The organism is Mesorhizobium sp. M0983, from assembly GCF_040318975.1.
Classification (GTDB): Bacteria; Pseudomonadota; Alphaproteobacteria; order Rhizobiales; family Rhizobiaceae; genus Mesorhizobium.
In genome coordinates this window covers 1-53,771 of sequence record NZ_JAMYNH010000014.1, presented here as the reverse complement: position 1 = coordinate 53,771, position 53,771 = coordinate 1, and the positions used below count along the sequence as shown (strand labels likewise).

The following is a 53,771-nucleotide window of genomic DNA, read 5'->3' as shown; positions in this document are numbered from 1 at the left end:
TCCTCATGGCGGCGGATGGCGGCGATGGCGTCCAGCCCGTCCATGACAGGCATATGCAGGTCCATCAGCACCACGTCGTAGCGGTGCTTATGGCCGGTGCTGATGACCGCCTCGACCGCGGCCTTGCCGTTGCCGACCACTTTCACCCGATGCCCGGCCTTCAGGAGGGTGGCGCGGGCCAGCATGGCGTTGATGTCGTTGTCCTCGGCGATCAGCACCGACAGGCCCTGCTGGCGGCCGCCAATGGCGTGCCCAGCCTGCGCGCCGCGCTTTTGCGGTTGCGGCTCGGCGATGACCGGTGCGTGGCTGGTCAAAAGCACGCGCAGCAATGTCTCGCCGCGCACCGGCCTCGCCAGGAAGGTGGCGTAACCGTTGGCACGGAACTCGCCAAGCATGCCGCGGTCGGTCGGCGCGATCAGCGTCACCGCCTCGCAATCGACAAATCCGCTCTGGCGCAGGCGCCTGAGCAGCCTGCCGTCGCTTTGCTCCATGGCAGCATCGACCAGAAGCACGTTGCAGCCCTCGGCGAAAGGGGCGGCCTGGGCGGCGGCGGCGGCCAGATCGACCGTTCCGCCATTGGCGCGAATGGTGCGGGCGATGGCTTCGGCCTCGACCAGGTTCTTCGACACGATTACCGCATGCCGGCCCAACAGCGCGTTCTGGCGGATCTGCAGCGCCTCGACGGCGGAAATAGCGGGAATCTCGAAGACGAATTCGGATCCCTGGCCAAGCCGGCTCGACACCGAGATAGTGCCGCCCATCGCCGTCACCAGGCGCTTGGAAATCGCGAGACCGAGGCCGGCACCACCATGCGTACGGGTCGAGGTGCCGTCAGCCTGTTCGAAGTCCTCGAAGATGCGCTCCATGTCCTCCTCGCGCAGACCGGGGCCGGTGTCGGTGATGGTGAAGCGGATGCGGTTGGTGGTTTCGGTGCGGACGCGGCCGATGCTTGCCAGGACGCCGCCGCTGTCGGTGAACTTGACGGCATTGCCGATAAGGTTGAGCAGCACCTGCCTGACCCTGCCGGGGTCGGCGGTGATCAGCTGCGGCACGTCGGGTTCGACATGGCAGCCGAGGCCGATATCCTTGGCAAAAGCCCGCGCCGCCAAAAGCTCGATGACATTGTCGGCGATCTCGCGCACCGACATCGGTTGCGGTTCGGGATCGAAGCGGCCGGCCTCGATCTTGGAATAGTCGAGCAGGTCCTCGATCAGCGCCAGCAGCGCGCTGGCCGAGGTCGAGATGGCGCCGACATAGGTCCGCTGCTCGGGCGAAAGGCTGGTGTCGGCGAGAAGCCGGGCCATGCCCATGATGCCGTTCATCGGCGTGCGTATCTCGTGGCTGACGGTGGCGAGGAAGCGCGATTTGGCCTGGCTCGCATATTCGGCCCGTTCGCGGGCGGTGATCAGCGAGGATTCGGCGCGTTTGCGGGCGGTGATGTCACGGGCGATGGCGCGATGCGAAACGGCGCCGCTGTCCTTGTCGCGCACCGACAGCTCGATCCAAGAGAACCAGCGTGGGCCGTCCGGCGTGCGAATGGCGACATCAGTGGAACTCAGGCATTCATGGTCGGAAAAGGCGGCGTCGGGAACGATGCCGACATCGATGCCTAGTTCCGCCAGGGTCTTGCCGGCGAGGTCGCGCTGGTCGGTTTCGACAAGGTCGGCGAAAACCTTGTTGGCGTAGACGATATGGCCGTCGCGGTCGCGGTGGACGACGAGATCGCCGAGTGCATCGATCAGACCGCGAAAGCGCTCCTCGCTCTCCTGCATCTCCCACATGCGGTCGGCCAGCGTCTCGATCTCGGCGCGACTGCGGGCGGTCGTGGCATCGAGCAGGGCCACCGCGCGACGCTGGGTGCGCCTGTTGCGCAGATGCATGGCGAGCCCGGCGATGGCTGTCGCCAAAAGGCCAATGGTGATGAAGATCGGCGCTCCGGTCAGATGCGACAGGCCTGCCAGCACGACGATGGCGACGAGAGTCAGGAAGGGCAGGCCGTGGCGGTTGGCGTCCGGCAATTCCGGCGCCAGCGGCGGCGCGGCGACAAGCTGCCGCCCTGACGCCTCGGGGGCCGCCCGGTCGGCCCGTTCGGCTGGTTCCGCCTCTCTGATGCCGGGTTCCGCAATCATACGGAATTCCTGCCAGACAGAGCTTATTGAAGGTTGTGGTTGATCGTTCGAATTTTAGCGGTCGCGCTCTTTTTTTCCCTTTGGAGCCTCACATGTCCACCACCACGCGGCCGCGGATCTTGCCCTCGACGATGTCATGCGCGGCGCCGATGATGCCGTCGAAGCCGATGCTCGTCGACAGGCTGGCAAGCTTTGCGTGATCGAGATCGGTGCCGATGCGGCGCCAGGCCTCGATGCGGACCGCCTTGGGCGCCATCACCGAATCGATGCCGAGCAGCGAGACGCCGCGCAGGATGAACGGGGCGACGCTTGCCGGCAGGTCCATGCCGCCGGCGAGGCCGCAAGCGGCAACGGCGCCGCCATAGGAGGTCATCGACAGGACGTTGGCCAGCGTGTGCCTGCCGACAGCGTCGATGCCGCCGGCCCAGCGTTCCTTGGCTAGCGGTTTTGCAGGCTGCGCAAGCTCGTCGCGTGAAATCACTTCCGCGGCACCGAGGTCGGTCAGATAGGGGCTTTCGGCACTGCGGCCGGTCGAGGCGATGACGTGATAGCCGAGGCTGGACAGGATCGAGACCGCGACCGACCCGACGCCACCGGCAGCGCCCGTCACCACCACAGGGCCGCGGTCGGGCACGATGCCGTGGCGCTCCAGCGCGATGACGCAAAGCATGGCGGTGTAGCCGGCGGTGCCGACCGCCATCGCATCATGCGGGCTCATGCCGTCCGGCAGCGGTACCAGCCAGTCGCCCTTGACGCGGGCGCGTCCGGCAAAGGCGCCGAAATGCGTCTCGCCGACGCCCCAGCCGTTCAATATGACCTTGTCACCCTCGCGCCAGTCGGGATTGGAAGACGAGATGACGGTGCCGGCGAAATCGACGCCCGGCACCAGCGGCCAGCGGCGGATCACCGGCGCCTTGCCGGTGATTGCAAGGCCGTCCTTGTAGTTCACCGTCGTCGCCTCCACCGCGACGGTGACGTCGCCTTCCATCAGGTCTGCCTCGGTGAGCTCGGTCACCGCGACCGACTGGTTTTTCTCGGCGTCGCGCGAAACGAGGATGGCTTTGAAGGCTTCGGGCATTTTTTCTCCTCGGGCTTGCAAATAAGAAATGTGCGGTGCCGGGCGAGTGAGGTCAATCGCTCGATGTTCCGCGCCACCAGCCAATGAGCTCATCGAAGACGACCAGCACGGCACCGACCGAAATGAAGGCATCGGCGAGGTTGAAGATCGCGAAGGACCAGACCGGCGTGTGAAACAGAATATAGTCGATGACATGGCCATAGGCAGCGCGGTCGATCAGATTGCCGAGCGCGCCGCCGACGATCAGCGCGAAGCCGACGCGGGCAAGCAGGTGGCCGGGCGGCGTGCGGGCCGCAAGATAGAGAACGAAAGCGACCACCAGAACCGCGACGACCACCAGGCCGGTGTCGCCGAAGGACGAAAACAGCGAAAACGCGATGCCGGTGTTGTAGGTGCGGTACAGCGCCAGGAACGGCAGGAGATCGAGCCTTTCCTGGAAGGCAAGGCCGGTCTCGACCAGATATTTCAGCCACTGGTCGAGCGCTATCGCGGCGACAACCAGAAAAGCGTAGGGGCTCCAGGACTTCATGGTTTGCAGTTTCACGGTTTGGGATGTCACGATCGGGCATCCTCCGGGCCGAGCTTCAGCGCGCCGCGCCGGATCTCGAACAGCATGACGCCGGTGGCCACCGCAAGGTTGAGCGAATCGGCGCGGCCTGCCTGCGGTATCCGCAGCAGCTTGTCGCAGCTTGCGGCAAGCTCGTCAGGCAGGCCTTGCTGCTCGTTGCCCATCATCAAAAGCACCGGGCCTTTTGAAAAATCGACCGAGCGGTAATCGACCGCACCCTTAAGATGGGTGCCGGCGACGAGGCCGGGAAAGCTCTTTCGCCAGGCGAGAAAAGCCTCGGCCGACGCCTTGGCGACCGGCACGGCGAAGATCGAGCCCATGGTGGCGCGTACCGTCTCGACCGAAAAGGGATCGGTGGTCTCGCCGACCAGGATGACGCCTTTGGCGCCGACGGCGTCGACCGTGCGGATGACGGTGCCGAGGTTGCCGGGGTCGCGGACGCGGTCGAGCACCACCCAGACGTCGCCATCATGGGCGCGAATGTCCTTCAGCGGCAGCAATTTCTGCGAGAACACGCCGACGACCATTTGCGGATTGTCGCGGCGGGTGATGGCGACCAGCACGTTTTCCGAAACTTCAAGTACGGTGCCGCCGGCGGCAACCGTGCGCGCCGCAACTTTTTCAACCGCCGCATTGCCACGTCCGGCCTTGGCGAAAACCAATGTCCTGATAGACCAGCCGAGATCGAGCGCGTCGATGACCAGCTTCAGGCCTTCGGCCATGAAGGCATTCTGCTGGTCGCGGAATTTCTTCTGCGCGAGCGCCTTGATGTCCTTGACCAGCGGATTGGCGAGGCTGGTGACTTCCTTCACCTGCCCTGGCGCGCCCGCGTGCCGTTCGTACGCACTCATTCAGGCCACCCAGCGCGAGAACAGCGAGGTCGAAAGCGCCCGGCCGGCGGATTTCTCGCGGATGATCAATTCGCCGGATTCGACCGTGCCGCCCATGCCGGCGAAGGTGTCGCGCATCAAGGCGTGGATGGCGAAGAAAGAGGCGCGGATCGAATAGGCGGTCAGCACCACAGCGAGCGGCTTCGGCGTCAGGATCGCACGGCAGATGTCGGTCAGCGCCGGCAAATCTTCGAACAGATGCCAGACCTCGCCCTTCGGTCCGCGGCCATAGGCGGGCGGGTCGAACAGGATGATGTCGTAGCGGCTGCCGCGGCGCTCCTCGCGCTCGGCGAATTTCACGGCATCGTCGAGGATCCAGCGGATCGGCCTTTGCGACAGGCCCGCCATCTCCTGGTTTTCGCGCGCCCAGCCGATCGCCTTCTTGGAAGCATCGACATGGGTGACCTCGGCGCCGGCACGCGCCGCCACCAGCGAGGCAAGACCGGTATAACCGAACAGGTTCAGCACCTTCACCGGCCGTTTTGCCGCCGCAATCAGCCCGGCCATGTGGTCCCAGTGCGAGGCCTGCTCGGGAAAGACACCGACATGGCGAAACGAAGTGAAGCGGCCGAGATAGTCGATGCCGTCATGCTTCATCGGCCAGGTCTCGCCGAGCGGCGTCTTCGGAAAGCGCCAGCGGCCGATGCCTTCCTCGTCGGTATCGCCGGTGAAAATGGCATCGGCGCGTTCCCAGTCCCTGGCCGGCAATGCCTTTTGCCAGATCGCCTGGCCCTCCGGCCGAACGATGCGGTAGGGGCCGTATTGCTCGAGCTTTTCTCCGGCGCCGCTGTCGAGCAGCGCGTAATCCTGATTGGCGCCGACTTCGAGGATCAGCGGCAGATGTTCGGCAGGCAGCGCGCCATCGCGGCGCGAAAGTGGGCGCGGCGCTGCTTTCTGCTCGGACCGGTCCTGCGGTTTCGTCTCCGGACCAGCGGTTGGATTGGGGTCGCGCCGCCGCGGCTGCTCTATCCCGCCTTTTTTCGCGGGCGGGCGGCTGTCGCGGCGTTTGTCGCGAAAAGGTTTCAAGAAGGCGCATCTCCGGACGGCGGCTGCGCCGCTTCTGCCACAGCGAATTGACCGGCGCAACAAAAGGGCTGCAGGCGTTTGCGAACGGATCAGCCACGCCTGATCGACAGCAGCCCGACTGCGAGCGCGATGAAACCGACGGCCTTGAAGCCGGTGACGACCATATGGCCGGCTTCCCAGCGGCTCCGGATAGCTTCGAAATTGCCCGGGATCGGTCCAGGCACCCAGGTGGCCAGGACATCGTTTGCCGGTTTGACGAGCGCAACCCACGCGACAAGCGCCATCAGATAAAGCATGGTGGCGGCCAACACCCACCAGAATGCCGGGCGGTCGCCGCGCAGCATCCATGCGAGGAGCCCCGGACAGGCGACGGCCGCCACGTCCAGCGGTGCGCCGACAGTCAAAAAGAACTGGAACTGAGCATTGAAGACCGTGGTTTCTCGCCAGAGCGAAGGCGGCCATCTGGTCAGCCGCGGCACCGATTCCAGTACGTGGGCGAAGGATGGTCCGAGGCTTAGGGCAGCAACGGTGGCGGTCAAAACAGACCAGAACAACAGAAGACCGCGTATATCCATAATGGCCAGACAACGGCGTCAGGCCGCATACGTTCCGGTCGGCGATCATCCTGCTTGCCGCCGAAAGCGCAGGCGCACTATCGTCCATCCAAATTGGGCATCCATCCAAACCGGGTTGCGATCCATGTCCCGCGCCGAACGCCTGCTCGACTTGATCCAGATCCTGCGCCGGCATCGCCGGCCAGTCAGCGGCCGCAGCCTTGCCGGCGAAATGGGTGTGTCGATCCGCACGCTCTATCGCGATATCGCCACGTTGCAGGGGCAGGGCGCACCGATCGAGGGCGAGGCGGGGCTGGGTTACGTGCTCAGGCCAGGCTTCATGCTGCCGCCCTTGATGTTCACCGACGAGGAGATCGAGGCGATCGTGCTCGGTTCGCGCTGGGTGGCCAAGCAGCCGGACTGGCGGCTTGCCAACGCCGCCACCGACGCGCTGGCCAAGATCGCCGCCGTGCTGCCGGACGATTTGCGCGAAGAGCTCGATGCCTCGACGCTGCTGGTCGGGTCGCGCACCGAGGTCACCGAAGGCATCGATCTCGGCGTGGTGCGGCAAGCCATCCGCGAGGAGCACAAGTTGAGCTTTGTCTATCGCGATGCCGGCGGCGCTGCCTCCGAGCGCACCGTCTGGCCGTTTGCACTCGGCTTCTTCGACAAGGTGCGCGTCGTCGCGGCGTGGTGCGAGATGCGCCAGGATTTCAGGCACTTTCGCGCCGATCGGATATCCGGCCTCAACGCCACCGAGACGCGTTATCCGCGCCGTCGCCAGGTGCTGCTCAAAGAATGGCGGGCGACGCTCGACAAGCCAAGCTAAGGCTGCCGCTCAGTTAAGACTGCTGCCAGAATCTGGCAGTGGTGCACGCTATGCTGCTCCAGTCGAAACCATCTGGAGAGCAATTCATGACACCGCCCAATTTCGTCATCCTCTATGTCGACAAGCCTGAGCAAAGCGGCGCCTTCTACAGCGCGCTGCTCGGACGCGAGCCGGTCGACACCTCGCCGACCTTCGTGTTGTTCGTGCTCGACAACGGCTTCAAACTCGGCCTCTGGTCGCGTCATACCGTAGAGCCGGCCGCGGCGGCCGCAGGCGGTGGCGCCGAGGTCGTCTTTGCGTTGGATACGCCTGGCGCTGTCGACACCACCCATGCCGAGTGGGCCGACCGTGGGCTGACCATCCTGCAGAGCCCGACCGACATGGATTTCGGCCGCACCTTCGTCGCGCTCGATCCGGACAACCACCGGCTACGGGTTTATTGGCAAAAGGAGTAAGGCAGTAGGGCAGTAGGGCAGTAGGCGAGAGCAAAGTAGCACTAGGCGCGGCGCCGCACGATTAGCACGGTTTCCTACTGCCCTACTGCCCTACTGCCCTACTGCCCTACTGCCCTACGCTTGCGCGATACACGGCAATGCCGGCGGCCAGGTCCTCGAGGGCCGCGCCGACCGACTTGAACAGCGTGATCTCGTCATTGCCCTGCCGGCCTTTTTTCTGGCCGCGTGCCAGTTCATAGAGGTCGGCGACGATGGCTTGCGGCTTCAGCACGCCGGAGGCCAGCGGCTGGACGATGTCGCCGGCTTCCTTGGTGGCGCCGGCGCGGGTGTCGACATAGACGCGGGCGCGTGCAATCGCGTCGTCGTCGCTTTCGCGCATCGCCGGCGTGAAGCCGCCAACCAGATCGACATGGGTTCCCGGTTTCAAGAGTACCCCTTTGATCAGTGGCGCGGTGGTGATGGTCGCCGATGACACGATATCGGCCTGGCCGAGTTCGACGTCGAGATCGCCTGCGGCGTCGGCCGCAAAACCCTCGGCACGCAATTTTGCCGCGACCTTTTCGGCATTGGCCGGCGTGCGGTTCCAGATGCGGATGTTCTTGATCGGCCGCACCGCCGAATGCGCCTTTGCAAGGAATGGCGACAGCGCGCCGGCGCCGACCACCAGCAGCCGTGATGCGTCTTCGCGGGCCAGATAGGACGCGGCCAGTGCCGAGGCGCAGGCGGTGCGCCACTGCGTCAGCCGCTGGCCATCGATCAAGGCCTGAGGCTCGCCGGTGGCGCCGTCCAGCAACAGGTAGAGGCCCATCACCGCAGGCTTGCCGACGGCGTTGTTGTCGGGCGACACGGTGACGATCTTGACGCCGATATGGCCATCGGCCGAGGTGCCGGCGTTGAAGTCGGTCCAGGCCGGCATCAGAAGCAGCGTCGAGGCGGCACCGTCGGGCCGCTCGACCGTGTGATGATGCCTGACCGGCTGCACGGCGCCGTCGCGAAAAGCGGCGCGCAATGTCTCGACCAGCCCGGGAAAGGTCAGCGCGCGGTCGACCTCGGCGGCGGAAATGGTCAGCATGATGGCTCCGTGGAGAAATAGGCCGGTTGCGCTTCCTGCCCGAGCCGCGGCTCAGTTCATCGGCTTCGGCAAGGCCGGGCCCTGCGCCGCTGTGGGCGCGCGGCTGACTGCCAGACGCAGGTTCTCGGCCTCGGCGGCGCGCTGGCGCGCCAGCTTGCGGTAGCGGCCCTGCTTGATCCAGGTCGCCAGGCTGCCGACGATCATGCCGATGGCCAGCGCCAGGAACAGGAAAATGAACAGCGGCACGGTCAGCGTCAGCGCCGGATTGCCGGGATTGAACGGATCGAGCGTGAAGGCCACCGGTTCGCGGTTGGCGACGGCCAGCGCAATCAGGATGACGGCCAGCGGCACGAAAACCACGATGAGGATGAAGCGATTGAACATGTTTTTCCGTTCGGAAGAAAAGGCAGCAACGGGTCGGCGGGCGCCGCGCCTATTTGCCTCCGTTCAGCCTTTCACGCAATTCCTTGCCGGTCTTGAAGAACGGCACCCATTTCTCCTCGACCTCTACGGATTCGCCGGTGCGCGGATTGCGGCCGGTGCGGGCAGGGCGGTTTTTCACCGAAAACGCGCCGAAGCCGCGCAACTCGACCCGGTTGCCCTCGGCAAGCGCGTCGGTGATTTCATCGAAGATGGCGCCGACAATGTTTTCGACATCGCGCAGGAAAAGATGCGGATTGCGCGTGGCGATGATCTGCACAAGTTCGGATTTGATCATGAAAAGGCTCCCCGTGAAAGCAGTGCCGCCGAAATTATCAGAATGATTTTATTTGCTTTTTCACTCCCAAGCGGCTCCTCAAGGGTGCCAGACGGAAACGAGACCGTCAAGAAACAAGCGGTCCGCTCCAATTTCGTGAAGGACGTCGCCGCCATGGCCAGGCAGGCCAAGCGCAGCGCCGACGGTCTGCGCCATCGCCTTGGAGAACAGGAAACCACCGCGTTTTTCCGTGTCCTTCCATTCCACCACCTTGAGCTTGGCATCGACACCCTTGCCTGCAAGCCAGTCGATCGCTTCGGCCTCGCCGCCGACCGCGTCGATCAATCTGTTGGTGACCGCCTGCCGGCCGGTGAAGATCGACCCGTCCGCGAGCGCCAGCGCCTCCGGCTTGGTCATGTTGCGGCGCTCGGCGACGATGCCGACGAACCAGTCGTAGCTGTCGAGAATGAGTTTGCGGACCATGGCGCGTTCATCGTCATTGGTCGGCTTGAAGGGGGAAGGCGAGGCCTTCAAGGGCGAGGATTTCACCTCCTCCAGCTTGACGCCGAGCTTGTCCATGAGGCCGCTGACGTCCGGGTACTGGATCAGAACGCCGATCGAGCCGACGATCGAGGATTTGCGTGCGACAATATGGTCGGCCGCGGTGGCTATCATGTAACCCGCCGACGCCGCGAGCGTGCCGACCTCGGCCACCACCGGCTTGTCGGCGGCGAGCTTGCGCACTGCCTCGTAGATCGACTCGCCACCGACGGTGGTGCCGCCGGGTGAATCGATCGACAGGATCACAGCCTTGACGCGCGGCGACTGACGGATGGCTTCCAGCCGCTTGATCAGTTCTTCGTCTTCGGTGATGGTACCTTCGATCTTGACCTTAGCGATGTGGTCGACAGCCGCGCCGGTGAATTCGTCACCATAAATCCACGCGGAAAAGGCGATCAGCCCGGCTGCGGCGACAAGAATCGCCGCAACACGCCAGAATGTCAGCTTGCGGCGCAAGCGGCGGCGGTCGATCAGGTCGTCGGCTCTCAATGCCATGGTCAGCCTCGTAGTCGGTGGGAGCAGATGCTTTTAAAGCAACCATTCGCGCCCGGCTACCGTTTCCTGACGGCCTTCGCCAAAGCCGTCTTCGGCGTTCGGGCAAGCTTCAATCTGTCGCGTTCCACAGGCTCTAACACTGTGCGCCCATATCTGGTATGAGGTTCAGGCTGCGCTGGGGCCATTTTCGTTGTATAGGGGCGGCTGTCATATTTTTGCGGTTTTCCTCGGCTTGTGCTTGCTTGAGGGTGCCGGCACCCCACCTATAGGGCGGCCTGGCGGGCAGGGGTTTAGAAGAAGCAGTCATGTTAGCGGGACCAATCGAACCGACCAACACCGAGACGGAGTTGGCTCCCAAGGCCGCAGGCCGGGCGCGGGTCGACGCCTTTGACATCGCGCAGCGTCATTCGCGCCGGGTGCGGATCCTCAAGCTGGCCGTGCCGCTGGTCGCCGCCCTGATCGCGGTCGCGTTTCCGGTCTATTCCTATCTCATGGCTCCCGCTGCAATCGAGGTGCAGGCCGACGGCGGCTCCTTTGCCAATGGCAAGCTGGTGATGGCCAATCCCAAGCTCAACGGCTTCACCAAGCAGAACCTGCCCTATTCGATGACGGCCCTGCGCGCCATACAGGACGTCAGCAAACAAGGCATCATCGATCTGGAAGGCATCAAGGCCAGGCTGCCGATTGCGGCCGACAACACGGCCGCCATCGATGCCGCGCGCGGCACCTATGATCGCGACGGCAACACGTTCAGCCTGACCAGCGACGTGACGGTATCGACCACGGATGGCGTGGTGGCAAAATTCAAATCAGTCTATCTCGACATGGGCGAAGGCACTATGAAGACAAGCGAACCCGTCGATGTCAGCCGCGGCGGGTCGCGGATCAGGGCGGATTCGATGTCGGTCCAGGACAATGGCAAGGTCCTGGTTTTCGAGAACAAGGTGCGCGTCGACATCGATCCCGCCAGTTTGAAGGCGGCAGAGGCAAAGAGCGGAGAGACCAATGCGGTTCAGTAGTTCGGCACGGCGCCTCGCCGCGGTTTCGGCGTTGCTGACCCTCGGGCTGCCATTGGGGCTCACCCTGGGGACGGCTTCGTCGCTGGCGCAGTCCAGCGCCACCAGCCAAATGTCCGGCCTCAGGCTGTCGGGCGACAAGCCGATCCAGATCGAAAGCGACAAGCTCGAGGTGCGCCAAGCGGAAAGCGTCGCCGTCTTCACCGGCAACGTCAACGTCGTCCAGGGTCCAACCGTACTCAAGGCCGGCAAAATGACGGTCTATTACGTCAGGGATGCAGCCGCCGCCAAAGGCGCCGAGCCGGCGGGTGCCGCGGCGATGACCGGATCCGCCAACATCGACCATCTCGTGGTCGACGATAAGGTCTACATCAAATCGGACAATCAGGTTGCCACCGGCGACCGCGGCACCTTCGACATGAAGACCGAGGTGCTGGTGCTTTCGGGCAGCAAGGTCGTGCTCTCGCAAGGCGACAACGTGCTTGTCGGCTGCAAGCTTACCGTGCAGATGAAGAGCGGCCTTGCCCAGGTCGACGCCTGCGGCGGCCGCGTCATGATGTCGATCACGCCGCAGGCGAAGTCTGGAGCAGCGAAACCCTGATGACCGGCATATCGTCGCTGCTGGCGCGTCTTCCAGGGCGCGCCGCCAGCAAACTTGCGGCACCGGCCAGGGTCACCGTCGAAGCGGCAAAGTTCAAGGGAACCTTGATCGCCAAGGGGCTGACCAAAAGCTACAAGGGCCGCAAAGTCGTCAGCGGCGTGACGCTGGGCGTGCGCGCCGGCGAGGCGGTTGGGCTGCTCGGCCCCAATGGCGCCGGCAAGACCACCTGTTTCTACATGGTGACCGGGCTGGTGCCGGTCGACGAAGGCACCATCGAAATCGACGGCTTCGACGTCACGTCGATGCCGATGTATCGCCGCGCCCGTCTCGGCATCGGCTATCTGCCGCAGGAAGCGTCGATTTTTCGCGGCCTGAACGTCGAGCAAAACATCCGGGCCGTGCTCGAAGTGGTCGAAAAGAGCCGCAAGGAGCGTGAGCGCCTGCTCGACGAATTGCTCGAGGAATTCCACATCAGCCATCTGCGCAAGGCTCCATCGCTGTCGCTCTCCGGCGGTGAGCGGCGGCGCCTCGAAATTGCCCGTGCGTTGGCAACCCGCCCCGCCTACATGCTGCTCGACGAACCGTTCGCCGGCATCGACCCGATCGCCGTCGCCGACATCCAGCAGCTCGTGCGCCACTTGACGGCACGTGGCATCGGCGTGCTGATCACCGACCACAATGTGCGTGAGACCCTTGGCCTGATCGACCGCGCCTACATCATCCATGCCGGTCAGGTGCTGACCCATGGCCGAGCCGACGAAATCGTCGCAAATGCCGATGTGCGGCGGCTTTATCTTGGCGAGGGATTTACGCTCTAAATGCGAAATTCCGGTTCGAACGGGATTTCCGGCGTAGTCCGGCAGCTTTTTCTTCGATTTTCTGCCTGAAAAACGCGCTGGCAGGCGAGTTTTTCCGCACCTCGCCTTGACAAGCAAAAGCCGGGCCAGTTTCTATGCTGGCCTGGAAAATTCTTTCCAGCAGTGCGGGTGCGTAAACGGGGCGTTTGAAACCGAACCATGGCGTTGGCGGCAAAACTACAGCTACGACAGTCGCAGTCGCTGGTGATGACGCCGCAGCTGATGCAGTCGATCCGCCTGCTGCAGTTCACCCACCTCGAGCTGGAACGCTTCATCGACGACGAGATCGAACGCAATCCCCTGCTGGAACGCGCCGAACCGCAGGACGACGCCGCCAGCGACCAGGCGCAGAAGAGCGACGCCGCATCGGAACCGGCCGCCGACGGCGACTGGTTCGAAGCGGAGACGGCGTGGAGCGCCGAGGCGATCTCGGAAAAGCTCGATACGTCGCTGGAAAACCTGTTTCCCGACGATCCTGGAACGAGCGAGCGGCTCGGCCCCGACCTGACGGCGCAATGGAAATCGGCGTCCGGCAATAGTTCCGCCTCTTCCTCCGACGGCTTCGACGTCGCGGATATGGCGGCGGCTGCCATCACGCTGCGCGACCATGTCGGCGAGCAGGTGGCGCTCGCCTTCGCCGATCCGGCCGCGCGCCTGATCGCCAGCGAGCTTGCCGACGGCCTCGATGAGGCCGGCTACATGCGTGCGGACATGGCCGAGATCGCGGCCCGCCTCGGCACGGACCCCCCGGCGGTGGCAATGGCGCTGGCGATTTGCCAGACATTCGAGCCCGCCGGCATCTTCGCCCGCGACCTCGCCGAATGCCTGTCGCTGCAGCTTGCCGTGCGCGACCGGCTCGATCCGGCGATGAGGGCATTGATCGCCAATCTCGAACTCCTGGCACGGCGCGATTTCCAGACGCTGAAGCGGATTTGCGGTGTCGACGAGGAGGATCTGCTCGACATGCTGGCCGAGATCCGGGCGCTCGACCCGCGGCCGGGAATGGCGTTTTCGCGCGGTGCCAGCGATGCGATCGTGGCCGACGTCGAGGTGCGCGCAGCCAATGACGGCAGCTGGACGGTCGAGCTCAACGCCGAGACGCTACCGCGCGTGCTGGTCGATCACATCTATTTCGCTCAGGTCACGCCGCATGCGAAAAACCAGGCGGAAAAGGATTTCCTCGCCGAATGCCTGCAGAATGCCAACTGGCTGACGCGCAGCCTCGACCAGCGGGCGAAGACTATCCTGAAGGTCGCCTCCGAGATCGTGCGCCAGCAGGACGCTTTTCTCGTCCACGGCGTGCGGCACCTGAAGCCGCTCAACCTGCGCACGGTGGCGGACGCTATCGGCATGCACGAATCGACGGTCAGCCGGGTCACGGCAAACAAATACATGCTGACGCCGCGCGGCGTGTTCGAGCTGCGCTATTTCTTTACCGCCTCGATCGCTTCGTCGGGTGGCGGCGATGCGCATTCGTCGGAAGCGGTGCGCGACCGCATAAAGCAGCTGATCGACGAGGAGAAAGCCGTCGATGTGCTTTCCGACGATGCCATCGTGGACATGCTGCGGGAAAGCGGCGTCGACATTGCCAGGCGCACGGTTGCCAAATACCGGGAAGGCATGAACATACCCTCTTCGGTGCAACGGCGGCGCGAAAAACGCGCTTTGGCCAGCGCCGGCCGTTGAACTCCGGCAGAATTTCCACAGCTTTCGCGTTCATTGACAAGCGGCAACGAAGTGGCTAGAAGCCCGCCCGCATGAGACGGGCTGGCGAGTGGATTTGAGTTCGCTGATGCCCGCACGAGAGATGGTCCGTCACGACGTAGGCCACGGACGGCCAAGAAGGCGGCTTGTGATCAACCGGAAAGTTCGGATTTAAAATCGGCGCAAGTGACGCCGCAAAGCTTGTGCGCACGGACCACGAGTATAAACTCGGGACAGTTTGAAGCCTGAGCAAGGAAGGTCAGTTTTCAGATGACATTGCGCATATCGGGAAAACACATGGATATCGGCGATGCGTTCCGTACGCGCATCAACGACCGTGTCGGGGAAGTGATCGGGAAATATTTCGATCGGGGCTTTTCAGGGCAAATCGTAGTCGTCAAATCGGGGTCGCGCTACACGGCCGATTGCATGATCCGGCTGGATTCCGGTGCTTCGCTGCAGGCGACCGGCGATGCCCAGGATCCGACGCTTGCCTTCGATGCCGCGGCGGACCGTCTGGAAACCCGCCTCAGGCGCTACAAGCGCCGGCTGAAGTCGCACAATTCAGGCAATAGCAATGGCGAACTCACCGACGTCGCCTATACGGTGATGGCCCCGCTTGCCGATGACGACGAGGAGATACCGGAGAATTTCGCGCCGGCCATCGTCGCCGAATCGACCATGACGCTGCGGACCATGTCGGTGGCGTCAGCCGTGATCGAGCTCGACACCAAGGACAGCCCGGTCCTGGTCTTCCGCAATGCCGGAAACGACCATCTCAACATCGTCTATCGCCGGCCGGACGGGAATATCGGCTGGATCGACCCGTCTACGGCCAAGGTCGCGCAGGGGTAAAAACCAGCCGCACGCAAGCGTGGGGACTGGCGACGGCAGGCGAACAAGGGATTTCAAGCATGGATCTGAGCGATCTCGTCAACGTTCCGGCAATCATGCCGGCGTTGAAGGCGAACTCCAAAAAGCAGCTGCTGCAATTGCTGTCTGAAAGGGCGGCGGCAATTTCCGGCATTCCGGAGCGGGAGGTGTTCGACACCATCCTGCAACGCGAGCGGCTGGGTTCGACCGGCGTCGGCAACGGCATCGCCATTCCGCATGGCAAGCTGGCCGGGGTGAAGCGGATCGCTGGAGTTTTTGCCCGGCTGGAGACACCGGTCGATTTCGAGGCCCTCGACGATCAGCCGGTCGACCTGGTGTTTCTGCTTTTGGCCCCCGAAGGTGCCGGCGCCGACCACCTCAAGGCGCTGTCGCGCATCGCGCGGGTGCTGCGCGATGCCGACACGGTTGCCAAGATCAGGGGCACGCGCGATGCCGTGGCCATCCACGCGCTGCTGTCGGATACACAGGCCTCGCACGCCGCCTGAGTTGATTGGACGCGTTGAAGGGCCGCCGTGAGCGGCCCTGTCCGTTTCAGCCAGATCGGCGCGCCGTGTTGTTAGTGGATAGCGACGGGGGTCAGATCGTTTTCCAAGGCGCCGGCCAGCGCCCGGTCGCGAGCATCCGAAAGCAGGATCGGCTGGCCGTTGGCGGCAAACAGGGCCCACAGTTCCAGCCCGGGCGCGATTTCGCCGAGGCCCGGGAAACGGCCGCGCAGATCGTCGCTCGACACTTTCCTGAGATAGGCGACCGAACCTTCGCCGAGATGAGCGAATTCGCCGCTGGTCATGATGATATTTTCGTCAGTTCTGGTCATTTCAAGCCTCCTTGCCGCGAGACGCCGCTCAAGGCCATCCCGCATGAGAGCTATCGGCAAAACTCAGTCTTTCACCGATATGTTTATTTTTCGTACCAGCCGTTCGGACTCCGGCCGATCGAGATCGATCGACAAGAGGCCGTTCTTCAATTCCGCCGCAATCACCCGCATGCCGTCAGCCAGCACGAAACAGCGCTGGAACTGGCGCGCGGCGATGCCGCGGTGGAGGAATTCGCGCTCGGTGTCGTCGTTCTGACGGCCGCGCACGACCAACTGGTTCTCCTCCGTGGAGACATCGAGATCGCTTTCCGCGAAACCGGCGACGGCGAGCGTGATACGCAGCCTTTCGGTTTTGCCGTCGGCACCGCTGAGGCGCTCGATGTTGTAGGGAGGATAGCTGTCACCCGACTTCGCCAAGCGCTCCAGTGTCTTTTCCATGGAATCGAAACCGAGGAGAAGCGGGCTGGAAAAAGGCGTCATTCGGCTCATGTTACAGTGTCCTCTCAAGAGCGACATAAACTGGAAAAACCCGGATGGCATTTTTCCCGATGGTCTTGATATGGTCCGCCGCCCGGCAGACTTCAAGCCGTCACACGTCCCGCCCAAAAAGACTTGCCAAAACAAGGAATTGAAATGCCCCAATCCCGCAGGATCATCATCGACACTGACCCCGGCCAGGACGATGCCGTCGCCATATTGCTGGCGCTCGGCAGCGCCGAGCTGGAGATCGTCGGCATCACCGCGGTGGCCGGCAACGTGCCGCTGAAACTCACCGAAAAAAACGCCCGCAAGATCTGCGAGTTGGCCGGCCGGCCGGATGTCAAGGTCTATGCAGGCGCCATCCGGCCGCTGGCGCGTGAACTGGTCACTGCCGAGGAGGTGCATGGCAAGACCGGCCTCAACGGGCCGCAACTGCCCGAACCAAAGATGAAGCTGCAGGACCAGTATGCGGTCGATTTCATCGTCGAGACGCTGATAAAGGAGGAGAGCGGCACGATCACGCTTTGCGCGCTCGGCCCGCTCACCAATGTTGCGCTGGCGCTGATCCGCGAGCCGAAGATCGCGTCGCGCATCAGGGAGATCGTGCTGATGGGCGGCGGCTTCTTCGAGGGCGGCAACGTCACGCCGACTGCCGAATTCAACATCTATGTCGACCCGCATGCCGCCGATGTCGTGTTCAAATCCGGCATTCCGATCGTGATGATGCCGCTCGACGTTACCCACAAGGCGCTGACCACCGCCAAGCGCACGAAGGCTTTCCGGAAGCTCGGCACCAGGGTCGGCACGGCCACTGCGGACATGCTGGAATTCTTCGAACGCTTCGACGAGGAGAAATACGGCACCGATGGCGGCCCGCTGCACGATCCTTGCGTCATCGCCTACCTGTTGAAGCCGAAGCTGTTCAAGGGCCGCAACTGCAATGTCAGCGTGGAAACTGCCTCGGAGCTCACCATGGGCATGACGGTGATCGACTGGTGGGGAGTGACCAAGCGGCCGAAGAACGCCGTGGTGATGCGCGACATCGACCATGATGCGTTTTTCGCGCTGCTGCTGGAAAGGCTGGGACGGCTTTAGCGCCGCTCAGTCGTTGAGCAGGCGGTAGGTGCTGGTGCCGTTATTGCGGTGCTGTTGTTCGATCGAGACTTCCGATCCGATCATGTGGGGCGTCTCCACCTCACCATCGATAAATACCAGTGCGTTGCCGTCATGGAGACGGACTTCATATCTATAATAAAGTCCATGGCCGACGGAACCTTTCGGATTTAGAGGCATCGTCGCAACATCTTCGACGATGCCTCCTATGCGTTGCGTGCCCATGATCGGGCTATTCTGTCTTGTTACAATCGCCACGGCGGCCACAAGAGCGAATGAGCAAAAGAAAGCGACGCCAACGACTGTATCGCGAAACTCTTCCCGAGGCAGAAGAAGGCGGTTTCTAAGAGAAAGATTCGTCGGCCCTATCACTTAGAGTTGAATAGCGTAAGGGCTTTGTTCAAGAGCGATTTCTTCGAAGAGAGCTCTGTCACTCGTTTACCTTCGAAAACAGCTTCATTGATCGATCGCCGTTCAATTTGGAAATCGGTAGAAGACAAAGCCATTGTCGCGCGTGACGCGCTCGATGCCGACGTGCGAGCCGATCAGGCGCGGACGATCGTCGTCGATGAAAACAGATGAACCGTCTTCAAGGACCAGCATGTAGACACTTCGGCCTTTGCCCCAATGGGCACTTTTGACGGCTGCATCGATTGGGTCCACCGAGCGGATCGGGCTGGCGTTATTCGTCCACTTGAGCGGATCGAGGGCCAACACCGCCGCAAACAAAGCAACAATCAGGATCACGCCGATCGCGTGCCTTTTCACATCCACAAAAGTCCATGGCACCGGCATGAACCCCCAACTGTCGATTCATGTGGTGCACAGAAGGCTGACTTTCAATCGGGCTTCCTGTTCCAGGAGATTGCTATTTGCGTCCCGGCTCGCGGCTGTTACTTCGCCTTGGAAAACGCCAGCCACAGGCCGCCGCCCACCAGGAAGCTGCCGCTGATTCGCGACAAGAGCTTGACGCGGCCGGCCGAGAGCAGGCGTCCGGCGCGGCCGGCGGCCAACGCGTAGGTCGAATCCGAGACGGCGGCGAAGATCATGGCGGTGAGACCCATGACGCCGATCTGTAACGCGTAATTGCCTTCGGGGGCGATGAACTGCGGAAAGAAGGCGCCGAAGAACACCAGCGTCTTCGGATTGCTGATCGCCACCAGCAGGCCCTGCAGGAAGAAGCCGCCGCGCGGCTTTTTAGCCGATCCGTCGGCGTTCAGCTTGCCTTTCGAGCGGAACATCTGCACGCCCATCCAGATCAGGTAGGCGGCGCCGATCAGCCGGACCCATTCGAACCAGTGGCCCATGCCGGCGATAAGCGAGGTCAGCCCGATGCCGACGATGGCGATGATGATGGCCAGCCCGGCCTGGGTGCCGGCGACATTGGCGAGGCCGGCGCGCGAGCCGTGGCGGATGCTGTTGGCGATGATCAGCGTGACCGTCGGCCCCGGCACAAGAATGATGACGATGCAAGCGACGACGTAGGTGGCGTAGAGTTCCAGCGACATTTTTCCCTCCGCAGAATGCCGCTCGTGCGGCGCGCTGTCGCGATCAATGCATGGCGATGAGTTGCGTGCAAGCCGGCGAGGCGCCGACAATGCGGAGCTGATTTCAGCAGGCGCCGGCCTGCCATGGTAGCGTTGCCTCATAGGCGGCAGCCGCCCCCAGCACCGAGAGGTCAGCGCGTGGCCGCCCGATCAATTGCATGCCCATCGGCCTGCCCTTGGGGTCGAAGCCCACCGGCACATTGATCGCCGGGCAGCCGCCGAGCGTGGCGAACGCTGAAACCTGCATCCAGCGATGATAGCTGTCCATGGCACGCCCGGCCACTTCCCTTGGCCAGTGGGTGGAGACCTCGAAAGGGAAGACCTGCGCGGTCGGCAGCGCGATGAGATCGAATCGATCGAAGAGCGACAGCAGGGTTTTGTGCCATGACGAGCGCCTCACCGTGGCGGCGTGGATCTGCGGTGCGGTGAGGCCCAGTGCATGTTCCACTTCCCACACGGCCTCCGGCTTGAGAAGGCGGCGTTTCAAGGGATCGTCGTAATGCACCTTGAGCGCACAACCGCTGCTCGCCTGGCGAAGCGTTACAAAGGCCTGCCACAGCGCTTCGAACTCGAATTCCGGCATCAGCGGCTCGGCCTCGAAGGATAGATCCGCTAACCGGCCGAGTGCTGCCTCGCAAAGCTGTAGAATGCCTGCTTCAATCGGCAGATGACCGTCAAGATCGCCGAGCCAGGCGATGCGCCCGCCGGCCGCCCGCGATTCCAGCCCTTCGAGGAACGAGCCTGGCTTATCATGCGACAGCGGCGCGCGAGGATGATAGCCGGCCTGAACGTCGAGCAGCAGGGCGATGTCGCGCACGTTACGCCCCATCGGCCCTTCGACGCCCATTTGCGCATGAAACACATCAAGATCAGGGCCGGCCGGTACCAATCCCTGCGACGGGCGGAAGCCATAGACATTGTTGTAGGCAGCGGGATTGCGCAGCGAACCGCCGAAGTCGCTGCCATCGGCAATGGGAACCATGTCGAGCGCCAGCGCGACCGCCGCGCCGCCGCTCGAGCCGCCGGCGGTCAGCGCTGGGTCGAACGCGTTGAGCGTCTGTCCAAACACGGTATTGTAGGTGTTGGAGCCGAGCCCGAATTGGGGAACGTTGGTCTTGCCGATGATGATGGCGCCGGCCTGCCGAACACGCTCGACCAAGAAGTCGTCTTCCTCAGGCACGAAATCGGCGAAGATCGGCGAGCCGAAGGTGGTTCTCAGGCCTTTTGTCAGCGCAAGATCCTTGATCGCGATCGGCAGACCGAACAGCGATCCGGTATCTGCTCCTCGCGCCAAATGAGCGTCTGCCTCGTCGGCCTCGCGCAGGATGTCGGCACGCTCACGCAATGAAACGATGGCGTTGACCTGTGGGTTCACCGCCTCGATCCGGTCCAGGAATGCAGCGATCACTTCGCGCACCGAAAGCTGCCGGCGCCTGATCCTGTCGGCCAGTTCCACGGCGGACAGGCGGCAGATGTCGCCGGCGGGCGGCACGGCATGCCTGGTGGTCGGGCGCGTGGCTGTCATCGCGCTTCAGCCGGCAGATGTCGGCATGGCGGCGTCGACATCCCTGGCCAGCGGGATGGCAGGCTGGGCGCCGGCTTTCAGGCAGGCCAGCGAACCGGCTGCGGCAGCGCGGGCAAGCGCCTGGTCGAGCGGCAGGCCTGCCGCCAGTCCGGCAGCAAAATAGCCGCAGAACGTGTCGCCGGCGCCGACCGTGTCGAGCGGAGTGATCTTCAGCGCCGGAACCATCAGGAGATCGTCCGGCGTCGCGGCGAGAACGCCGTCTGGGCCAAGCGTGACGACGATGGTGCGGCCAGTTCTCGAGGCATAGTCGCGCATCCGTGCCGGGCGGTCGCGGCCACTCAACGACAGCGCCTCACCATAGAGGTCGAACTCGGTCTCGTTGGCGACGAGATAGTCGGCCTTGCCGAGGAAGCCGGCCGCGTCGCCGTGGAAAGGTGCGGTGTTGAGCACGGTGACCGCGTTGGCCGTCCTTGCCGCGTCAAGCGCTGTCTCGACCGTTTGCAACGGGACCTCCAACTGCAGCAGCACGACATCGCCGTTTTTCAGGAAAGCCTTGGAAAGGTCACCCGGCACGACCGAATCATTGGCGCCCGCCACGACGGCGATCACGTTCTCGCCGTCGGCGCCGACCATGATCAACGCGGTACCCGTCGAGGCAAAGGTCTCGCCGACGCCGGACAGGTCGATCTTGCCGTCGCGCAGCAGCGCCAAAGCCTCGCCGGCGAAGCTGTCCTTGCCGACCGCGCCGACCATGCGCACCTTGGCGCCGGCGCGGGCGGCGGCCAGCGCCTGGTTGGCTCCCTTGCCGCCGGGGGCGGTGGCGAAACCGGAGCCGCGCACCGTTTCGCCGGGACCGGGCAAGCGGTCGACACTGGCGATGAGGTCGAGATTGATGGAACCGATGACGACGATCAAGAAGTGCCTCCCGCTAGCGCATGTCACTCTAATTGCGCGGGAAGCTACTCCGTAAGATCGCTGCTTGTCACCCTCGGGGCCCTTCGCTCCTATCGTTCCATTCGTTGGCTATTCAAGAAGAGACTTGTCCCGCCTCCCAGCCGAGGATGGCGCGTTTGCGCGTCAGGCCCCAATGGTAGCCGGTGAGCGCGCCGGACTTGCCGAGAGCCCGGTGGCACGGCACGACGAAGGACATCGGATTGGCACCGACCGCGGCACCGACAGCCCGGCTGGCGCTCGGTGCGCCGATGCGCGCGGCGATCGAGGAATAGGTGCAGGCCTTGCCCATCGGAATGCGCAGCAAGGCCTCCCAGACGCGGACCTGGAAGTCGGTGCCGATCATGACGACGCGCAGCGGCTGGTCGGCGCGCCACAGCGTCGGATCGAAGATGCGCGCGGCATAGGGCGCCGTCGCCGCCATGTCCTCGACATAGGTCGCATTCGGCCAGCGGCTGGACATGTCGGCAAAGGCCGCGCGCTCGCCGCCGGGGTCGTTGAAGGCGAGGCCGGCAAGGCCGCGGTCCGTCACCATGATCAAAGCGATGCCGAAAGGCGAGATATGATAGCCGTAGCGGATGGTGAGCCCTGCGCCGCGGGTCTTGTAGTCGCCCGGCGACATCGCTTCATGGGTGACGAACAGATCGTGCAGCCGGCCTGGGCCGGACATGCCGAGTTCGAACGAAGTTTCCAGCAGCGGCATGCCGGAATCCAGCAGTTTGCGCGCATGATCGAGGGTGACGGCCTGCAGAAAAGCCTTCGGCGACAGGCCGGCCCAGCGGGTGAACAGCTTCTGCAGCCCGGTCGGCGTCTCGCCGACCTCCTCGGCCAGCACTTCCAACGAAGGCTGGTCGCGATAGTCGAGGCTGATCTTTTCGATGGCACGACGGACGATTTCGTAGTCGCCGCCTTCAGGCGTGATGTCTTTCTGAAGGATTGCTGTCGTTTTGAGAGGCATTTGGGCGTTCATGGTAGTATCTCCTTGAGTGCGAATATCGTCCTTCGCGGCGCCGATCACCACCCGAAACTTGCTTTCCCGCAGCATGTACCCAGATAGAGTTGGCTTTGAATGGGGAGGACAATCATGGCCGGCGAGAAGATGCAGCTGACCAAGGAAAAAGAAACGCTGCTGATCACCGTCTACGGCAAGGCGCTGGAAAGCCGGCTTCCCAACTCGCTGCTGAAAGACCGCTTTGCGGACGAGGCGGTTCGCCGCATCGACTACGATTTCTCGCGGCTCAAGGTCGACAACAATCTCGGCGTCGGTCTGGCGATCCGGGCCAAGACGCTGGACGACTGGGTTTCGGCTTTTCTGGCGAACAACCCGAACGCCATTGTACTGCATCTCGGCTGCGGGCTGGACACACGAATATTCCGTATCGACCCGCCAGCCGGCGTCGACTGGTTCGACGTCGACTACGCCGAAGTCATCGAGCTCAGGCGCAAGCTCTACCCGATGCGCGAGCATTACCACCTGATCGGATCATCCGTCACGGAGCCTGGCTGGTTGGATGAAGTGCCCGGCGATCGCCCGGCGATGGTCGTGGCGGAGGGCCTGACCCCCTACCTTGCCGCTGACGAGGGCCCAAGACTGGTTTCGCGGCTTGTGTCGCATCTGGCCAGCGGCGAATTTATCTGCGATGCCTACAGCGACCTGGGTCTAAAGCTCGTGCGCCTCAACCGGTCGTTCCGCGCCACCGGAGCCGAACTCCACTGGGCGATCAACGATCCGCGCGACTTGGAACGGTCAGTGCCCGGCCTGCGGTTGGTCGAGGAAACGATGGCGTACAAACCCGAACATGCCGCCCGTGTGAGCTGGTTCGCCGGACTGGTCTTTCGCCTCTGGAGCCACGTTCCGGCTCTTCGGAGGGTCGGCAGGCTGTTGAGATTTCGGTTTTGATCGTCAGCGCGCCTTGGCGGTCGCCAGAGCGCGCGAAAATGCGGTGGCAAAACTTTCGCGGTCGTCGGGGTTGAGGAAGCCACCGATCGAGACTGTTTTTCCTTGCGCCTCGACCGCCATTCTGGTGATGCCGATTTCGGTGTGGCGGGCGATCGAAAAGCGTGCCCAGAACGGATTGAAGCGATGTGCTTCCGATTTGCCTGACGGGGCAGTCTTGCGGATATCGAGGCTGGTGCGAGACACCGACACCTCCTCGCGAGCCCGAGCGGCACGATAATTGGCGCGGAAGGCGATATAGATGGCAATAACATCGAGGCCGAAGAAGCCGAACACCGGCCAGGCGCCGCGCGACAGGAAAAACGCTCCGGTCACCAGCCACCCGAACAGCAATGCGCCCATCAGGATGACAAAGCCGGTCTTGCCCAGCGACCGGTGCGGTATCAGCAGCGCCTGGAAGAATGGCTCGTCGGCCTGAAATGAGGCGTTTGTGTCGCTCATTACAGAATATTATAGGAAAGCAATGACAAGCCCCAAGTCCAAAAACTCTTCGGCGCTAAAAAAAGACCTGTTGCCCGGCCGCCGCGACGGCTCGAACGCCAAGCCGCGTCCGCGGCCGGCGAGGTCGCGGGCGCTTTACAGCCCGGCCGAGGTGCATGAGATTTTCCGGCGCTTTTCCGTTCAGCGGCCGGACCCGAGAGGCGAACTCGAACATATCAACGCCTTCACGCTGCTGGTGGCGGTGGTGCTTTCGGCGCAGGCGACGGACGCCGGCGTCAACAGGGCGACGCGGGCGCTGTTCAAGATCGCCGACACGCCGCAGAAAATGCTGGCGCTGGGCGAGACCAGGCTCGGCGACCATATCCGCACTATCGGGCTGTGGCGCAACAAGGCCAAGAATGTCATCGCGTTGTCGGAAGCCCTGATCCGCGACCACGGCGGCAAGGTGCCCGATGATCGCGATCAACTGGTCGAGCTGCCGGGTGTCGGCCGCAAGACCGCCAATGTCGTGCTCAACGTCGCCTTCGGCCAGCATACGATGGCGGTCGACACGCACATCTTCCGCATCGGCAACAGGCTCGGCCTGGCGCCGGGCAAGACGCCGGAACAGGTCGAGCAAGGATTCCTGAAGATCATTCCGGACGAATATATGCGACATGCGCATCATTGGCTGATCCTGCACGGCCGCTATGTCTGCAAGGCGCGTAAGCCGGATTGCCCTGCCTGCGTCATCGCCGATATCTGCAAGGCCAAGGAAAAGACGACCAGCGTGCCTGCACCACTGGTCGAGATCGCGCCGCTCGGGCCAGTAGAGGCGGCTACTGAATCAGTGCCAGCCAAGTGACTCTGAAGTTCCTCCTATGTGGCGCCATCCACGTTCAGGAGCTCTCTTCGACAAACACCTCCTCGCGCTTCTTCCTGACCGCGGGGAGAAACACGATGACGAGCACGGCGAGCGCGATGAGGAGCAGGCTGGCGCTGATCGGTCTCGTCACGAAGGTACTCGGATCGCCGCGAGAGAGGATCATGGCGCGGCGCAGGTTTTCCTCGAGCAGCGGGCCGAGCACGAAGCCAAGCAGCAGCGGCGCGGGTTCGCAGCGCAGCTTGGTCAGGAGATAGCCAAGCAAGCCGAAGAGTGCGACTGCATAGAGGTCGTAGACGTTGGTGTTGACGCTGTAAACGCCGATCGAGCAGAACGCCATGATGATCGGGAAGAGCACGTAATACGGGATCGTAAGCAGTTTCACCCAAAGCCCGATTAGCGGCAGATTCAAGACGATCAGCATCAGATTGCCGATCCACATCGAGGTGATGATACCCCAAAACAGTGCAGGCTGTTCGATCGCAACATTGGGGCCGGGTACGATGCCCTGGATGATCATCGCGCCGATCATCAGCGCCATTACCGGATTGGCCGGAATGCCGAGCGTCAGCATCGGGATAAAGGAGGTTTGTGCGCCGGCATTGTTGGCCGATTCCGGTCCGGCGACGCCTTCGATTGCGCCTTTGCCGAATTCCCCCGGACTTTTCGAGACACGTTTTTCGACGGTGTAGGAGGCAAAGGCGGCAAGGATCGCGCCGCCTCCCGGCAGGATGCCGAGCGCCGAACCGATGATTGTTCCGCGCACGATGGGGGCCGCCATGCGCCGAAAATCTTCGCGGGTCGGCATAAGGCCGGAGATCTTTCGGATCAGCACGGAACGCTCATGCTCGTTTTCGAGGTTGCGCAGTATCTCGGCGACGCCGAAGACACCGACCGCCACTGCGACGAAATTCAGCCCGTCGGCATATTCGCGGATGCCGAGCGTGAAGCGGGGCGTGCCGGTGTAGATATCCGTGCCGACAAGTCCGAGCAGCAGGCCGAGCACGACCATGGCCAGTGCCTTGACGATCGAGCCGTGGGCGAGCGCGACGGACGAGACCAGGCCGACAATCATCAGCGAAAAATACTCGGCTGCGCCGAATCTCAGCGCTATCGCCGTCAGCGGTGGGGCAAAGATGGCGACGAGGAAGGTCGACACCGTGCCGGCAAAGAACGAGCCTATCGCCGCGGTCGCCAGTGCCGCCCCGGCGCGACCGTTCCTGGCCATTTGGTAGCCGTCGATGGCGGTGACGGCCGACGAAGATTCGCCGGGCATGTTGATGAGGATGGCGGTAGTCGAACCGCCATACTGCGCGCCGTAATAGATGCCGGCGAGCATGATGAGGGAGGAAACCGGATCGCCGATCTGGAAGGTGATCGGCAACAGCATGGCAATGGTTGCGGTGGCGCCGATGCCGGGCAGGACACCAATCAGCGTGCCGAGAAGGACGCCGATCAGGCAGAAACCGAGGTTTGCCAAAGATGTGGCCGTCGAAAAGCCGAGTGCGAGATTGTTGAGGAGTTCCATTTCATCTCCTCACAATGATAGGGGCAGCCACGGGCCGAAACGCCGGAACGGCAGGCCGAGTGCGTAGCTGAAGACGACGAATGCGAACAGCGTCAGGCCGGCCGACAGCACGAGCGCGGTCAGCGGCTTCATACGGCCGCTGCCGAACGATGCGATTAGCGCCGTCAGGAAGATCGAGGGGATAAAGCCGAGGCCGCGCACCGTCAGGCCGAAGAAGATCGGAGCGGGCAGAATGAACAGCATGCCGCGCCACGCGATGTGGCCGATCGGGTCGCTCTCGAAACGCACCGCTTGGACGAGGATGACGGCGCCAAGCAGGATCAGCACGATCGCCAGCACCAGCGGGAAATAGCCCGGTCCCATACGGAAGGCGGTGCCGATTTCGAGGCCGAGCGACTGCAGCGCGAAAAATGCGCCGAGGAAGATGAACAGCGCTGCGCAAATGCCGTTGGTTCTGTCGATTGCGAACGGTTTCATGACGTCCTCCCGGGCCGCGCCGCGGGCTTGCCCATGCCGTGTAAAAACGGGGCGCTGGTGGCGCCCCGTTCAAGCTTTAGTCGGCGTACTGGCCGGCCGCTTCGATGATAGGCTTCCACCGCGCGATCTCACTTTCCAGCTTGGCCTTGAGCGCGGCCGGCGTGGCGTCGGCCTCGGGCGACGGCTTGGTGCCGAGTTCGGCAAAGCGGGCGACGACGTTCTGATCCTTCAGCGCCACCTGCAGCGATTTCGACAGGCGCTCGGTGATCTCGGCCGGCGTGCCCTTGGGTGCATAGATTCCGTGCCAGATGCCGACCTGCACCTGCGGAAGGCCGGCTTCCGTCGTTGTCGGCACGTCCGGAAGCACGTCGAGGCGTTGCGCCGAGGTTACGGCATAGCCCTTGATCGTGCCGCCCTGGATCTGCTTGGTGGTGTTGGTCGTCTGGTCGCACATGATGTCGACCTGGCCGCCGAGAAGGTCGGTCATGGCCGGGCCAGTGCCTTTGTAGGGAACGGTGACCAGCGGCGTGCCGATGGCGCTCATGAACAGCATGCCGCACAGATGCGAGGCCGCGCCTATCCCGGCATTGGCGACGGTGACGGTGTCCTTGTTGGCCTTGGCATAGTCGACCAGTCCCTTCAGATCGGTCGGCTCGAGATCCTTGCGGCCGACGATGGTCATCGGCACTTCTGTGACGAGACCGATATATTCGAACGCGTTCAGCGTGTCGTAGGCGAGGTTCCTATACAGCGTCGCGCTGGTCGCCATGCCGATGTGATGCAGGAGCAGCGTATAGCCGTCAGGATCGGCATTCGCGACGCGGCCGGCGCCTAGCGTGCCGCCGGCGCCGCCGACATTCTCGACGATGACCTGCTGGCCGAGGTCCTTCGACATGGCTTCCGCGACAAGACGCGTGACGGTGTCGGTTGGGCCGCCGGCCGAAAACGGCACGACAACGGTGATGGTGCGTTCGGGGTACGTCTGCGCGCCCGCGGCCAACGGGTAAAGCATGGCGACCGCAACGGCAGCCAGCGCGGCGACGAATTTTCTCATCGTGATTTCCTCCCAGAATACGAATTACCAACCGCTGCGCGGAGTTCCTCTCAAACCGAATGTAGATGGAGCAATAACTAGCGCAACCCGACAAATGACAATCGCCTCAAACGGCAAACTGCACGTTTGTCCGCGCAAATGAGTGGAAAGGTCGGGCCGCGCGATGCCCTTCCTCCGACCTATCTTAATAGCCGTAGCCGCGCGCCATCGCCGCCGCGAACACCGGGATCAACAGGAAGATGAATGCCTCGGTGCGGACATAGGTGCGAACGGACGCTAGCTCCGCCGCAGGCACCTGGAAGCCGGGACTGGCGCTCGCCTGCCTGCTCCAGGACAGGAATCGGACGGTCGGGATAATCGACAACAGGCCGACAATTGCGAAAGCGGCCATCTTTGCCCAGAACATCCAGTTGTAGACGTAGAATTCCCAGCCCTTGAGACCATAGATGACGCGGCCGATGCCGACGACGATGATCAGCATGGCAATGATGCCGTAATGGCGATCGATACCGACAAGCCGCTTCAGCGTCGCGGCGGACAGGTCGCTGCGGATCAGGACGAATTCGGCGCCGATGATGCCTGCCAGCGAAAACACCAGCAGATGATGGAAGATGGCAAGCACAAGGTCGGTGGTGTCCATGCTGTTTCCCCTCTGTCGGACGGCAGCGCCGAAACCGAACGCAGTGAACCAAATACTGGCGAAAAACTAACACCGCTTGGCGGGATTCACATCAGCCTGGAAGATGATCTACACAGCCTTGGTTCTTGTTTTACGCAACGGATTTTGATTCCCCATTTCATGCATGTCGCTGTCCTAACCGTTGGATGACCGGCATTAGGCACCGGCAACACAACCGAGGCATGACCATGACCAGTCCGCAGACAATTGTCGCCCCAGTGATTGAGACCTCTCGCACGGTCCTGCGACCGCACCGGCTGGACGATTTCGACGCCTATGTCGCAATGTGGGCCGATCCCGTCGTCACCCGTTTTATCGGCGGCAAGCCGCGCACGCGGGAGGAAAGCTGGATGCGTTTCCTGAGCCATGCCGGCCTGTGGTCGCTTCTGGGCTACGGCTTCTGGGCGGTCGAGGAAAAGGCGACCAGCCGCTTCATCGGCGAGGCCGGCTTCCACGATCTGAAACGCGACATGACGCCGTCGATCGAGGGCATTCCGGAGGCCGGATGGGCTCTGGTTTCGGCCGTGCATGGCCAGGGGTTGGCCAGCGAAGTCGTCGCACGGGTGCTTGCCTGGGGCGATGAGGCATTTGCAGCCGCGAAGACCGTCTGCATCATCGATCCGGAAAACACCGGCTCGCTGAACGTCGCGGCAAAATGCGGTTATGGCGAAGTGCTGCGAACCGTCTATCAAGACAAGCCGACCATCCTGCTGCAGCGGCAGCCCTGACGGATGCTGTCTGGGCACTGCCTGCCGTCGTCGGGCGTCGAGTTCGCCAGCCTGAACATCGCACGGGCCGATTGTGGCGCATGGGGAGTGTTCTGTCTTTGACAGGATGACGCAAACTCTGCATGAATTTTATCGAGCGGGTCTGAATTCAGGCTACGTTTCTGGCAGGCACCGGAGGAGGTGTCGCGATTTGGAGGAATCCCATGCTGAACAGACGCAGATTCTTGATGAGCACCGCGGCGGCAGGTGCTGCCGGGCTCGCGGCATCGCATTTTATCCCCGCTTTCGCGCAGGACGCACCGCAGCTGCAGATTTTCGTGCCGGCGGCGCCGGGCGGCGGCTGGGACCAGACGGCGCGCGCCATGGACCAGGTGCTGCGTAGTGAAAAGCTGATCTCCGGCTCGCAGATCACCAATGTCGGCGGCGCCGGTGGCACCGTCGGCCTGCCGCAGTTCGTCAACCAGTGGAAGGGCAAGGGCAATGCGCTGATGGTGGCTGGCATGGTCATGGTCGGCGCCATCATCGCCAACAAGGCGGCCAACAACCTTACCGAGGTCACCCCGATCGCCCGCCTTACCGGCGAGTTCGAGGCGCTTGTGGTGCCGGCCGCCTCGCCGTTCAAGACTGCGGCCGACTTCGTTGCCGCCCTCAAGGCCGACCCGACGCAGGTTCCAGTCGCCGGCGGTTCGGCCGGCGGCTCGGACCACATCTTGTTCGGCCTCATCGCCAAGACCGTCGGTGTTCCTGCAACCAACCTGTCCTATGTGCCGTTCGCCGGCGGCGGCGAGGCGCTGTCGGCGCTGCTCGGCAACCAGGTCGCGGCCGGCATCTCGGGCTATGGCGAGTTCGCCGAACAGGTCAAGGCGGGCGCGCTGCGGCTGCTGGCGATATCTGCCCACAAACGCCAGGAGGGCATCGATGCTCCGACCATGAAGGAAGCCGGCATCGACGTCGAGCTGTTCAACTGGCGCGGCGTCTTCGCGCCGCCCGGCGTCTCGGACGCCGACAAGGCAGCAATGATCAAGCTGATCGAGACGATGGCCAAGAGCGACGCCTGGGCCACCGAATGCAAGAACCGCAACTGGACGCAGATCCTGCTCACCGGTGACGACTATGCGAAATTCGTCGCCGAAGACACGGCCCGCATCGGGACGATCCTCAAGGACCTCGGCCTGGCGTGATGCTCTCGGCAAGGCGCGGCCTGCGCCAACCCTTGCCGACTTTCGCCAGCCGCATGGACATACGCGGCGCCGGAGGTGAAACTACGCCGAGATCGGCCGAGTGAGACCGGTCCAAGGAGAACCGGCCCCAAGGGACCGACATTGGGAGGACGATGATGAGCACCAGCGACCAGCAGGCGCCGCCGCGCCTTGCAGTGCCCGAACTGCTGATCGGCGTTGGGCTCCTCGCCTGTGCGGGTGCGGTTGCCTGGCAGACGCTGGCAATCCCGGTGTCGCCGCTCTATTCCAAGGTCGGTCCGACCGTCTTTCCCTACATCACCATGACGGGGATGGTGATCCTGTCGCTGCTGCTCATCATTGCCGCCTTGCGGGGCGGATGGCAGCCGGAGGACGAAAAGGAGACGCCGACCGACTGGAAGGCGATGGGCATCGTCGTCCTCGGACTGATCGCCAACCTCGTGCTGATCCAGCCGCTCGGCTTTACCGCCGCATCTGTCATCATGTTCGTTCTCATCTGCCACGGTTTCGGCAGCCGGCGTCCGCTGCGTGACGTGCTGCTCGGTCTGATCCTGGCGCTGGCCGCCTATTTCGGCTTTGCCAGGGCACTCGGCGTCAATATCGGCGCCGGCTTCATCGAAAACCAGCTGAACGCGATCGTCGATTCGGTCGTTGCCGTGCTGAGGGGCTGACGCCATGGAAACGCTCGGCCATCTCGCGCACGGATTTTCGGTCGCCTTCTCGCCGATCAATCTCATATGGTGCCTGGTCGGCACCACGCTGGGGACTGCGATCGGCGTGCTGCCCGGCCTCGGACCGGCATTGACCATCGCGTTGCTGTTGCCGATCACCTACCAGGTGGCGCCGGAGGCGTCGTTCATCCTGTTTGCCGGCATCTATTACGGCGCCATGTATGGCGGCTCGACGACATCGATCCTGCTCAACACGCCTGGCGAAAGCGCCACTATCGTCACCGCGCTGGAAGGCAACCGGATGGCCCGCTCCGGCCGTGGCGGTGCGGCCTTGGCAACCTCGGCGATCGGCTCCTTCGTCGCCGGCACGCTGGGCACGATCGGCGTTGCCTTCCTGGCGCCGATCGTCGTCAAATTCGCGCTGGCTTTCGGTCCGGCCGAATATTTCTCGCTAATGGTGCTGGCCTTCATCACGGTTTCGGCGGTGCTCGGCTCGTCGTCGGTGCGCGGCCTGACCAGCCTGTTCGTCGGCTTCGTCGTCGGCATGATAGGCGTCGATCTGCAGACGGGGCAGCCGCGCTTCACCTTCGGCATGAGCGAATTGTTGGACGGCGTCGACGTCATCGTCGTCGCCGTTGGCCTGTTCGCCGTTGGCGAGACGCTTTACATGGCCTCGCGCCGCTATGCCGGCAAGGACGACATCGTGCCGTTGAAAGGGTCGCTCTACATGACCGCGGCTGAATGGTCGCGCTCGTGGAGGCCATGGCTGCGCGGCTCCCTGATCGGCTTCCCGATCGGCGCCATGCCGGCCGGCGGCGCCGAAATCCCGACCTTCCTCTCCTATGCCATCGAGAAGAAACTCTCCAGACACAAGGAGGAGTTCGGCACGGTCGGTGCCATCGAGGGCGTTGCCGGGCCGGAAGCGGCCAATAATGCATCCGCCGCCGGCGTGCTGGTGCCGATGCTGACGCTCGGCCTGCCGACCTCGGCGACGGCCGCGATCATGCTGTCGGCATTTCAGAGCTACGGCATCAATCCGGGGCCGCTGCTGCTGACGACGCAGGCCGACCTGGTGTGGGGGCTGATCGCCAGCCTGTTCATCGCCAATGTCATCCTCGTCGTCCTCAACCTGCCGCTGATCGGGCTCTGGGTGCGATTACTGAAGATTCCGGCGCCGCAGCTCTATGCCGGCATTCTGGTGTTCGCCACGGTCGGCACCTACGGCATTTCGCAATCGCCGATCGACCTCATCATCCTCTATCTGCTCGGTGCCGCCGGCTTCCTGATGCGGCGTTTCGATTTCCCGACCGCGCCAGTCATCATCGGCATGATTCTCGGGCCGCTTGCCGAAACGCAGTTCCGCCGCGCGATGACCATCTCGAACGGCGATTGGACGGTGTTCTACAAGCATCCGCTGTCGCTGACGCTGCTGACGCTGGCCTTCATCGGGTTGGTTGGACCGCATATCTGGGCCTACATCGAGCACAGGCGCATGCGCGGACCGGAGCACGTGCCGGGCGATGCCTGAGCTGTTCGTGACGTCATGACAGACCTGCTTTCCGGCATCCGCATCCTTGACCTGACCAATGTGCTGGCCGGCCCCTATTGCGCCTACCAGCTGGCATTGCTCGGGGCCGACGTCATCAAGGTCGAGACGCCGCAAGGCGGTGATCTGGCGCGCCAGCTTGGCGCCTCGCCGGAGCTCAACCGGGTGGGCATGGGCGCTTCGTTCCTGGCGCAGAATGCCGGCAAACGCTCGGTGGCGCTCGATCTCAAGCAGGAGGCCGACCGCGAACGCTTCCTCGATCTGGTCGCTTCGGCCGACGCGCTGGTCGAGAATTTCCGCCCCGGCGTCATGGACCGGCTGGGGCTTGGCCATGCCAGGCTGAAGGAGGTCCGGCCAAGCCTTGTCTATTGTGCGATATCGGGCTTCGGCCAGACCGGGCCGATGCGCGACAATCCAGCCTATGACCAGATCATCCAGGGTCTTTCCGGCATCATGAGCATCACCGGTACACCGGAAACGGCGCCGCTGCGTGTCGGCTATCCCGTCGCCGATACGCTTGGCGGGCTGGTCGGGGCGTTCGCCATTACCGCCGCGCTGGTCAAGCAGAAGACGACAGGCGAGGGTGCGTTCCTCGACGTCTCTATGCTCGAATGCACGCTTTCTGCGCTCGGCTGGCCGGTGTCGAACTATCTGACGGCGGACGTCGAGCCGCAGCCGATGGGCAATGAAAACATGACGGCCGCACCGTCTGGCGCGTTTCGCACCGGCGACGGCTTGCTCAACATCGCAGCCAACAAGCAGGAGCAGTTCGTCACACTGTGCCGGTTGATCGATCGGCCGGAGCTGGCGTCGGATGTCCGCTTTGCCGAGCGCGAAACGCGCAAGCAGAACCGCATTGCATTGAAAGCGCTGATCGAGGATGCCTTGGCGAGCGGCTCTGCCGCCGCCTGGGAGGAGACGTTCAATCGCGCCGGCGTGCCGGCAGGCCGGGTGCTGACAATCCCGCAGGTACTGCAAGAGCAACAGGTGATCCAGCGCGGCATGACGGCGCGCTTCCAGGCTGTGTCCGGGATGGACCGGCCGCTGACCGTGGTGCGCGGCGGCTTCATGGTCGATGGCGAGGCACCTTTGCCGAGCAGGCCGCCGCCGGGGCTCGGCGAGCATATGGACGAGGTTTTTGCCGGTTTGCCGCCACGCGCCAAGAAAAGAGCGAAGGTATGAGCGGCACGGAAAAGAAGGCATGAGCGACACGGAAAACAAGACTGGCCGCGCGCGCGGCGAGGAATGGTGGCAGACCGGCATCATCGAGATGCGGCCCGGCGTCATCCGGCTGCGCGGCTATGAGATCCAGGATCTGATCGGCCGCGTCAGCTTTCCCGCAATGATCTGGCTGATGATGCGCGGCGAACTGCCAAGCGAGGAGCAGGCGACGCTGCTTGGCATCGCGCTGGGTGCCGCCGTCGACCACGGACCGCAGGCGCCGTCGATCGCCATCGCCCGTATGGCGATCACTTGCGGCGTCGGCATCAACAGCGCCATGGCGTCGGCCATCAACGTGCTTGGCGACGTGCATGGCGGCGCCGGCGAACAGGCGCTTTCCTTCTACGGAGACATCGCCGCCGAACTGGACGCCGGCGTGCCGCTCGCGGACGCCGTGTCGGCGCGGGTTGATCGTTTCCTTGCTGGGGAAGACGGTTATGTGCCGGGGCTCGGCCATCGTTTCCATCCGGTCGACCCGCGGGCACCCCGCCTCATCGAGCTGACCCGCGACTTTGCCGCGCTCGGCGTTGTCAGCGGGCGCTTCGCCGACATCGCCGAGGCGATCGAGGCCGAGGTTGCGCGGCGCAAGGGCAAAAAAATCCCGCTCAATATCGACGGCGCCACGGCCGTCATCTACGGAGAGCTCGGCTTCCCGCCGCCGCTGACGCGAGGCCTTTTCGTACTGTCGCGCTCGGTCGGCATCCTGGCCCATGCATGGGAACAGTCGCAGGAAAGCGACCGCAACAAAGGGCCGCTGCCGCGCGAATGGCTGTGGGCCTATACCGGCACGCCGGCGCGGCCTTTGCCCGAGGAAGACGAAGGCAGTCAGTGAGATGTCGGTTCAAGCGACAGCGGAGGGCGCTGGAGCCAATTCCCGATAGAGTCGGGATAGACCCCCATGTTTTATTGAGCGTGATCTTTTCCGAAAGCCGGATTCTGCTTTTTGGGGGTATGCTCCAGCTCGGGACTCCTGATGTTCCTCACCAGCGTCGAAAGATCCGGCTCGTCGATCAGCAGCGCCGCGTCGGCCGGTGCCAGCCATGCCCGCTGCCGCCTGTTGGCTTCTTGCCAGTCGGCAAGTTCCTCGGTTACCTCCAGCAAATAGACGACGACGTCGACGCGGACGAAGCGGTTCGCCAGCCGCTTCCAGTAGCAATAGGTGCCGGCCGGCTGTTTCAATATCCTGCCGAGGACGCCGGCTTCTTCCTGTGCTTCGATGGTGGCCGCCTTGCGACCGCCCTTGCCCTTCATCGGCCAGCCTTTCGGCACGATGAAGCGCCTCGTCGTTCGCGATGTGACGAGCATAACCTCGACTTCGCCATGCTCGCTCAGCCGAAAGGGGATCGCCGCGACCTGGCGAATCCGGGCGCCCTTCCTTGCCTTACGGACGACCTTCTTTCTGCTGGCTGCCATTCAAAAATCCAGTCGAAGCGGTGCCCAAAGCACGAAGGGCAGCATTGCTAAATCCAAACCGCCTTCGATGTTATCTCAGGTGCGGCGGCATCCAAGCATAATAAGTCGGCTAAATAAATGAAAACGTTAGCGGCAAGTGCTGACAAAGCCGCTCCCTGACGGCAGCAACTGACAAGTCGGCTTCATCTGCGGCACCACCTGCGGTTGGGGCGCCGGGATTTGGCGGTCCTGCGCACGGTATTGCTGTTGCTGCTGCTGATATTGCTGCCGCTGCAGCCTGTTCTCCAGCATCTGCAACTGGTTTTGCTGGATCAATGCGTTGCGGTCGGCGGGGCTGACGATCTGTGCCGATGCGGCAGGATTTACGCCCGACAGCATCACCGTTGCCAGCATTGCCGACCCTAAAAACGTCAATAGACGAAGCTGTGACATTCATTAATTCCCGCACAAAACCGACCTCAGATTAATATAGGGGTTTTGCCCGGCGATGCCATGGCCGCCGCTGATTCGCGGCGAATTGCTACGTCGTCCTGCCGGCTTTGAGGAGGCATTGCGGTACGCGAGGCTGGCTCTCCCATTTCACTCGACTTCGCGCAGCCGATATCCGACGCCGGTCTCGGTGGTGATATAACGGGGCTGGTCGGGCATCTTTTCGATCTTTTGCCTGAGTTGCCGGACATAGACCCTGAGATATTGAACGTCGGTGGAATCGCCCCAGACCTGCTTCAGCAGGAATTGGTGGGTGAGAACCTTGCCGGCGTGCTGTACGAGGATGCGGAGGATGTCGTATTCCTTCGGCGAGAGCTTTATCTCCTTGTCCTCGACCTTGACGATGCGCTTCACCAGATCGACGGAGAGGTCGCCGGTGTGGAACACCGGTTTCTCACCCTGCTGCTGGAACTTGTGGCGCAGCGCCACGCGGATGCGTGCCACAAGCTCGTTCATACCGAACGGCTTGGTGACATAATCGTCGGCGCCGAGTTCGAGGGCCGAGACGATGCCGGCCTCATCAGTGCGGCTCGAAAGAATAACCACGGGAATGTCCAGGCCATCATCCCGCCATTTGCGCAGCAGCTCATGCCCGCTCATGCCGGGCAGGCCGAGATCGAGGAGGACCAGGTCCGGCTTTTCCGTCTCCATGAGTTCAATCGCCGCGCTGGCGTTCGGCGCCTCGCTGATCGCATAGCCTTGGCTGCCGAGCCCGACGCGAAGCAGTTTCCGGATCGGCGGCTCGTCGTCGACCACCAATATCCTGACGTCCAAATTCGTCATGACAGGTGGTCCATGTTTCGATCGTCAGCATCGGGTTCACCGACATCGGGGAGTTCTGCCGGCACCGGCATTCTTATGGTGAAAACCGCGCCCGAGCGGTCGGTCCTGTTCGCCGCCGAGAGCGTCCCGCCCATCGCTTCGATGAAGCCGCGGCAAATCGACAATCCGAGCCCGGTGCCGGCACGCACCTGGTCACCCTTGCGCACACGGTAGAAAGTGTCGAAAACGCGCTCCAGGTCCGCTGGCGGAATGCCTGGTCCCTCATCCATGATCTGCAGGATGACGCTGCCATTGTCGGCCCAGGCCTGCAGGCGGATCGTCGAACCTGGCGGCGCGTATTTTGCGGCATTGTCGAGGAGATTGAACAGCACCTGCTCGAACAGAACGGGATCGACACGCAACATCGGCAGATCCGATGGAATATCGATCTCGGTCTTGTGCTCGCCGACGATTTTGCGGGCCCGATGCAGGGCTGAGCCGACAATGTCGCCGACATAGTGGAACGCATAATTTGGCTCCATCGTGCCGGACTCTATCTTGGTCATGTCGAGCAGATTGGCGATGAAGCGGTTCAGCCTTTCCGATTCATCAAGCACGGTCGACAGCAGTCCCGCCCGGTCCTGCTCGGGAAGCGCGGCTTCGAAGTCCCTGAGTGTTCCGGCCGCGCCCATGATGGCGGCAAGCGGCGTTTTCAAATCGTGGGAAATGGAGGTGAGCAAGGCCGAGCGCAGACGGTCTGCCTCGGCCGCAAGCTTGGCCCGGTCAACATCGGCGACGAGCTGGATGCGCTCGATGGCGACCGCCGCCTGGTCGGCGAGCGCATCGAGCAGACGCTGCTGGTCGGGTGTCAGCAGCGGGCCTTGCTTGTCGTTGTCGAGGCCAACGACGCCCACCGCCGTGCGTCCGGTCCGCAAGGGCAGATAGAGGCGTTTTGCGCCCGGCAGCGTGTCGGCGCCGCGCCCGGCGGCGCGGTTGTGTTCCCAGGCCCAGAGCGCTGCGGCAATGTCTGCCTCGGCCAGCGTGTCGTCGGGCGGGTAGCCGGCCTTGACCACAATCGTGCCGTTCTCCGGCAGAAGCAGCACCACGCGAAGCTTCAGCATCGAGGCGATCTGGAAGGCAGTCGCCCAGAGAACGTCGTCGAGCGTGCCCGTTCCGGCCAGTTTCTTGGAGAACAAATAGAGATCCTCGGTAGTGCGGGCGCGGGATTGTGCTGCCACGACCTGGCGCTGCACCCGAGCCGTCAAATTGCTGGCGATGATCGCCACGCAGAAGAAGAAGCCGAGTGCGACGGCGCTTTCAGGATCGCTGATATTCAGCGTGTAGAGCGGATCGAGGAAGAAGAAATTGAAGACCACGGCGCTGAGAACGGAAGCGAATATCGCCGGCCAAAGCCCGGCCGTGACCGCTGACGCCAGCACAGCCATGAGAAAGACAAGAGCGATGTTGCGCACATCCAGCACGCGCGACAGCAATTCGCCGAACAACAGCCCTGCCACGACATAGAAGACGACAGTCAGATAGGGCCTGATGTCGAGGCGCGGTGGTTGAGCGGGAGTCAGCCCCCGCGACGGCGGGACTTGCGCCTGGGCGTCACCGGAGACGACGTGAACGCTGATCTTGCCGGCATCGCGTATCAGGTCATAAGTGACGGAGCCGTCAAATAACTGCCGCCAGCGCGACTTGCGTGGCTTGCCAGTGATGATGTGGGTAACGTTATTGGCCGCCGCATAGCGCAGGATGTCTACGGCAACGTCGTGGCCAGGTATGGTCACGGCAACACCGCCCAATTGTTCAGCAAGGCGAAGCGTTGATGCCAGCCTGTCGCGATTCTGCTCGGACAGCCCGGTCGAGCGTGGCGTCTCGACATAGAGCGCCAGCCACGAGGCGCGAAGCCGCTCTGCCTGGCGGCGGGCATAGCGTACAAGCGACGCGCTGCGCGGATCCTCATCGACCCAGACCAGGACACGCTCGCTGGCCGCCCACGGTCCCGGGATGGCGTGTGCCTGCATATGGTTGAGCAACTGCTCATCGACCCGCTGGGCGGTGCGGCGAAGCGCCAACTCCCTGAGCGCCGTCAGATTGCCCGGCGAGAAATAGTTCTCGATGGCGCGCTGGGCGGTGTTGGGGAAGTAGACCTTGCCTTCCTCCAGCCGCTTGATCAGGTCGTCGGGGGTGAGGTCGATGATCTCGACATCGTCGGCTTGATCGATGATGGAGTCGGGGACGGTTTCACGCACCCTGACGCGTGTGATCTGGGCCACGACGTCGTTCAGGCTTTCGACGTGCTGGATGTTCAGTGTCGTGTAGACATCGATCCCGTGCGTCAGGATTTCCTGGACGTCGAGGTAGCGCTTGGGGTGGCGGCTGCCGGCGACGTTGGTGTGGGCGAGTTCGTCGACCAGAACCAGCGCCGGGCGCCGGGCGAGGATGGCGTCGAGATCCATCTCCTCGAGAATGCGCCCCTTGTAGTCGATCTCAAGGCGAGGAATGACCTCGTAGCCTTCGACCAGCGTCTGCGTCTCCTTGCGACCATGCGTCTCGACGATGCCGATCACCACGTCGATCCCGTCGGCCAGCCTGGCGCGGCCTGACATCAGCATCTCGTAGGTCTTGCCGACACCGGGAGCGGCGCCGAGAAATATCCTCAGGCGACCTCGCTCCTCCCGCTCGGCATGCTCAAGCAGCGCGTCGGGAGAGGGCCTGGTTTCGGCGGTGCGGCTGTCGTCTGGCATTAGGATCAATCATGAACGGCGCCGGCTTCGGTGTCGATCCCGGCGCCCGCCATCATTGTTTCGTGGCATCGTCCAGCGCAAGGTTGAGGGCCAGCACATTGACCACCGGCTCGCCTATAAAGCCCAATTCGCGATCCTCGACATGGCTGTCGACAAGCGATTTGATCCTGGATTCATCGACGTTCCTGGCCCTGGCCACCCTGGTGACCTGAAAATAGGCCGCATCGGGGCTGATATGCGGATCGAGGCCGCTGCCGGACGTGGTGACCAGATCCATCGGCACCGGCTGGTTCGGGTTTTCGGCCCTCAACTTTTCGGCGTCGCTCTTGATACGGTCGATCAGCTTCGGGTTAGTCGGGCCGAGATTTGAGCCGCCCGAGGCGGCGGCATTGTAACCGTCGCCGGCAGCTGACGGACGGCCATGGAAGTAGCGGTCGCTGGTGAAAGTCTGGCCGATCAGCTCGGAACCGATGACCTTGCCGTTCCTCTCGATCAGGCTGCCATTGGCCTGGCCCGGAAACAGCGCCTGGGCAATGCCGGTCATGCCGATCGGATAGACCAAACCCGTCAGAACGGAGAAGAAGACGATCATGACGATAGCGGGCCTGATTTGATTGAGCATCGACGTGGTTCCTTATGCGAGACCGAGAGCAGTGATGGCCATGTCGATCACCTTGATGCCGACGAAGGGCACGACGACGCCGCCAAGGCCGTAGACTATGAGATTGCGGCTGAGCAGCGCACCGGCGCCGACAGCGCGGTATTTGACGCCCCTCAGCGACAGCGGGATCAGCGCGATGATGATCAGCGCGTTGAAGATGATGGCCGAGAGGATAGCGCTCTGCGGCGTTGCCAGATGCATGACGTTGAGCGCTTGCAGCGGCCCGGCGGTTTGGCCCGGGGCGATGTAGAAGACGGCGAATATTGCCGGGATGATGGCAAAATACTTTGCGACGTCGTTGGCGATGGAGAAGGTCGTCAGCGAACCACGCGTCATCAGCAGCGCCTTGCCGATTTCGACGATCTCGATCAGCTTGGTCGGATCGCTGTCGAGATCGACCATGTTGCCGGCCTCGCGTGCCGCGACCGTGCCGGTGTTCATGGCGACGCCGACATCGGCCTGCGCAAGCGCCGGCGCGTCGTTGGTGCCATCACCGCACATCGCGACCAGCTTGCCCTTGGCCTGTTCGTCGCGGATCAGCTTCAGCTTGTCCTCGGGCGTCGCCTGGGCAAGGAAGTCGTCGACGCCGGCTTCCGCCGCGATCGCCGCCGCGGTCATCGGATTGTCGCCGGTGATCATCACCGTGCGGATGCCCATGCGGCGCAATTCGGCAAAGCGTTCTGCGATGCCGCCCTTGACGATGTCCTTCAGGTGGACGACGCCGAGCAGGCGCCCATCGCGCTCGACCGCCAGCGGGGTGCCGCCGGATTTGGCGATCTCGTCGGCGATGGTTTGAAGGTCGCGGACGGTGTCGCTGCCGGGGCGCGTACTGCCTGTGGCAATGGTCGAGAGGTTGACGCGGGCAAGCACCGCATCGACTGCGCCCTTGCGGACCGAGGAGCCTTCCAGGTCGACGCCGCTCATGCGGGTTTGCGCGGTGAAGGGCACGAAACTCGCGTGCAGGCTTGCCATGTCGCGGGCGCGGATGGCGTATTTCTCCTTCGCCAGCACGACGATCGAGCGGCCTTCCGGCGTTTCGTCGGCAAGCGAGGCAAGTTGGGCGGCGTCGGCCAGTTCCTGTTCGGTGACGCCCCTGACCGGACGGAATGCCGTTGCCTGGCGGTTGCCCAGCGTGATCGTGCCGGTCTTGTCGAGCAGCAGCGTGTCGACATCGCCGGCCGCCTCGACGGCGCGGCCCGACATGGCGAGCACGTTGAAACGCACCAGGCGGTCCATGCCGGCGATGCCGATGGCCGACAGCAGGGCGCCGATCGTGGTCGGGATCAGCGTGACGAACAGGGCGACCAGCACCGTCACCGAGATATAGCCGCCCGAATAGGAGGCAAAACTCGGGATCGTCGCTGTCGCCAGCACGAAGATCAGCGTCATGCCGACGAGCAGGATGTTGAGCGCGATCTCGTTGGGTGTCTTCTGGCGCTCGGCGCCTTCGACCAGCGAGATCATGCGGTCGAGGAACGTATGGCCGGAAGCCGCGGTGATGCGCACCCGGATCCAGTCGGACAAGACTTGCGTGCCGCCGGTCACCGCCGAACGATCGCCTCCGGATTCGCGGATGACAGGTGCGGATTCGCCAGTGATCGCCGCCTCGTTGACCGAAGCCACGCCTTCGACCACCTCGCCATCCGAGGGGATGATGTCGCCGGCTTCGACAAGCACGATATCGCCGACCTTCAGGCTGGTGCCGGGCACCAGCTTGAACTTGCTCCGATCGCCGCCGTTCAACAGCTTGGCTTGCGTCTCGGTTCGCGCCCGACGCAGCGAGTCTGCTTGCGCCTTGCCGCGGCCTTCGGCCACCGCTTCGGCGAAGTTGGCGAAAAGCACTGTGAACCACAGCCAGATGATGATCTGCAGCGTGAAGCCAAGATCGCCGCCGCTGGTAACGAGATCTTTGACGAACAGCACGGTGGTGAGCGCCGAGACGACGGCGACGACGAACATCACCGGGTTTCGCATCAAGGTGCGCGGGTTCAGTTTTCTGAAGGATCCGCCGATGGCGGGCAACAGAATGCGGGGATCCATGATGCTCACGGATTTCGACTGGCTCATTTGGTGGCTCCAGTGTCGATGTTGGTGACCGGTCGATCGTGTGCCGAACGAAGGTGCGGCGGCCCGTAAGCCAGCAGCCAGATAATGATCAAGGCTGCCGCAATAGCGAGGAATGTGGACAGGGTCGGGAAAGGAGGAGGTGTTTTCTCCCCCTCCGGCTCGGGACGATGCCGGGCCTTTCGAGATATGATCTTGAACCAGGGCATGGCCGTTTCAGAATGTCTGACGGTGAATCATCGCCAGGTGCTCGACGATCGGTCCGACCGCCAGGGCCGGGAAGAAGGTCAGGCCACCAACGATCAGGATGACACCGACCAACAGCCCGACGAACAGCGGACCGTCGGTCGGGAAGGTGCCGGCGGAGGCAGGGACGGTCTTCTTCGCCACCAGCGATCCAGCAATCGCCAGCGCCGGAATAATGACCAGGAAGCGGCCCATCAGCATGCCGATGCCGAGCGTTATGTTGTACCAGGGCGTGTTGCCGCTGAGACCGCCAAAGGCGGAGCCATTGTTCGCCGCGGCCGAGGTGTAGGCATAGAGGACCTCGGAGAAGCCGTGCGGGCCGGCGTTGGCGATGGAAGCAACGCCGGTCGGCAGCACCACCGCGATGGCGGTGAAGACCAGCATCGCCAGCGGCAGGCAGAGGACGGCCAGCATTGCCATCTTGACCTCCTTGGCCTCGATCTTCTTGCCGAGATATTCGGGCGTGCGTCCGACCATCAGCCCGGCAACGAAGACGGCGATCACGATGAACATCAGGATACCGTAGAAGCCGGCCCCGACGCCGCCGACAATGACCTCGCCGAGCTGCATGTTGATGATGGGGATCATGCCGCCGAGTGCGGTGAAGCTGTCATGCATGGCGTTGACCGCGCCGCAGGACGCGGCGGTGGTGATGACGGCAAACAGTGCCGACAGAGCGATGCCGAAGCGGCTTTCCTTGCCCTCCATGTTGCCGCCGTCGATGCCCAGCGCATGGACGAGCGGATTGCCGGCGGCCTCGGCCCAGTAGCAGACGGCAACGCCGGCGATGAACAGCACGCCCATCGCCGACAGAATTGCCCAGCCCTGGCGCTGGTTGCCGACCATGCGACCGAAGACATTGGTTAGCGCCGCGCCGAAGGCGAAGATCGTCACCATCTGGATCAGGTTCGAGATCGCGTCGGGATTTTCGAAGGGATGCGCTGCATTGGCGTTGAAGAAGCCGCCGCCATTGGTGCCGAGCATCTTGATGGCAACCTGCGAAGCGACCGGCCCGACCGCGATCGTCTGTTGCGCGCCTTCCAGCGTCGTCGCGTTGACGTAAGCACCAACCGTCTGCGGCATACCGAGATAGACATAGACAAGCGTCAACACGATGCAGAACGGCACAAGCAGATAGAGCGTGCAGCGGGTCATATCGACCCAGAAATTGCCGATCGATTTGCCTGAGGCTCTAGCAAAACCGCGGATCAGTGCGACCGCGATGGCGATGCCGGTCGCGGCCGACAGAAAGTTCTGCACGGTCAAGCCGGCCATCTGCACGAGATAGGACATCGTGCTTTCGCCGCCGTAGTTCTGCCAGTTGGTGTTGGTCATGAAGCTGGCGGCGGTGTTGAAGGCAAGCCCAGGTTCGACGGCGGTCATGCCGGCCGGATTGTAGGGCAGGCCGCCTTGCAGCCGCTGCAGGAAATAGAGCACCAGGAAGCCGGCCAGGTTAACGAACAGCAGGGCCGCCGCATAGGAGGTCCAGTGCTGCTCCTCGCGCTCGCTGGTCCCGGACATACGGTAGAGCCCGCGCTCGAGCGGGGCCAGAATTGGCGACAGGAATGTGCGCTCGCCGCTGAAAACGCGATGCATGTAGCCGCCGAGCGGCTTGGCCAGCAAAACGACGATCCCGCAATAGACGAGGATCTGCAGCCATCCGTTGATTGTCATGGGGTTGGCTCCTTGCCAGCGGAGATCAGAAGCGTTCCGGGCGAACGAGGGCGTATGTCAGGTAAGCGAGAAGGAACAGGGTCACGGCGCCGCCGAGGATATAGTCGAAGAGCATGTTTCGATCCCCTAAACTTACAGCCCGTCGCAGGCTTTGATGTAACCGAAGCATAGAGCAAAGAACGAGATTCCTATCCCGACAACAATGATGTCCATCGTGCAATTTCCTATATTGAGTTTGTTCTTTTCAACTTTGACAAAACTGTCCAAGCCCGCTCACCGCTTCACATCGGCGGCCGGATACATCGCTCTGCCGAATATGGATCAAAGTGCCATAAAGGTTCGAGACGGGACGCGGAGCAAAGAAATCAAAATCCCATAAGGATTTCGCCGCCTCGGCGCTGGCCACAGCTTCAGGGGGAGGTGCGCACCGGCGCGCGAAGCTGCCGGGGATCAGTCTGCGCGGGTATAGATCAGAGCGTAATCGTCCGCATAGGCCCGCTTCCAGCCCAGTTCGTCGAAGAACGGAATGCGGCTGTCGTCGGCGGTCAACAATGCCCAGCCTATCGCATATTTCTCGAGCTGGGCTTTCAGGATCGGCTTGCCCCGGCTGTGCCCAGTCTGCTCATCCGTTTCCGTAAAGCCGTTCAGGAAGAGCTGATCCGCCCGGCCGTCGATAAACGTCTTGATGCCATGGAAAATCAGCGTGCCGCCGAAATTGTAGGAATTCAGCAGATTGCCTGACAGATTATGGGCTTGGGCGAAGGCCAGCGCATCCCTCGCCGAAGTCTTCTGGCTCGGCACGACCGGATAGGCCAGGAAGACCGCGGCCGCCAAAACCAGCAAAACGGCAAGTCCAGCGCAAATTCTGGAAAATTGCCGCGCGAAAAATTGTTCAAGTCCGTCGCGCTTTTCCGCGGCCCATGTAGGGGCTGAAAGCGCTGGATATTGTTGCGCAACCTCGACGGCAAGGACGACCGGGACAAGAAGAAAGAACAGGTACATGAACCGTGTGTGGGTGAGATAGACGTGCAAGGTGAAGACAAGGAACAGCGCCTTGGCCCAGCCAATACGCAATCTCGACACGAGCAGCCCGAAAAACGCCACCAGCAGGGCCACCTCCTGGAGGGTATGCCGCGAGGCGTCGAAGGGTTGCCACTCCGCAATGTAAGGCACCGCCTCATTGCCATAGGCCACGGTGAATGTGGCGAGTATGGCCTTGACGCCATAGGGATTGAGCAGGCTGACCAGCGGGCAAAGCAGCCCGAAAGCGATCCACTTGGCCAGCAGCCGGGGGTTCGACAAGCGCGTGCGCATGACGAGATCGAGGCCGGCGAAGGCGGCGATAATGAAACCGAAGGTGAAGGTGGCATGGAGATTGGCCCACAGGCAAAGCAGCGCCAGCAGCCATAGAGGCGGCGCTTTCTCGTTGCGTGCGGCTTGGAAAAGACCGGCGGTCCAGACGACGATAATGGGCAAGGTAAAGATGTGGGGTCGGGCGACATAGATTGGCCCGATCAAGAGCGCGAGCACCAGTGTCAGTGCTATCGCCAGCGTCGGCTTCAACGACGCGCTGAGATACCACGACGTCAAGAAGGCCGTCAGCGCGATTACCGCAGTCGCCAGCAGTACCACGCCGTTCCAGCCGCCGGCTTCGAAGGCAAGGGCAAGGAGAACCTGGCTAAGCCATTCCTTGGCGATCCATGGCTGGCCGGCAAAAGTGTAGGAGTAAATGTCGACGGAGGGGAATGTGCGGCTTGCCAGCATATCCATGCCGACCTTGATGTGCCACCAGCTATCGGGATCCTGCAGGAGGGAGGTGGCAAAGGCGAGGAGCGCCGTCGCCATCACGACGGCCGCCAGCAGGCAAAACACCAGCCTCACATGCCGTATGTCGTCTATCGACGGCCTCGCCTCACCAGACATCCCGCGCATATGGCATCCCTGAGCCGCGATAGCGGAAGGGATAGCCCGAATTTGTTAGAAAACCGATAAGCTACGGGATTGCGACCCCTGTGCCGCGCGTCTAACCGGCTGGGCACGTTGAGCAGCGACTATTAAGTTGCGGGTGACGGGCAGACCTCCGGCCGTTCAGCCCTCGGCCTTGAAGTTCTTGGCTTCCTTCTCGACCTTCGGGCTGTCCTTGCCGTGCTTGCGCATCAGATCCTTCGCCTGCTTCGGCGAAACGTCGGTGGTTTCGGCCAGGTGCAGAGCCTTCTTTTCGTCCGGATCGCGCGTCTTGCGGTCGGCCATTGCGGTTTTCTTGTTAGCCATTACGACGCTCTTATGCTCTCGGCGATTTCGTTCAGCACCTTGCGGTCGGTGCCGTGGCGCTTGATCAGCGTGCGTGCCTGATCAGGGGTAATGCCCGCTTCCTCGGCGAAATGACGTACCTCATAGTCTTCGCCGCCCGCCACTCGTGAGCGGTCGCGACTGTCGGTCCTGGTTTTGTCGTCGGCCATGGCAGCTCTCCTCATCTCAACGAGAGCATAACGGGCAAGATTTCAGCGAGTTCCTTCGAGCGTGTCGCCCAGTTGCCTACCCTCGGGCATGACCCGACATGAGCGGCGGTTTTTGCTCAAAGCAGGGGCACGGCGCCAGGCTGGCCTTCGCGCACAAAAAGGCTCGCTTCCTTGGCCGCACCAGTAAATTTCCGCCGCGCGCTGCCAACCGCCCGCCACTGCTCCTGGGCGCAGCCTGGTATTCGTTGCGGATTGCTAAGGGTAGCGATGGTCGAACACGACCCCCATGGTCCTACCAACGGCCGTCATGACGATAATCTCGACCAGATCGTCGTCACTGTCACCGCAGGCCGGGGCCGTCCGGCGAACGATGTCCAGCATCGCCCTCGTCGATATGGTGTCGCCGGCGCCGAATCTTGAAAGCGCAGATGAAACAAGCTCTTGGGCCGTCAAGTCGGCGACAGTCACCCTCTGCACCACGTTCATTGGCTTCCTCCCACCATGAACCCTCTCCCGCGAGAATGATACGCCGAACGTCGGGTTTCGCCAGCGAAATGGTGGTCCTACCAGCACGCGGGGCAGCGACCGAAATCGTCGGTTTTGCGTGAGGCAATCCAGGCGCGAGGCGGCAGCACTTTTGTGCCATGCGACTTCGCCACAGACCCATCCCGGCGGCCGGGATGGGTCTCAATTTATTTACTTGGCAGTTTGATTGCTTGGCAGTCGGGTCTGCTCGGTTGCGGTCGAAGTCAGCGCAGCAAGAACCACGGTGCGGGCAGGACCAGGACGGTTCTTCGTTTCACGGAACGCCGAACCGGTCTGTCTTTTTTGTTTGACGCAATTCCGGATGGAAAACCGTTCACACGTTTTCCTGGAATTGCTTGTCTTATGACTCTAGGCGGCCATATCGCTCGGAAGCTTGCCGCCATTCTCGACCAGCTTTTTCATCAGTGCATCATGCAGCCACAGATTCATCGTTACGGTGTCGTTCATGTCGCCGGTGTAGTTCAGCTCGTGAGCAAGCTCCTTGCGGGCGCCGAGGCTGCTATCGATATTCAGAGCCTTCATCAGGTCGACGATCGAATTCTTCCAGTTGAGCTTTTGCCCTTTCGCGGCCACCGCCTTGTCGAGAATGGCAGCGATGTCAGGAGCAGAGGACGGCGCGGATGGCGTTGCCGGAGCCGGGGTTGCAGCCGGGTCGGGTCGGGTAGGCGCCGTCGGCTGGGTGGCCGTGCTCGAAGCAGGCGCGGGAGACGGTTGCGCCGGCGGCGCTTCGGCCGCAACCGCGTTTCCGAAAATCGCACCTTTGATACTGTCGAAAATGCCCATTGCTATCTCCTGGGTTGCCTTCACGGTGTGTTGCCTTGACGGTCGGTGAGGCGACCGTTGCCGAATTCGCATTGAGCGCCCTGGTTGTACCGGACCACGAACGCAACGCAGGGGCAACTCCAAACTGGCTGAAAGGTAAAGGCTTGGTTGCATGGTGAAATCGGCTCAGTGATCCGACCCCAGAGTAGAATGGTCAGATCGCGGCACGACAAATAGTTACGCGCAATGGGCGAGGGAAACGGTTGGCAGCCAGTTTTGCTGACGCAGACCAGAAAAATCATCTAGATTCGTGTTCGCCATTCGCTGAGAGGAACGAAGCCATGACAGCAGTCGTCGCATCCGACAGGCTCGAACGTTCGCTGGTTTGGGCAGAGGACGATCCGTCGGTCAAATGGGCCGGCGCTTTCGCGGTTTACGGCGGGCACGGCACCACCCAGTCCTCAGTCATTGTCTACGAGATCGAGCCCGGCAAGCGGCTCGGCTGGCACACCGACGCCACCGAGGAGACGCAATACATCATCGCCGGCACCGGCGAGCTGCACATCGAGGGCGGCAGCATCCACCCGGTCAGGCCCGGCAGCGTCCTGGTACTTCCGACGCCGGTCCGGCACGACCTCGTCAACACCGGCACCGAAACCCTGCGCGCCGTCGCTTTCTTTGCGGCGGCGATGTTCACGCAGACATTCGACGACGTCATGCTGCCGCCGAAATCCCATGTCCTCGGCACGCCCAATCGCGCAGGCTGAACGCGTGCCAGCGGGAATCATCCGGCCTGCGGATTGCGGACTTGGAGCTGAGATGAGCGCGCGCGCGGCCGGCAAGCGGTTCGGCGTCGTTACGCGCCTGTGTCACGGGCGGACCGGCTGATGGCGCCCGTCAAGGTCGACCCGGCCAAGGTGCGCGAGTTCAGGGATGCCGAAAGCTTCCATGCCTGGCTTGGCGAGCATCACGACAGCGAGGACGAAGTCTGGATCAAGATCCATAAGCGCGATTCGGGGCTGCCGTCGATCACGCCGAAGCAAGCCATCGACGTGGCGTTATGCTGGGGCTGGATCGATGCGGTGCGCAAGGCCCTGGACGGCAAAAGCTATTTGCAGCGTTATACCCCGCGCGGCAAGAAGAGCACCTGGAGCCAGATCAACGTCGACAATGTCGCCCGGCTGATCGAGGAGGGCCGGATGACCGAGCATGGGCTGAGGCAGGCCGAGGCAGCCAAGGCCGACGGCCGCTGGGCGCGCGCCTATAGGAGCGGCAAGGAGATGAAGATCCCCGACGACCTCCAGGCGGCAATAGACGCCGAGCCCAAGGCGAAAGAGATGCTGGCGAAGCTCAGCGAGCAAAACCGCTTCGCGCTCGCCTTCCGCACCCACAACATGAAGACCGAAGCCGGACGCAAGAAGAAGATCGCGGCGTTCGTGGAGATGCTGAAGCGCGGCGAGACCATCCATCCGCAACGAAAACGCGATTCTGGCTGAACATTCTGACCGCGCTTGTCTCCCGCATCTTGTGCTTGTCCCGAATGCGGCCGGATCGCTGCTCAGCCTTCGATCCTGGCGATGTCGCCGACGATTGTTTTCGGCGAGCGTCGCCTGACATTTCGACAACATCTCTCATTCGTTTGATCGATGCAGGAACAAAGCTCCGTCCTCACAGTCGGTATGGTATATTAGCAGGCGCTGTTATGAGGTTTTTGCCCGTTCAGGAGCCGACTGGCACGTGGGCCGTGTTTGATGCGACCGTGGACGTGCCTGCGGATTTCGCGGGCAGTTGCCTTATCGGCTTGCCGCGGGAGCGGGCGGAGTGGCTCGCAGCAAGAGCCAATCGAGATGCTGCAAAAGGCACTTCGACTTGGCGGTTGTCAGCTGCCGGACCGGCAAAAGCCGCGGTTCTTAGACTTAGACCGTTAGGAGAGATTTCGATGATGCACGAACAGGTAATGGAAGCTGCGTTGGCAGCCAGAAATCAGGAAGTGGATATTTGTGGTGTCTTCGACATCACCAACAAAACCGATGCGCCAATTGGCTCTCGCCGATTGGGCGAGGCTATCCACTTTGTCGCCAATGCACCTATCGTTGGCTATGATGTTCACGCCGCCGTCATCCGATATGGCCCACTCGGAACCCCCAGCCTCAGAGCAACAGATTGCACACAGCTGTGGGAGAAGTTTGGCGAGGCCTTGCTGCAACACTGACAGGCTGACCTTTGGCGCGTATGGCACCACCATCGTGCAGGTCACTTCCCTTGTGAGAACGACGTGGAAGCCTGGCGGGTGATATTGCAATCAAATTAGCGTGAGCGCATATTTTTTACCGGCTGGACTCGCAACCGGCCAGTCTCGGTGGCCGGCCGCCAACGGGCCGTCAGGCCGCCAACAAATGGTTCGGCAGGCCCGATGGTCCCCCCTTGGCAAGGTCGCCGGAAACAAAGCATGATGCGGCGGCAAAACGGGTTTGGGAGAATGACATGCCTAAGGTTTCGGAGCTCTTTTTCAAGACAGCCATCGTCTTTCTTATTCTGGGAATTGCAGCTGGCCTGCAGATGGCAATTTCAGGCGATCACGGCGCGTTTCCGGCTCACGCGCACATCAACCTGCTGGGATGGGTCACCAGTGCAATATTCGGCGGCTATTATGCGCTGAACCCGGCGAAGGCTGCCCGCAGGACGGCGATGATCCACTATGGCGTCTACAATCTCGGCCTGGTCGTGATGTTGCCGGCGCTTTACCTGATGCTGCAGGGAAATCCGGCGCTCGAGCCGATCGTCGCCACCGGCTCAATGATTGTCGCTGTCGCCGTGCTGATCTTTGCCTTCGTGGTTTTCTCCGGCGAAACAGAGCGCTCGGTCTCGGGAATACAAGCCGTTCCGCGCTAGACGCGTAGCGACACTAACGAACCTGTCGAAGCCCGCGCTCTGGTGGAGCGCGGGTCGTTCGGCTTGTGGGCTGATCTGGGGTAAGGGGTGCGGCGCAGATGGAGCCGCTCAGTAGCGATCCTTCGCGCCCTCTGCAAATTACGAATTACGGTGACAGTGCACCATTTTCTTTTTCCCGCCTGTCGCGTTTCCCAATTTCACTGCTCTTTCCGGTTTGCTCGGCAATCACGGTCGAGAAGTGCTTCGCTGCCCATCGGTTGCGCGACATCGGCGGCGCGGTAATGCAAGTCGAGCCATGCGTTCAATTTACGCACAGCGACAGCCGAGCAAACATGACAAATAGTGCACTGTCGCCGTAATTCTGTCGCCGTAATTCAAAGTGCACTGTCACCGTAATTCAAACGTCCGCTTGCTGACCCTTAGCTGACTCTCACAAGCTTCTTGCAAAGTGCAATGTTGTACGGAACGCATCCTTGCGACCCAAAGAAATGCCGCGCGTCGAGATTGGCTGCCCAGATGCCCATAGCAATTTCGTCGATACCTTCGCAAGCAGCTCGCTGTTCAACATGGCACATCAAAGCTGCGGCAACTCCACGACGACGAGCTTCCGGCATAACCGAGATGTGGTGCACATAGATCAGGGGCCGAGGGAAAGTGAACGGCGTTTCTGGCAGCGACTGAATTTCAAACCAGACGTAGCCGACTGGAGCACGATCAATCTCAGCAATCGCGATCGAGCTCTTCGGATCAGCCAGCCTCGCTGCGAAGAATGTCCTCACCGCAGACGGATCGGCTGCCTGTTTGAAAACGTCTGGATGCAATTCAGCATGGAGACTCTGAACCACCTGATTGAGCCGAACGAGCGCGTCAAAGTCTGCCTCCGAGGCAGCCCGGATTTCCACTGACATTGAGACACCTCCCCGTTTGTAGACGACGCTGCGACGGTGATGTCTTTCTGTCAGCGAACGTCGGTCTTCCACCCATCTCGGCCATTGGCGGAGTTTTGACCCTAGTGATTAGTAGGCTGGTTAGTAGGCTACTAACCGAACCTTACCAAACGCCCGGAAAATAAAGGGTTTCTCGGGATTAGCTGGCGGAGAGAGCGGGATTCGAACCCGCGTTACGGTCTCCCGTAAACACACTTTCCAGGCGTGCGCCTTCAACCACTCGGCCACCTCTCCGTCCTTTTAGCATCTTCGACGCGGCCGGTTTCGCCGTGCGGGTTGGGGAGATGCATCTCCTTTGGGATTCCGGCCCGGAATTCCGGCCGTGGGCGCCGTCAACCAGCGGATACCCTTTCCCCGCACCCGAGCCGTCAAAGCAACAGGCGCGGGGCTCATCTAGTCGATCCGGTGCCGAATGCCAAGACACTCTATTCGCTTTGCCGGATAGGGATGCTCAGCCCATGGCATCAGTGTGCTCGTTGGGCGCCTACAAACCAGTCGGCCGCGGCGTCTTCGCCGTCTGGCTCGTCAGCCGGCCCAGGTGCAAGCCGCCGGCGTAAGTTCAACTTCGCGTGTCGCGATTGCAGACGAAGCAGGTAAATCCTATTTAACAGTCCGACACGACATTCCGATAAACTCCTGGGGAGGAAGGGTCTGGATGTTCCGCTTCGTCTTTCGTCTCGCTGCAATGGTCGCGCTTTCGGTTTCGGTCATCATGGCCGTGCTCGACGCGACCCGGTCGGTGGCGGCTTCGGCGCTGGTGATGACCCCGCTCAACACCAGCTGGCTCGCCGTCTCGCCGGACACGCGCAGCGCCTTTGAAAGCTTCGTCCGCGACAAGCTCAATCCGCTGCTGTGGGACGGCGCCATCGCCTGGGTGCTCAGCCAGCCCGGCTTTGCCGTGTTCGCGGTGCTGGCCTTCGTTCTTTATGCCATCGGCTACAGGCGGCAGCGCCCCAGCGGGCGGTTCGCCGCGACCTAAAATTCCTGCGTTCCCGGATCCAGCGTTCCCCGGATCGGGGAAGGCTCAAGCAAGAAGAAAAGGAAATCGCACATGTTTCTCAGCGATATGCTGAACAAGAAGCTCAACCTGCCGAAGCCCTCCGAGGCGTTGCCCGGCCGCGACCGGCCGATCCCGACGGCATCGAAGCATTTCGTCTCGAACAGGCCGCTCAAGGGTCCCTATCCCGAAGGGCTTGAGACGGCGATGTTCGGGCTGGGCTGTTTCTGGGGTGCCGAGCGCCTGTTCTGGCAGGTCGATGGCGTCTGGGTCACGGCGGCCGGCTATGCTGGCGGCGTCACGCCCAACCCGACCTATCAGGAAACCTGCACCGGGCTCACCGGCCATGCCGAAGTCGTGCTCGTCGTCTACGATCCGAAGATCGTGTCCTATGCCGAGCTTTTGAAGCTGTTCTGGGAAAGCCACGACCCGACGCAAGGCATGCGCCAGGGCAATGATGTCGGCACCACCTACCGTTCGGCGATCTACACATTCAACGACGCGCAACACCAGGCGGCGCTCGCTTCGCGCGATGCTTACGAGGCTTCGCTGCGCGGTGCCGGACGCGGCAAGATCACCACCGAGATCGCGCCGGCGCCGGAATTCTACTTCGCCGAGGAAGACCACCAGCAATATCTGGCGAAGAACCCCTATGGCTATTGCGGCCTGCACGGAACCGGCGTCTCCTGCGCCATTCCGGCCGCCGTCTCCGCCTGATTTTGCGCCCCTGACGCAAGGAATATGCTGTGGGGGGGGGGGGGGGGGGGCCCCCCGGGGGAAGAGGGCAAAAAAAAAGGGAGAATTTTTTTTTGGGGGGGGGGGGTTTGGCGCGCGCGGCGGGTGGGCCCCCCCCGCCGCGCCCCCAAACCGAGCGGCCCGCCAGGCCG

The 53,771-nt window shown here is 62.6% G+C and carries 60 protein-coding genes and 1 tRNA gene (1 of these 61 running past the window's edge); 23 read left to right on the top strand and 38 right to left on the bottom strand.

Annotated elements, in window-relative coordinates:
- The 6 genes from NKH71_RS23095 to NKH71_RS23070 form a co-directional block, all read right to left on the bottom strand.
- Nucleotides 1-2,129 carry the 5' portion of a hybrid sensor histidine kinase/response regulator gene (locus NKH71_RS23095; protein ID WP_023718947.1) on the bottom strand. 160 nt of this gene lie to the left of the window's left edge, so the window shows 2,129 of its 2,289 coding nt (coding positions 1-2,129); it begins with the start codon at nt 2,127-2,129; its stop codon lies beyond the left edge, outside the window.
- Nucleotides 2,130-2,217: 88 nt separating this feature from the next.
- Complete coding sequence (gene acuI, locus NKH71_RS23090; RefSeq protein WP_023718948.1) at nt 2,218-3,207, bottom strand: acrylyl-CoA reductase (NADPH); 990 nt, start codon at nt 3,205-3,207, stop codon at nt 2,218-2,220.
- Nucleotides 3,208-3,259: 52 nt separating this feature from the next.
- Complete coding sequence (lspA, locus tag NKH71_RS23085; protein ID WP_023718949.1) at nt 3,260-3,736, bottom strand: signal peptidase II; 477 nt, start codon at nt 3,734-3,736, stop codon at nt 3,260-3,262.
- 26 nt (nt 3,737-3,762) lie between these two features.
- On the bottom strand, nt 3,763-4,626 hold the full coding sequence (locus NKH71_RS23080; protein WP_023718950.1) for a TrmH family RNA methyltransferase: 864 nt from the start codon (nt 4,624-4,626) through the stop codon (nt 3,763-3,765).
- Complete coding sequence (locus NKH71_RS23075; RefSeq protein WP_023718951.1) at nt 4,627-5,691, bottom strand: RsmD family RNA methyltransferase; 1,065 nt, start codon at nt 5,689-5,691, stop codon at nt 4,627-4,629.
- An 89-nt stretch (nt 5,692-5,780) separates the two neighbouring features.
- The gene (locus NKH71_RS23070) at nt 5,781-6,266 is read right to left on the bottom strand and encodes a DUF1772 domain-containing protein (protein ID WP_023718952.1); all 486 of its coding nucleotides are present in this window, start codon (nt 6,264-6,266) and stop codon (nt 5,781-5,783) included.
- Between the two features lie 124 nt (nt 6,267-6,390).
- Here NKH71_RS23070 and NKH71_RS23065 point away from each other — a divergent pair, with 124 nt between their 5' ends.
- Together NKH71_RS23065 and NKH71_RS23060 are read left to right on the top strand one after the other, a co-directional pair.
- Nucleotides 6,391-7,074, top strand: coding sequence for a helix-turn-helix transcriptional regulator (locus tag NKH71_RS23065; protein WP_023718953.1), 684 nt, complete (start codon nt 6,391-6,393; stop codon nt 7,072-7,074).
- 86 nt (nt 7,075-7,160) lie between these two features.
- Nucleotides 7,161-7,529 carry a VOC family protein gene (locus tag NKH71_RS23060; RefSeq protein ID WP_031193999.1) on the top strand — a complete coding sequence of 123 codons (369 nt, stop codon included), beginning with the start codon at nt 7,161-7,163 and terminating at the stop codon, nt 7,527-7,529.
- 106 nt (nt 7,530-7,635) lie between these two features.
- On the opposite strand, the gene lhpI is transcribed toward NKH71_RS23060, so the two are convergent.
- The 4 genes from lhpI to sppA all read right to left on the bottom strand — a co-directional run bounded on the left by lhpI (nt 7,636) and on the right by sppA (nt 10,354).
- Complete coding sequence (gene lhpI, locus NKH71_RS23055) at nt 7,636-8,601, bottom strand: bifunctional Delta(1)-pyrroline-2-carboxylate/Delta(1)-piperideine-2-carboxylate reductase (protein WP_023718954.1); 966 nt, start codon at nt 8,599-8,601, stop codon at nt 7,636-7,638.
- A 51-nt stretch (nt 8,602-8,652) separates the two neighbouring features.
- Nucleotides 8,653-8,985, bottom strand: a complete 333-nt coding sequence (locus NKH71_RS23050; RefSeq protein ID WP_023718955.1) for a lipopolysaccharide assembly protein LapA domain-containing protein — start codon at nt 8,983-8,985, stop codon at nt 8,653-8,655.
- Between the two features lie 49 nt (nt 8,986-9,034).
- A complete protein-coding gene (locus NKH71_RS23045; protein ID WP_006200394.1) occupies nt 9,035-9,319 on the bottom strand; it encodes an integration host factor subunit beta in 285 nt (94 codons plus the stop codon).
- Nucleotides 9,320-9,397: 78 nt separating this feature from the next.
- Nucleotides 9,398-10,354: a signal peptide peptidase SppA gene (gene sppA, locus NKH71_RS23040; RefSeq protein WP_023718956.1), complete on the bottom strand. Its 957-nt coding sequence runs from the start codon at nt 10,352-10,354 to the stop codon at nt 9,398-9,400.
- A 305-nt stretch (nt 10,355-10,659) separates the two neighbouring features.
- On the opposite strand from sppA, the gene lptC reads away from it, so the two are divergent.
- The 6 genes from lptC to ptsN all read left to right on the top strand — a co-directional run bounded on the left by lptC (nt 10,660) and on the right by ptsN (nt 15,911).
- The gene (lptC, locus tag NKH71_RS23035) at nt 10,660-11,373 is read left to right on the top strand and encodes an LPS export ABC transporter periplasmic protein LptC (RefSeq protein WP_023718957.1); all 714 of its coding nucleotides are present in this window, start codon (nt 10,660-10,662) and stop codon (nt 11,371-11,373) included.
- A complete protein-coding gene (locus NKH71_RS23030) occupies nt 11,360-11,971 on the top strand; it encodes an LptA/OstA family protein (RefSeq protein WP_023718958.1) in 612 nt (203 codons plus the stop codon). The genes lptC and NKH71_RS23030 overlap by 14 nt, the downstream gene beginning before the upstream one ends.
- Nucleotides 11,971-12,789: an LPS export ABC transporter ATP-binding protein gene (gene lptB, locus NKH71_RS23025; RefSeq protein WP_023718959.1), complete on the top strand. Its 819-nt coding sequence runs from the start codon at nt 11,971-11,973 to the stop codon at nt 12,787-12,789. The genes NKH71_RS23030 and lptB overlap by 1 nt, the downstream gene beginning before the upstream one ends.
- Before the next feature lie 198 nt (nt 12,790-12,987).
- The gene (gene rpoN, locus NKH71_RS23020; protein WP_352483586.1) at nt 12,988-14,514 is read left to right on the top strand and encodes an RNA polymerase factor sigma-54; all 1,527 of its coding nucleotides are present in this window, start codon (nt 12,988-12,990) and stop codon (nt 14,512-14,514) included.
- A 288-nt stretch (nt 14,515-14,802) separates the two neighbouring features.
- Nucleotides 14,803-15,387: a ribosome hibernation-promoting factor, HPF/YfiA family gene (gene hpf, locus NKH71_RS23015; protein ID WP_352483585.1), complete on the top strand. Its 585-nt coding sequence runs from the start codon at nt 14,803-14,805 to the stop codon at nt 15,385-15,387.
- A 59-nt stretch (nt 15,388-15,446) separates the two neighbouring features.
- Nucleotides 15,447-15,911 carry a PTS IIA-like nitrogen regulatory protein PtsN gene (gene ptsN, locus NKH71_RS23010; RefSeq protein WP_023718962.1) on the top strand — a complete coding sequence of 155 codons (465 nt, stop codon included), beginning with the start codon at nt 15,447-15,449 and terminating at the stop codon, nt 15,909-15,911.
- A 71-nt stretch (nt 15,912-15,982) separates the two neighbouring features.
- Here the strand turns inward: ptsN and NKH71_RS23005 are convergent, their stop codons facing one another.
- Nucleotides 15,983-16,240: a BQ00720 family protein gene (locus NKH71_RS23005; RefSeq protein WP_352483584.1), complete on the bottom strand. Its 258-nt coding sequence runs from the start codon at nt 16,238-16,240 to the stop codon at nt 15,983-15,985.
- A 63-nt stretch (nt 16,241-16,303) separates the two neighbouring features.
- Nucleotides 16,304-16,729 (bottom strand): Hsp20 family protein, encoded by a 426-nt coding sequence (locus NKH71_RS23000; RefSeq protein ID WP_023718964.1) that lies wholly within the window; start codon nt 16,727-16,729, stop codon nt 16,304-16,306.
- Nucleotides 16,730-16,873: 144 nt separating this feature from the next.
- Here NKH71_RS23000 and NKH71_RS22995 point away from each other — a divergent pair, with 144 nt between their 5' ends.
- Nucleotides 16,874-17,815, top strand: a complete 942-nt coding sequence (locus tag NKH71_RS22995; RefSeq protein ID WP_023718965.1) for a nucleoside hydrolase — start codon at nt 16,874-16,876, stop codon at nt 17,813-17,815.
- A 6-nt stretch (nt 17,816-17,821) separates the two neighbouring features.
- On the opposite strand, the gene NKH71_RS22990 is transcribed toward NKH71_RS22995, so the two are convergent.
- The 6 genes from NKH71_RS22990 to NKH71_RS22965 all read right to left on the bottom strand — a co-directional run bounded on the left by NKH71_RS22990 (nt 17,822) and on the right by NKH71_RS22965 (nt 22,826).
- Nucleotides 17,822-18,058: a hypothetical protein gene (locus tag NKH71_RS22990; protein ID WP_023718966.1), complete on the bottom strand. Its 237-nt coding sequence runs from the start codon at nt 18,056-18,058 to the stop codon at nt 17,822-17,824.
- Nucleotides 18,059-18,307: 249 nt separating this feature from the next.
- Nucleotides 18,308-18,628 carry a hypothetical protein gene (locus NKH71_RS22985; RefSeq protein WP_023718967.1) on the bottom strand — a complete coding sequence of 107 codons (321 nt, stop codon included), beginning with the start codon at nt 18,626-18,628 and terminating at the stop codon, nt 18,308-18,310.
- Nucleotides 18,629-18,726: 98 nt separating this feature from the next.
- On the bottom strand, nt 18,727-19,341 hold the full coding sequence (locus NKH71_RS22980; protein WP_023718968.1) for a LysE family translocator: 615 nt from the start codon (nt 19,339-19,341) through the stop codon (nt 18,727-18,729).
- 103 nt (nt 19,342-19,444) lie between these two features.
- Nucleotides 19,445-20,905: an amidase gene (locus tag NKH71_RS22975; RefSeq protein ID WP_023718969.1), complete on the bottom strand. Its 1,461-nt coding sequence runs from the start codon at nt 20,903-20,905 to the stop codon at nt 19,445-19,447.
- 6 nt (nt 20,906-20,911) lie between these two features.
- Complete coding sequence (locus tag NKH71_RS22970) at nt 20,912-21,820, bottom strand: ribokinase (RefSeq protein WP_023718970.1); 909 nt, start codon at nt 21,818-21,820, stop codon at nt 20,912-20,914.
- A gap of 112 nt (nt 21,821-21,932) precedes the next feature.
- The gene (locus NKH71_RS22965; RefSeq protein WP_023718971.1) at nt 21,933-22,826 is read right to left on the bottom strand and encodes a methylated-DNA--[protein]-cysteine S-methyltransferase; all 894 of its coding nucleotides are present in this window, start codon (nt 22,824-22,826) and stop codon (nt 21,933-21,935) included.
- A gap of 114 nt (nt 22,827-22,940) precedes the next feature.
- Here NKH71_RS22965 and NKH71_RS22960 point away from each other — a divergent pair, with 114 nt between their 5' ends.
- Complete coding sequence (locus tag NKH71_RS22960; RefSeq protein WP_023718972.1) at nt 22,941-23,756, top strand: class I SAM-dependent methyltransferase; 816 nt, start codon at nt 22,941-22,943, stop codon at nt 23,754-23,756.
- Nucleotides 23,757-23,759: 3 nt separating this feature from the next.
- On the opposite strand, the gene NKH71_RS22955 is transcribed toward NKH71_RS22960, so the two are convergent.
- On the bottom strand, nt 23,760-24,254 hold the full coding sequence (locus NKH71_RS22955; RefSeq protein WP_023718973.1) for a DUF2244 domain-containing protein: 495 nt from the start codon (nt 24,252-24,254) through the stop codon (nt 23,760-23,762).
- Between the two features lie 22 nt (nt 24,255-24,276).
- Here NKH71_RS22955 and nth point away from each other — a divergent pair, with 22 nt between their 5' ends.
- Nucleotides 24,277-25,098: an endonuclease III gene (gene nth / locus NKH71_RS22950; protein ID WP_023718974.1), complete on the top strand. Its 822-nt coding sequence runs from the start codon at nt 24,277-24,279 to the stop codon at nt 25,096-25,098.
- A gap of 34 nt (nt 25,099-25,132) precedes the next feature.
- Here nth and NKH71_RS22945 read toward each other — a convergent pair whose 3' ends face one another.
- The 4 genes from NKH71_RS22945 to NKH71_RS22930 form a co-directional block, all read right to left on the bottom strand.
- Nucleotides 25,133-26,644: a tripartite tricarboxylate transporter permease gene (locus tag NKH71_RS22945; RefSeq protein ID WP_023718975.1), complete on the bottom strand. Its 1,512-nt coding sequence runs from the start codon at nt 26,642-26,644 to the stop codon at nt 25,133-25,135.
- Between the two features lie 9 nt (nt 26,645-26,653).
- Nucleotides 26,654-27,121 (bottom strand): tripartite tricarboxylate transporter TctB family protein, encoded by a 468-nt coding sequence (locus NKH71_RS22940; protein WP_023718976.1) that lies wholly within the window; start codon nt 27,119-27,121, stop codon nt 26,654-26,656.
- A gap of 76 nt (nt 27,122-27,197) precedes the next feature.
- Nucleotides 27,198-28,175 (bottom strand): tripartite tricarboxylate transporter substrate-binding protein, encoded by a 978-nt coding sequence (locus NKH71_RS22935; protein ID WP_023718977.1) that lies wholly within the window; start codon nt 28,173-28,175, stop codon nt 27,198-27,200.
- Between the two features lie 184 nt (nt 28,176-28,359).
- Nucleotides 28,360-28,815, bottom strand: a complete 456-nt coding sequence (locus tag NKH71_RS22930) for a DUF2214 family protein (RefSeq protein WP_023718978.1) — start codon at nt 28,813-28,815, stop codon at nt 28,360-28,362.
- 227 nt (nt 28,816-29,042) lie between these two features.
- On the opposite strand from NKH71_RS22930, the gene NKH71_RS22925 reads away from it, so the two are divergent.
- The 6 genes from NKH71_RS22925 (at nt 29,043) to NKH71_RS22900 (ending at nt 35,051) form a co-directional block, all read left to right on the top strand.
- Nucleotides 29,043-29,582, top strand: a complete 540-nt coding sequence (locus tag NKH71_RS22925; protein WP_023718979.1) for a GNAT family N-acetyltransferase — start codon at nt 29,043-29,045, stop codon at nt 29,580-29,582.
- Nucleotides 29,583-29,785: 203 nt separating this feature from the next.
- Nucleotides 29,786-30,763, top strand: coding sequence for a Bug family tripartite tricarboxylate transporter substrate binding protein (locus tag NKH71_RS22920; RefSeq protein ID WP_352895348.1), 978 nt, complete (start codon nt 29,786-29,788; stop codon nt 30,761-30,763).
- A 155-nt stretch (nt 30,764-30,918) separates the two neighbouring features.
- Nucleotides 30,919-31,452, top strand: coding sequence for a tripartite tricarboxylate transporter TctB family protein (locus tag NKH71_RS22915; protein WP_023718981.1), 534 nt, complete (start codon nt 30,919-30,921; stop codon nt 31,450-31,452).
- 4 nt (nt 31,453-31,456) lie between these two features.
- Nucleotides 31,457-32,980, top strand: coding sequence for a tripartite tricarboxylate transporter permease (locus NKH71_RS22910; protein ID WP_352483579.1), 1,524 nt, complete (start codon nt 31,457-31,459; stop codon nt 32,978-32,980).
- Nucleotides 32,981-32,995: 15 nt separating this feature from the next.
- Nucleotides 32,996-34,180 (top strand): CaiB/BaiF CoA transferase family protein, encoded by a 1,185-nt coding sequence (locus NKH71_RS22905; RefSeq protein ID WP_352483578.1) that lies wholly within the window; start codon nt 32,996-32,998, stop codon nt 34,178-34,180.
- A 19-nt stretch (nt 34,181-34,199) separates the two neighbouring features.
- Nucleotides 34,200-35,051 (top strand): citryl-CoA lyase, encoded by an 852-nt coding sequence (locus tag NKH71_RS22900; protein ID WP_023718984.1) that lies wholly within the window; start codon nt 34,200-34,202, stop codon nt 35,049-35,051.
- A gap of 71 nt (nt 35,052-35,122) precedes the next feature.
- Here the strand turns inward: NKH71_RS22900 and NKH71_RS22895 are convergent, their stop codons facing one another.
- The 13 genes from NKH71_RS22895 to NKH71_RS22835 all read right to left on the bottom strand — a co-directional run bounded on the left by NKH71_RS22895 (nt 35,123) and on the right by NKH71_RS22835 (nt 48,069).
- Nucleotides 35,123-35,632, bottom strand: coding sequence for an NUDIX hydrolase (locus NKH71_RS22895; protein ID WP_023718985.1), 510 nt, complete (start codon nt 35,630-35,632; stop codon nt 35,123-35,125).
- 126 nt (nt 35,633-35,758) lie between these two features.
- Complete coding sequence (locus NKH71_RS22890; RefSeq protein ID WP_023718986.1) at nt 35,759-36,064, bottom strand: hypothetical protein; 306 nt, start codon at nt 36,062-36,064, stop codon at nt 35,759-35,761.
- Nucleotides 36,065-36,211: 147 nt separating this feature from the next.
- Nucleotides 36,212-36,904, bottom strand: coding sequence for a response regulator transcription factor (locus tag NKH71_RS22885; protein ID WP_023718987.1), 693 nt, complete (start codon nt 36,902-36,904; stop codon nt 36,212-36,214).
- Complete coding sequence (locus NKH71_RS22880) at nt 36,901-39,636, bottom strand: DUF4118 domain-containing protein (RefSeq protein WP_352895347.1); 2,736 nt, start codon at nt 39,634-39,636, stop codon at nt 36,901-36,903. Before NKH71_RS22880 ends, NKH71_RS22885 begins: the two co-directional genes overlap by 4 nt.
- Nucleotides 39,637-39,688: 52 nt before the next feature.
- Complete coding sequence (gene kdpC, locus NKH71_RS22875) at nt 39,689-40,258, bottom strand: potassium-transporting ATPase subunit KdpC (protein WP_023718989.1); 570 nt, start codon at nt 40,256-40,258, stop codon at nt 39,689-39,691.
- 12 nt (nt 40,259-40,270) lie between these two features.
- Nucleotides 40,271-42,364 carry a potassium-transporting ATPase subunit KdpB gene (gene kdpB, locus NKH71_RS22870; RefSeq protein ID WP_023718990.1) on the bottom strand — a complete coding sequence of 698 codons (2,094 nt, stop codon included), beginning with the start codon at nt 42,362-42,364 and terminating at the stop codon, nt 40,271-40,273.
- Nucleotides 42,365-42,577: 213 nt separating this feature from the next.
- The gene (gene kdpA, locus NKH71_RS22865) at nt 42,578-44,281 is read right to left on the bottom strand and encodes a potassium-transporting ATPase subunit KdpA (RefSeq protein ID WP_023718991.1); all 1,704 of its coding nucleotides are present in this window, start codon (nt 44,279-44,281) and stop codon (nt 42,578-42,580) included.
- Nucleotides 44,282-44,306: 25 nt separating this feature from the next.
- Nucleotides 44,307-44,396: a K(+)-transporting ATPase subunit F gene (locus NKH71_RS22860; RefSeq protein WP_023675300.1), complete on the bottom strand. Its 90-nt coding sequence runs from the start codon at nt 44,394-44,396 to the stop codon at nt 44,307-44,309.
- Between the two features lie 335 nt (nt 44,397-44,731).
- Complete coding sequence (locus tag NKH71_RS22855; protein ID WP_352548342.1) at nt 44,732-46,213, bottom strand: hypothetical protein; 1,482 nt, start codon at nt 46,211-46,213, stop codon at nt 44,732-44,734.
- Nucleotides 46,214-46,369: 156 nt separating this feature from the next.
- Nucleotides 46,370-46,552: a hypothetical protein gene (locus NKH71_RS22850; protein WP_036244723.1), complete on the bottom strand. Its 183-nt coding sequence runs from the start codon at nt 46,550-46,552 to the stop codon at nt 46,370-46,372.
- Nucleotides 46,552-46,740: a DUF3606 domain-containing protein gene (locus NKH71_RS22845; protein WP_023718995.1), complete on the bottom strand. Its 189-nt coding sequence runs from the start codon at nt 46,738-46,740 to the stop codon at nt 46,552-46,554. Before NKH71_RS22845 ends, NKH71_RS22850 begins: the two co-directional genes overlap by 1 nt.
- A 255-nt stretch (nt 46,741-46,995) precedes the next feature.
- Nucleotides 46,996-47,226 carry a hypothetical protein gene (locus NKH71_RS22840; protein WP_023718996.1) on the bottom strand — a complete coding sequence of 77 codons (231 nt, stop codon included), beginning with the start codon at nt 47,224-47,226 and terminating at the stop codon, nt 46,996-46,998.
- Between the two features lie 408 nt (nt 47,227-47,634).
- Nucleotides 47,635-48,069, bottom strand: coding sequence for a DUF3597 domain-containing protein (locus tag NKH71_RS22835; RefSeq protein ID WP_023718997.1), 435 nt, complete (start codon nt 48,067-48,069; stop codon nt 47,635-47,637).
- Nucleotides 48,070-48,389: 320 nt separating this feature from the next.
- On the opposite strand from NKH71_RS22835, the gene NKH71_RS22830 reads away from it, so the two are divergent.
- From NKH71_RS22830 to NKH71_RS22815, 4 genes are all read left to right on the top strand, one after another.
- Entirely contained in the window at nt 48,390-48,815 is a 426-nt protein-coding gene (locus NKH71_RS22830) for a cupin domain-containing protein (RefSeq protein WP_031194003.1), read from the top strand.
- A 120-nt stretch (nt 48,816-48,935) separates the two neighbouring features.
- On the top strand, nt 48,936-49,544 hold the full coding sequence (locus NKH71_RS22825; RefSeq protein ID WP_023718999.1) for a YdeI/OmpD-associated family protein: 609 nt from the start codon (nt 48,936-48,938) through the stop codon (nt 49,542-49,544).
- 443 nt (nt 49,545-49,987) lie between these two features.
- A complete protein-coding gene (locus NKH71_RS22820; protein WP_031194005.1) occupies nt 49,988-50,260 on the top strand; it encodes a hypothetical protein in 273 nt (90 codons plus the stop codon).
- Nucleotides 50,261-50,532: 272 nt separating this feature from the next.
- A complete protein-coding gene (locus NKH71_RS22815; protein ID WP_023719001.1) occupies nt 50,533-50,940 on the top strand; it encodes a heme-copper oxidase family protein in 408 nt (135 codons plus the stop codon).
- 419 nt (nt 50,941-51,359) lie between these two features.
- Here NKH71_RS22815 and NKH71_RS22810 read toward each other — a convergent pair whose 3' ends face one another.
- Together NKH71_RS22810 and NKH71_RS22805 are read right to left on the bottom strand one after the other, a co-directional pair.
- Nucleotides 51,360-51,848, bottom strand: coding sequence for a GNAT family N-acetyltransferase (locus NKH71_RS22810; RefSeq protein ID WP_352548339.1), 489 nt, complete (start codon nt 51,846-51,848; stop codon nt 51,360-51,362).
- Between the two features lie 183 nt (nt 51,849-52,031).
- Nucleotides 52,032-52,121, bottom strand: a tRNA-Ser gene (locus tag NKH71_RS22805).
- A 421-nt stretch (nt 52,122-52,542) separates the two neighbouring features.
- Between NKH71_RS22805 and NKH71_RS22800 the strand changes: the two genes are divergently transcribed.
- A complete protein-coding gene (locus NKH71_RS22800; RefSeq protein WP_023719002.1) occupies nt 52,543-52,866 on the top strand; it encodes a hypothetical protein in 324 nt (107 codons plus the stop codon).
- Nucleotides 52,867-52,938: 72 nt separating this feature from the next.
- Complete coding sequence (gene msrA, locus NKH71_RS22795; protein ID WP_023719003.1) at nt 52,939-53,601, top strand: peptide-methionine (S)-S-oxide reductase MsrA; 663 nt, start codon at nt 52,939-52,941, stop codon at nt 53,599-53,601.
- Nucleotides 53,602-53,771: the final 170 nt, after the last annotated feature.

What these genes read in the sequence shown, in the direction of transcription:
- NKH71_RS22900 (WP_023718984.1), top strand. Translation starts at nt 34,200, where the DNA reads ATGAGCGACACGGAAAACAAGACTGGCCGCGCGCGCGGCGAGGAATGG.
- NKH71_RS22925 (WP_023718979.1), top strand. Translation starts at nt 29,043, where the DNA reads ATGACCAGTCCGCAGACAATTGTCGCCCCAGTGATTGAGACCTCTCGC.
- NKH71_RS22980 (WP_023718968.1), bottom strand. Translation starts at nt 19,341, where the DNA reads ATGTCGCTGGAACTCTACGCCACCTACGTCGTCGCTTGCATCGTCATC.
- kdpC (WP_023718989.1), bottom strand. Translation starts at nt 40,258, where the DNA reads ATGCTCAATCAAATCAGGCCCGCTATCGTCATGATCGTCTTCTTCTCC.
- NKH71_RS23030 (WP_023718958.1), top strand. Translation starts at nt 11,360, where the DNA reads ATGCGGTTCAGTAGTTCGGCACGGCGCCTCGCCGCGGTTTCGGCGTTG.
- NKH71_RS22945 (WP_023718975.1), bottom strand. Translation starts at nt 26,644, where the DNA reads ATGGAACTCCTCAACAATCTCGCACTCGGCTTTTCGACGGCCACATCT.
- NKH71_RS22815 (WP_023719001.1), top strand. Translation starts at nt 50,533, where the DNA reads ATGCCTAAGGTTTCGGAGCTCTTTTTCAAGACAGCCATCGTCTTTCTT.
- NKH71_RS22885 (WP_023718987.1), bottom strand. Translation starts at nt 36,904, where the DNA reads ATGACGAATTTGGACGTCAGGATATTGGTGGTCGACGACGAGCCGCCG.
- acuI (WP_023718948.1), bottom strand. Translation starts at nt 3,207, where the DNA reads ATGCCCGAAGCCTTCAAAGCCATCCTCGTTTCGCGCGACGCCGAGAAA.
- lspA (WP_023718949.1), bottom strand. Translation starts at nt 3,736, where the DNA reads ATGAAGTCCTGGAGCCCCTACGCTTTTCTGGTTGTCGCCGCGATAGCG.
- NKH71_RS22820 (WP_031194005.1), top strand. Translation starts at nt 49,988, where the DNA reads ATGATGCACGAACAGGTAATGGAAGCTGCGTTGGCAGCCAGAAATCAG.
- NKH71_RS22895 (WP_023718985.1), bottom strand. Translation starts at nt 35,632, where the DNA reads ATGGCAGCCAGCAGAAAGAAGGTCGTCCGTAAGGCAAGGAAGGGCGCC.
- NKH71_RS22935 (WP_023718977.1), bottom strand. Translation starts at nt 28,175, where the DNA reads ATGAGAAAATTCGTCGCCGCGCTGGCTGCCGTTGCGGTCGCCATGCTT.
- NKH71_RS22825 (WP_023718999.1), top strand. Translation starts at nt 48,936, where the DNA reads ATGGCGCCCGTCAAGGTCGACCCGGCCAAGGTGCGCGAGTTCAGGGAT.
- nth (WP_023718974.1), top strand. Translation starts at nt 24,277, where the DNA reads ATGACAAGCCCCAAGTCCAAAAACTCTTCGGCGCTAAAAAAAGACCTG.
- NKH71_RS22965 (WP_023718971.1), bottom strand. Translation starts at nt 22,826, where the DNA reads ATGAACGCCCAAATGCCTCTCAAAACGACAGCAATCCTTCAGAAAGAC.
- NKH71_RS22840 (WP_023718996.1), bottom strand. Translation starts at nt 47,226, where the DNA reads ATGAACGTGGTGCAGAGGGTGACTGTCGCCGACTTGACGGCCCAAGAG.
- NKH71_RS22905 (WP_352483578.1), top strand. Translation starts at nt 32,996, where the DNA reads ATGACAGACCTGCTTTCCGGCATCCGCATCCTTGACCTGACCAATGTG.
- NKH71_RS22990 (WP_023718966.1), bottom strand. Translation starts at nt 18,058, where the DNA reads ATGGGCACGCAACGCATAGGAGGCATCGTCGAAGATGTTGCGACGATG.
- NKH71_RS23005 (WP_352483584.1), bottom strand. Translation starts at nt 16,240, where the DNA reads ATGACCAGAACTGACGAAAATATCATCATGACCAGCGGCGAATTCGCT.
- kdpA (WP_023718991.1), bottom strand. Translation starts at nt 44,281, where the DNA reads ATGACAATCAACGGATGGCTGCAGATCCTCGTCTATTGCGGGATCGTC.
- NKH71_RS23000 (WP_023718964.1), bottom strand. Translation starts at nt 16,729, where the DNA reads ATGAGCCGAATGACGCCTTTTTCCAGCCCGCTTCTCCTCGGTTTCGAT.
- NKH71_RS22855 (WP_352548342.1), bottom strand. Translation starts at nt 46,213, where the DNA reads ATGCGCGGGATGTCTGGTGAGGCGAGGCCGTCGATAGACGACATACGG.
- NKH71_RS22915 (WP_023718981.1), top strand. Translation starts at nt 30,919, where the DNA reads ATGAGCACCAGCGACCAGCAGGCGCCGCCGCGCCTTGCAGTGCCCGAA.
- NKH71_RS22920 (WP_352895348.1), top strand. Translation starts at nt 29,786, where the DNA reads ATGCTGAACAGACGCAGATTCTTGATGAGCACCGCGGCGGCAGGTGCT.
- msrA (WP_023719003.1), top strand. Translation starts at nt 52,939, where the DNA reads ATGTTTCTCAGCGATATGCTGAACAAGAAGCTCAACCTGCCGAAGCCC.
- NKH71_RS22930 (WP_023718978.1), bottom strand. Translation starts at nt 28,815, where the DNA reads ATGGACACCACCGACCTTGTGCTTGCCATCTTCCATCATCTGCTGGTG.
- NKH71_RS22910 (WP_352483579.1), top strand. Translation starts at nt 31,457, where the DNA reads ATGGAAACGCTCGGCCATCTCGCGCACGGATTTTCGGTCGCCTTCTCG.
- NKH71_RS22800 (WP_023719002.1), top strand. Translation starts at nt 52,543, where the DNA reads ATGTTCCGCTTCGTCTTTCGTCTCGCTGCAATGGTCGCGCTTTCGGTT.
- NKH71_RS22830 (WP_031194003.1), top strand. Translation starts at nt 48,390, where the DNA reads ATGACAGCAGTCGTCGCATCCGACAGGCTCGAACGTTCGCTGGTTTGG.
- NKH71_RS23080 (WP_023718950.1), bottom strand. Translation starts at nt 4,626, where the DNA reads ATGAGTGCGTACGAACGGCACGCGGGCGCGCCAGGGCAGGTGAAGGAA.
- NKH71_RS22835 (WP_023718997.1), bottom strand. Translation starts at nt 48,069, where the DNA reads ATGGGCATTTTCGACAGTATCAAAGGTGCGATTTTCGGAAACGCGGTT.
- NKH71_RS22890 (WP_023718986.1), bottom strand. Translation starts at nt 36,064, where the DNA reads ATGTCACAGCTTCGTCTATTGACGTTTTTAGGGTCGGCAATGCTGGCA.
- sppA (WP_023718956.1), bottom strand. Translation starts at nt 10,354, where the DNA reads ATGGCATTGAGAGCCGACGACCTGATCGACCGCCGCCGCTTGCGCCGC.
- NKH71_RS22845 (WP_023718995.1), bottom strand. Translation starts at nt 46,740, where the DNA reads ATGGCCGACGACAAAACCAGGACCGACAGTCGCGACCGCTCACGAGTG.
- NKH71_RS22860 (WP_023675300.1), bottom strand. Translation starts at nt 44,396, where the DNA reads ATGCTCTTCGACTATATCCTCGGCGGCGCCGTGACCCTGTTCCTTCTC.
- lhpI (WP_023718954.1), bottom strand. Translation starts at nt 8,601, where the DNA reads ATGCTGACCATTTCCGCCGCCGAGGTCGACCGCGCGCTGACCTTTCCC.
- NKH71_RS22810 (WP_352548339.1), bottom strand. Translation starts at nt 51,848, where the DNA reads ATGTCAGTGGAAATCCGGGCTGCCTCGGAGGCAGACTTTGACGCGCTC.
- NKH71_RS22850 (WP_036244723.1), bottom strand. Translation starts at nt 46,552, where the DNA reads ATGGCTAACAAGAAAACCGCAATGGCCGACCGCAAGACGCGCGATCCG.
- NKH71_RS22880 (WP_352895347.1), bottom strand. Translation starts at nt 39,636, where the DNA reads ATGCCAGACGACAGCCGCACCGCCGAAACCAGGCCCTCTCCCGACGCG.
- NKH71_RS22975 (WP_023718969.1), bottom strand. Translation starts at nt 20,905, where the DNA reads ATGACAGCCACGCGCCCGACCACCAGGCATGCCGTGCCGCCCGCCGGC.
- NKH71_RS23050 (WP_023718955.1), bottom strand. Translation starts at nt 8,985, where the DNA reads ATGTTCAATCGCTTCATCCTCATCGTGGTTTTCGTGCCGCTGGCCGTC.
- rpoN (WP_352483586.1), top strand. Translation starts at nt 12,988, where the DNA reads ATGGCGTTGGCGGCAAAACTACAGCTACGACAGTCGCAGTCGCTGGTG.
- hpf (WP_352483585.1), top strand. Translation starts at nt 14,803, where the DNA reads ATGACATTGCGCATATCGGGAAAACACATGGATATCGGCGATGCGTTC.
- NKH71_RS22995 (WP_023718965.1), top strand. Translation starts at nt 16,874, where the DNA reads ATGCCCCAATCCCGCAGGATCATCATCGACACTGACCCCGGCCAGGAC.
- NKH71_RS23045 (WP_006200394.1), bottom strand. Translation starts at nt 9,319, where the DNA reads ATGATCAAATCCGAACTTGTGCAGATCATCGCCACGCGCAATCCGCAT.
- ptsN (WP_023718962.1), top strand. Translation starts at nt 15,447, where the DNA reads ATGGATCTGAGCGATCTCGTCAACGTTCCGGCAATCATGCCGGCGTTG.
- NKH71_RS22985 (WP_023718967.1), bottom strand. Translation starts at nt 18,628, where the DNA reads ATGCCGGTGCCATGGACTTTTGTGGATGTGAAAAGGCACGCGATCGGC.
- NKH71_RS22955 (WP_023718973.1), bottom strand. Translation starts at nt 24,254, where the DNA reads ATGAGCGACACAAACGCCTCATTTCAGGCCGACGAGCCATTCTTCCAG.
- NKH71_RS23060 (WP_031193999.1), top strand. Translation starts at nt 7,161, where the DNA reads ATGACACCGCCCAATTTCGTCATCCTCTATGTCGACAAGCCTGAGCAA.
- NKH71_RS22940 (WP_023718976.1), bottom strand. Translation starts at nt 27,121, where the DNA reads ATGAAACCGTTCGCAATCGACAGAACCAACGGCATTTGCGCAGCGCTG.
- NKH71_RS22960 (WP_023718972.1), top strand. Translation starts at nt 22,941, where the DNA reads ATGGCCGGCGAGAAGATGCAGCTGACCAAGGAAAAAGAAACGCTGCTG.
- lptC (WP_023718957.1), top strand. Translation starts at nt 10,660, where the DNA reads ATGTTAGCGGGACCAATCGAACCGACCAACACCGAGACGGAGTTGGCT.
- kdpB (WP_023718990.1), bottom strand. Translation starts at nt 42,364, where the DNA reads ATGAGCCAGTCGAAATCCGTGAGCATCATGGATCCCCGCATTCTGTTG.
- NKH71_RS23065 (WP_023718953.1), top strand. Translation starts at nt 6,391, where the DNA reads ATGTCCCGCGCCGAACGCCTGCTCGACTTGATCCAGATCCTGCGCCGG.
- NKH71_RS23070 (WP_023718952.1), bottom strand. Translation starts at nt 6,266, where the DNA reads ATGGATATACGCGGTCTTCTGTTGTTCTGGTCTGTTTTGACCGCCACC.
- lptB (WP_023718959.1), top strand. Translation starts at nt 11,971, where the DNA reads ATGACCGGCATATCGTCGCTGCTGGCGCGTCTTCCAGGGCGCGCCGCC.